Source organism: Loktanella gaetbuli (assembly GCF_020531945.1).
GTDB classification, from domain to species: domain Bacteria; phylum Pseudomonadota; class Alphaproteobacteria; order Rhodobacterales; family Rhodobacteraceae; genus Loktanella; species Loktanella gaetbuli.
In genome coordinates this window covers 170,566-226,213 of record NZ_JAJATZ010000001.1, presented here as the reverse complement: position 1 = coordinate 226,213, position 55,648 = coordinate 170,566, and the positions used below count along the sequence as shown (strand labels likewise).

Below are 55,648 nucleotides of genomic sequence, written 5' to 3'. Positions count from 1 at the left end.
CCCGCCACATAGGCCGCATCGGATATCGTGATCCCTTCGGCCTCCAGTGCCGCCATGGCCGCCAGCGACGTCGCCATCAGCGCGGGTTGGGCATTGCGGGTCAATTGCAGCGTGTCGGCGTCACCGTCCCAGATCAGCGCAGACAGCTTTTCGCCCAGGGCGTCGTCCACGGTATCGAAAACGGCCTGTGCCGCCGGATAGGCCTCCGCCAGCGCCTTGCCCATCCCTATGGTCTGGGCCCCTTGGCCGGGAAAAACGAATGCGCGCATGAGGTCTCCTGTCATTTGTCAATTGACGGCTTGGATAGCCAAAGCCCCCAAGTCGCACAATGCCTCTGCGTCAATGCAAATTGTGACCTTGCTTTAGAATAGTCTATATCTGCTGCAAATTGAAAGGATTTGCGCCCATGTCCGACACCCCGACAACCTACGGCACGGTGACCAAGACGTTCCACTGGCTGACGGCCATACTCATCCTCGCTCTGCTGATCCTCGGGACGCTGGCCAATGACTGGGCGGCGGATACCGATTCCGCACTCGCGATCAAGACAACGCTCTTTTCGACCCACAAGACTTTGGGCGTGCTATTGTTTTTTGTTGCCCTGCTGCGCATCATCTGGGCAATCGGCCATCGCAAACCCGGCCCCCTGCACCCTGAACGCAAGACGGAAACGCTTCTGGCGGAAATTGTGCACTGGACGCTTTACGGCAGTCTGGTCCTCGTGCCGCTGACAGGCTGGATCGACCACGCCGCCTCGACCGGGTTCGCCCCGATCTGGTGGCCGTTCGGGCAGTCCCTGCCTTTCGTCCCCAAGAACCCCGAGGTCGCGCATTTGTTCGGCAGTGTGCACATCATCCTGACCAAAGTGCTGATTGGCGCGCTTGCCCTGCACGTCGCAGGCGCACTCAAGCATCATTTCATCGACAAGGACGCCACCCTGCGCCGCATGTGGTTCGGGAAATCGCAGATGCCGGATGTCGCCTATCACCGTACGCCGATTGCTGCTCCGGCGTTGGCCGCCACTGTACTGGCAATCGGTGCGGGCGTCGGCGCTGGCATGGCCGCAGGCACAACCGCGGCACCGACAACCGAAGCACTGGCCGAGGTCGCTTCGGACTGGACCGTTCAGGACGGTGCGCTTGGCATTACCGTAGTGCAGATGGGTGACGAGGTTACAGGCAGCTTTGCCGACTGGACGGCAGCGATCACCTTCGACCCCGATGCCACAGCGGATGCAGGCACGGTCGAGGTCACGGTCTCCATTGGGTCATTGACGCTTGGGTCGGTGACGGATCAGGCCATGGGGGCTGACTTTTTCAATCAGGCCAATTTCCCGACAGCCACCTTTGCAGCGCCCATCACGGTACAGGACGACGGCAGCTACGTCGCGGACGGAACACTCACGCTCAAGGGGGTCGAGGCACCGGTCACCCTGCCATTTTCGCTGACGCTTGAAGGCGACACGGCCACGGCATCCGGGCAAACCACGTTGAATCGCCAGACATTCAACATCGGCGAAAGCATGGAAGGTGAATCCAATCTGGCCTTTGACGTGATCGTCACGATGGACCTCACCGCGACACGTAACAACTGACGAAAACCGCGCACCGCGCGATAAAAACAGGGGCCCGCTGCAACATGCAGCGGGCCCTTTGCTTTGCATCGACCGCACAAGAAAGGGGCTGCGCCGGAATGCCCGGCGCAGCCCCTATGTTGTTAATCAGAAGGTCGCTTATTCAGCTGCTTCAGCTTCGATCGAGATCATCACCTGCACTTCGTCGCTGACAAAGGGTGCGAAAGCGCCGACTTCGAAATCGGACCGCAGCAGCGTTGTTGTCGCGTCAAAGCCCAGCCAGGGTTTTTCAGCCATCGGATGTTGACCGGCCTGGTTCAGGACCGTGTCCAGAACAACTTCCTTGGTGATGCCGTTCATGCTCAGATCACCGGTGATCAGTGCGGTGTTCTCACCGGTCACTTCGATCGCGGTCGAGGTGAATGTGACCATGTCGTCTTCGGCTGCGCCAAAGAAATCATCGGACATGAAGTGCTCGAAACGGGCTTCCCAGCCTGTCATCATGCTGCGCACCGGGAACGACACCGACACGCTGGATGCAGCAGGGTCTTCGGCGTCAAAGGAAATTTCGCCGTCAAAGCCAGAGAACAAGCCGTAGGTCGTCGAAAAGCCCAAGTGATCATAGTTGAACAGAACCTGGCTGTGGCTTGCATCCAGCGTGTAGGGCGCAGGTGCGGCCAGAACAGGCGTGGACAGCAGGGCGAGCGCGGTGGCTGTGCCGAAAATCGTTTTCATCGTGGTACTCCGTGTTGATGTGTCTGCACGGAGGTAAATGTGATCTGGCCTGATGAATGCAATTTCACATTTTCGAACAGTCCATGTTCACGGGTTCCTTTGCACCACGCCCAGCACCATGTCGCGACGCAGCCGCACAGACAATGGTTCCAGATCCTCTGGCTTGCCGCTGGCGACCACGATGCGACCAGGCCCATTGCGAAACCGCACGTACAGCCGCGATGTCTGGTCGTTCACAGCTTCGGCGTAGACGTTTGCGATACTGTCGAAACCATACCGCGCCTGGATTGTCAGCAATCCGGTGCGGTTCAGAACCACGCGCCGCAGTTCCGACCGATGCGTGTCGATCTCATAGCGCGACGACAGCCCGCGCGTCGCGTACCACATCAACAGCAATGAAAAGGCAAAACACCCGAAAATCAGCGGCGATCGGAATACAATATCCGACACAGGTGACAGCAACAGCAACGTCATCCCCGATGCCGCACACAATGCACCCGTCAACAAGACAAGAAACTGCACAAGCACCAATGCCAGACGCGGGCCACCCGCATGCGATATCGTGTAGCCCCAGAACGCCTCTTCCACGTCAAATCCGCTACTGCTCATGGCCATTAGCCCACCGGGCATCCATCCGCGGATACGCACCACATCCCTACGGTCGGTTGCAAGATCGCTCATCTGTACTCCTTGGGGTGGTTTCGGCTTTTCTTTTCGTCGTGCAACCGGACTTTGGCAAAACCGTGGCCATTGATAGTTGATTCATGGACTCTGCGCGACCCGGCCGCTGTGTGCACGCAGGCTTGCGCCCTGCCCGTCCCCGTGTATAAGCGCCGAACTTCCGCGCGACTTTTGACCTGCGCAGCCTCTCGTGACCGGGACGCGGAAGTGGAACCACCCGGTCTTTGAAGTGCGCCGAACATGTAAGGAATACCATGCCGCTGTATGAGCATGTGATGATTGCGCGTCAGGACTTGTCCAACACGCAAGCCGAAGCCCTGATCGAACACTTCGGGACAGTCCTGTCCGACAACGAAGGCAAGCTGGTCGACTCCGAATACTGGGGCGTCAAGACCATGGCCTACAAGATCAACAAGAACCGCAAGGGCCACTACGCCTATCTGCGCACCGACGCCCCCGCGGCTGCCGTGCAAGAGATGGAACGCCTGATGCGCCTGCACGAAGACGTCATGCGCGTTCTGACGATCAAGGTCGACGCACACGAGGACGGCCCGTCGGTCCAAATGCAGAAACGTGACGAACGCGACAGCCGTCGCGAGCGCCGCTAACTTCACAAAAGGATTGTAAGACATGGCTACCAAACCGTTTTTCCGTCGTCGCAAGTCCGATCCGTTTGAGGGCGAAAACGCTCCGGCGATCGACTACAAAGACACCCGCACCCTGCAGCGCTACATCTCCGAGCGCGGCAAGATCGTGCCTGCCCGCATCACCGCCGTCGGCGCCAAGAACCAGCGCAAGCTCGCCCAGGCGATCAAGCGTGCACGGTTCCTCGCCCTTCTGCCCTACGCAGTGAAGTAAGGACCCGCATCATGGACATCATTCTTCTCGAACGCGTCGCAAAGCTGGGCAACATGGGCGAAGTCGTCTCTGTCAAGGAAGGCTATGCGCGCAACTACCTGCTGCCGCAGAAAAAGGCGCTGCGTGTCAACGCTGCAAACCTCGCTCGCTTTGAGGCCGAAAAGGCCGCACTCGAGGCACGCAACGCTGAAACACGCGCTGCCGCACAGGCCGAGGCAGACAAGATCGACGGCAAGCAGTTCGTCGTGATTCGGTCCGCGTCCGACGCGGGCTCGCTCTATGGCTCCGTCACACCCCGTGACGTGGCTGATGCCGCTGCCGCCGACGGTTACAAGGTCGACCGCAATCAGGTCGTGCTGCAAGGTCCGATCAAGGATCTGGGTCTGCACGATGTGACGCTAAACCTGCACCCCGAGGTCGAGGCAACGATCACCCTGAACGTCGCACGTTCCGCCGAAGAAGCAGAGCTTCAGGCCGCTGGCAAATCCATTCAGGAACTGGCCGCCGAAGAAGAAGCAGCAGCTGAATTCGAAATCCAGGAATTGTTCGACGATCTCGGCTCTGCCGCATCCGAAGACGATGGCGACGACGCGCCCCGCGCATCCGACAACGCCTGATACAGACAAACGGTCGCCTGCCCTTTTCGGGTTGGCGGCCATCGCTACAGTCAGGGCCGGATCAGCAATGATCCGGCCCTGATTGTTTTGCGGCCCTCATCGCAGCAATGTCAGAAATTCCATGCGTACCCTGCAACTGCGGTTGTCCTGGGTGCCGACCCAGACCTTGAGCGCGCCTGTGCCTGGGTTGGACAGCATCATCGGCGGCATGAACCCGTTCAGTCCCGGTCCGCGATAATACCACGACCCATCGGCCGTATGGACCAGCATATCGCGCGCGCATCCGGTATCCGCGCTCATTTGCAATGCCAGCCCCATCATTCCGACCAAATTCAACTCGAACGTCGGCGCATCGGTGAAATGGGACTCACTGCCACGCGCGACGCTAGCCTGGGGGCATTCCCCCAACGGACGCATTCCGCCCGCCGTCAAGCGAACGGACTTCCCGCGGCGCAGGCTCACGCCGCTCTCGGTCAGCTGCGTGAATGACGCTATGTCCGGATTGGGGCACGCCTGCGCTGTCAGCGGTAAACCGCTGAACATCAGACCACTCAGGATCAACGCAAATTTCAATGTTTTCCGCACGGGGTAAACTCGTCCCAACTGGTAGCACGCAAGCGTGCTGCCTATATCGATAATGTGGGGCTTTCAGCCGTTTAGACAAGGCCACAACGAAAAATGGCGCCCCATGGGGCGCCATTTCGGACAACGTTGATCCTCTGGATCAGTCTTCGGATTCCATCGCCTCGACAGCTTTCTGCAGGTCGTCCTTGCTGACTTCCTTCTCGGTCACATCTGCTTTTTCAAGGATGTGATCGACGACCTTGTCCTCGAACAACGGCGCTTGCAGCTGCTGGCGGAACTGTGCGTTCTGCTGCACGAACTCAAAGAATTGACGCTCTTGTCCCGGGTACTGACGCGCCTGGTTCATGATGGCCTGCGTCATCTCCTGGTCCGTCACCTTGATCTCTGCCTTCTGGCCGATATCGGCCAGCAACAGGCCCAGCTTCACCCGACGCTTGGCCAGGGTGATGTGCTCTTCGGTCGGGTTGATCTCGGGGTGGTCATGGCCCTGGACGTCGGGGTTTTCCTCATGCCACAGCTGGTGCGCGATCTGACCGGCTTCGGCATCGACCAGGCTGGGGGGCAGTTCGAAATCGACTGCCGTGTCCAGCTCGTCCAGCAGCTTGCGCTTGGCGACCGCGCGGGACGCGCCCTGATATTCGGCTTCCAGACGATCACGGATTTGACCCTTCAGGGCCTCCAGATCCTCGGCACCGAATTTCTTGGCCAGTTCGTCGTTCATTTCCGGCGTGACGGGCTCGCGGACCTCTTTGACGGTCACATCAAACACGGCTTCCTTGCCGGCCAGATGCTCTGCCTGATAATCCTCGGGGAAATTGACCGTCACGGCCTTTTCCTCACCGGCCTTGGTCTTCAACAGCTGCTCCTCGAAACCGGGGATAAAGGAGTTGGACCCCAGCACCAGCGGGTAATCTTCGGCCGATCCGCCGTCAAATGCCTCACCGTCGATCTTGCCGACGAAATCGATCACGACCTGATAGCCATCCTTGGACAGACCGTTCTTTTTCTCGAACGTCTGGGCCTGCGGGCTCTCTGCCAGGTTGGTCAGTGCTTCTTCGACAGCAGAATCATCTGCCTTCACGACCATCTTTTCCAGCTTGATCGCAGAGAAATCGGTGTCCGGCACGTCGGGGAGCGCCTCGTAGGACACTTCGACAACGACATCGTCGCCCTCTTTCCAGTCCGCGTTGGACATCTTCATTTCGGGCTGAGCAGCCGGACGATCACCGGTGCTGTCAAGATGGTCGCGCAGGGCACCGTCGATGCTGTCCTGCATGGCTTCGCCCATCAGGCGCGGACCGAACTGCTTGCGCAACAGGGCCATCGGCACCTTACCCTTGCGAAAGCCCTTCATTTCCACGCCTGGGCGCGCTTCTTCCAGCTTCTCGACAACTTTTGCATCCAGTTCTGCCGCTGTGACAGTGATGGTATAGCCGCGCTTGAGGCCGTCGTTCAGGGTCTCGTTGACCTGCATGAAATGTCCTTCTTTCATTCGAATATGGTGCGGGTGAAGGGACTTGAACCCCCACGCCTTGCGGCGCCAGAACCTAAATCTGGTGCGTCTACCAATTCCGCCACACCCGCATTGTTACGGGGGCACGTTTCCGCGCCCCCGGTGTTTGGCGGCTGTCTAACAAAGGTCACAGGGGGATGCGAGAATAAAAAGCATCCCAGAAAAAGCATGACTGTGCCAGAATCTTGCCTTAGTTGTGGAAGAACTATTGAGGCAGACACAAGCTAGAGCGGGAAAAACGCCATGCAGACCAAGACGATCGAACGCAGCGTTGCTGCGCCCAAGAAAGCTAAACTCAACGCAGGCGTATGCGCCGGTACAACCATCATGACGATGGAAGGCGAAATGCCCGTCGAACACCTCGAAGCGGGCATGCGCATCATCACCCGCGACAGTGGCATGGCGATCCTACGTAAAATCGACGTAGCAACCCAGAAAATCGCACCGATCCGTATCAAGGCCGGTTCGCTCGGGCACACACGCCCTGACCGCGACATCATGGTTACGCCCAACACGATCCTGCACATTCGCGATTGGCGTGCCGAAGCACTGTTCGGAACCCAGACCGCCAATATCGAGGCCGCCCGTCTGGTCGACGGCGAATACCTCGCCCCCCAGGCGGCACAACAAATGACAACCTACACGCTTACCTTTGATCGCCAGCATATCCTTTATGCCGACGGCATCGAAATGGCATCTGCCGCCGTCTGACGGCGCGACACGGCCAGTTGGCCGCATATGACTATAAAAACAGCACGCGCAGTGCTTTCGGGACGTGTCTCTGCCGATCTTGCGATCGTCTTGGCCCGAAAGCATTGCGCGTTTTTGCGTTTTTTACCCAAAATTCCCCGGAAAACCGCCGGTCGCCCGGCGTTCGGATCTCGAACTTGGCCGCAATTCTCATTTCGCACTCTTTTTGACCAGATAGCCTAAATTTTGCACCGATGCGTATTTTTCAGTCTGATCCCATGCCCTGCGATGCCGGGATGAATTGTAGGTCTGTCACGAAAATGTTCTCACCTCGGAGGTAAGCCATACGGGGGAGTCTGCGTGAAGAAAATCGAAGCCATCATCAAGCCGTTCAAGCTGGATGAAGTAAAAGAAGCGCTGCAAGAAGTCGGCATTCAGGGCTTGTCCGTTGTCGAAGTCAAAGGTTTCGGCCGTCAGAAAGGTCATACCGAATTGTACCGCGGCGCCGAATACGTCGTCGACTTCCTGCCCAAGGTAAAACTCGAGGTCGTCCTTGCCGACGATCAGGTCGATGCGGCAATCGCCGCGATCGTCGAGGCCGCCAAGACCGACAAGATTGGCGACGGAAAGATTTTCGTCAGCACGGTCGAACAAGCCATCCGCATCCGAACCGGCGAATCCGGCGACGACGCGCTGTAAAATACAAGACACGAACCGAAAGGACAGCTCATGAGCACCAAAGACTTTCTGAAAATGATGAAGGACGAGGAGGCCGACTACGTCGACATCCGCTTCACTGACCCCAAGGGCAAATTGCAGCACGTCACGATCGTGTCTGATCTGGTTGACGAAGACTTCCTCGAAGAAGGCTTCATGTTCGATGGTTCATCCATCGCAGGCTGGAAATCGATCGATCAGTCCGACATGAAACTGATGCCCGACACGGCAACAGCCTATGTCGACCCCTTCTATGCTGAAAAAACCATCTGTCTGCATTGCTCCATCGTCGAGCCGGACACGATGGAACCCTATGACCGCGACCCGCGCGGCACCGCCCAAAAGGCAGAGGCCTACCTGAAGTCATCCGGCATCGGTGACACCTTTTATTGCGGCCCCGAGGCTGAATTCTTCGTCTTTGACGACGTGCGCTACTCGGTCTCGATGAACAAGGTGTCTTTCCAGGTCGACGCAATCGACGGCGCATGGAACACCGATACCGAATACGAGATGGGCAACACCGGCCACCGTCCCGGCATCAAGGGCGGCTACTTCCCGGTGAACCCGATCGATGACGCGCAGGACATGCGTGGCGAAATGCTGACCACGATGAAGCGCATGGGCATGAAGGTCGACAAGCACCATCACGAAGTGGCCAGCTGCCAGCACGAGCTGGGTCTGATCTTCGGCACACTGACACATCAGGCCGACGAACTCCAGAAATACAAGTACGTCATCCACAACGTGGCCCAGGCCTACGGCAAATCGGCAACCTTCATGCCCAAGCCGATCGCAGGCGACAACGGCACAGGCATGCACGTGAACATGTCGATCTGGAAAGACGGCAAGCCCCTGTTCGCCGGCGACAAATACGCCGATCTGAGCCAGGAAGCGCTGTATTTCATTGGCGGCATCCTCAAGCACGCCAAAGCGCTGAACGCGATCACGAACCCGTCCACCAACAGCTACAAGCGTCTGATCCCCGGCTTCGAGGCTCCGGTTCTGCGCGCGTATTCCGCCCGTAACCGTTCGGGTTGTGTCCGTATCCCGTGGTCCGAATCGCCCAAAGCCAAGCGCGTCGAGGCACGTTTCCCCGATCCCGCCGCGAACCCCTACCTGTGCTTTGCGGCCCTGCTGATGGCCGGTCTTGACGGCATCAAGAACAAGATCGACCCCGGCCCCTCCTCGGACAAGGATCTCTACGACCTGCCGCCCGAAGAACTGGCCGCAATCCCGACGGTCTGCGGCTCGCTGCGCGAAGCCCTGGAATCGCTCGAGGCCGATCACGACTTCCTGCTGCAAGGCGACGTGTTCACCAAATCCCAGCTCGAAGGCTACATGGCCCTCAAGTGGGAAGAGGTCTACCAGGTCGAGCACACGCCGCACCCGGTCGAATACAAGCTGTACTACAGCTGCTAAATCACAAAAGGGCGCCCCACGGGGCGCCCTTTTCACATCAATAATCCATTCCCCAGATCATCCGGCCTAAACGACAGCTGATTTCAGACGAGAGTGCTCTGAACGGGTGCCTCCCCCCGCGCATCATCTTGCCCGAAATACTCCCGCCGGAGGCTCCCGCATGCACAACACGCGCGCCACTCGAACATCTGTGACTCTCAGTCCAGCTTCTGGAACCGGCGGGCCTGCGTCTGTGTCCAGAACACGTCGATGACATAGCCATCTTCAGTCTGCCTTTCGCCCGTCACCACGCCCTGATCGAACAACCACGCCCGCGCTTTACCGGCCCCGAACCCCAGAACCAGTTGATCTGCTGTTCGCGGGTCCTTGAGCACCTCGCTGATCGCATCCAGCAAAGGGTCCAGCCCTTCGCCGGTGATCGCGGAAATGGCAAAGATGTCTTCTGTTCTTGCCGCCTGCGTGACGATTCCATCGTGATCATCGCTGGGCAGCCGGTCGATCTTGTTCCAGACCTCCAGCAACGGGGCGTCATCGGCCACCCCCAAGGACGTGAGGATCGCCATCACATCCTTCGACTGCTCTTCGGTCTGCGGATGGCTGATGTCACGCACATGCACGATCAGATCCGCATCCAGCACTTCTTCCAGTGTTGCACGGAAGGCAGCCACCAGCTCAGTGGGCAAGTCGGAAATGAAACCGACCGTATCCGACATGATGATCTTGTCGCCCTCGGGCAGCTCGATCTGGCGCATGGTGGGGTCCAGCGTCGCGAACAGCATGTCCTTGGCGAATACATCCGCACCTGTCAGCCGGTTGAACAGCGTCGATTTTCCCGCGTTGGTATAGCCGACCAGCGCCACGATCGGATACGGGACCTTGGCCCGTGCCGCGCGGTGCAGCGTCCGGGTCTTGACGACCTTTTCCAGCTGCCGCTTCAGCGCCTGCAACTGCATGTCGATGGCACGGCGGTCGGCCTCGATCTGGGTTTCACCGGGACCGCCGACGAAACCAAGCCCGCCGCGCTGCCGTTCCAGGTGGGTCCAGGCCCGCACCAGACGGGTGCGCTGATACGACAATGCCGCCATTTCGACCTGCAACACACCCTCCGCGGTGCGCGCCCGATCCGAGAAGATTTCAAGAATCAAGCCTGTCCGGTCCAGCAGTTTGACGTCCCAGGCCTTTTCCAGGTTGCGCTGCTGCACCGGCGTGACGTGGCCGTCGATCAAGACAAGCTCGACCTCTTCGGCTTTCATCCGGTCTTTCAACTCGGCGATCTTGCCCTTGCCGAACAGAGTCCCCGGCAGCAATTTTGGCAAACGCACCACTTCTGCGCCGACGACCTGCAAATCAGGCAGGGCGGCGGCCAACGACACGGCCTCTTCCAGCGCGGGGTCAGCCGCGCGGCGGGTACGGTCGGTTTTCAGATCCGGGTGCAGAACGTAGGCCCGTGTGATGGGCCGGTCATGTTCAAGCAATTATTCTTCGCCCTCGTACAGGCTAATGGGTTGGGCTGGCATGATCGTCGAGATCGCCGATTTATATACCAGCTGGCTCTGGCCGTCGCGACGCAGCAGGACGCAGAAACTGTCGAACCACGTGATGACGCCCTGAAGCTTGACGCCGTTCACCAAAAAGATCGTCACAGGAACCTTGACCTTGCGCACGTGGTTCAGGAAGGTATCCTGCAGGTTGGCCTTGTCAGACGCCATATCGGGTCTCCAATTATTCTTGCGGGCCGCGGACCGACCGTAAACATCAGTTAGAAAGTATGGACACAGTCTTTCGGATGATCCAGCCCTAAAATCAACCCGCTAACGCCGCCAGATTTCAGGATTGAACAGCGCGATCAGGGCAAGTGTCTCCAGCCGCCCCAACACCATGGCCGCCCCAAGCACAGCCTTGGCCGCGTCCGGCAGACCCGCATAACTGATCGGCGACTCCGCCCCCACCACGGCCAGCGGCCCGGTTGTCGACAACGCAGCCACCGTCAGAACCATGGTCGTCTCGAACTGCACCCCTGTCAGGGCCAGAAGCAACATCACCGCCGCGATCGACAGGGCGAACAACATAAAGAATACCCATGAAATATAGGCCCCCTGACGTCGGATCGTGCGGGCCTCGCGTCCGCCGCCACCAACAGATGACGGATGCAGCAGACGTTCGACCTCGCGTTCGGAATGACGGAACAACGCATAGACGCGCAGCAGTTTCACGCCGCCCGCCGTAGTCGCAGCACCGCCACCGATCAGGGCTATCCCCACCAGAAACAGGCCGGGGGTTTCCAGACCGGACCACTCGGCCGCGCCGTCCCAAAACCGTGATTCGAACCCTGTGGTCGTCAGGAATGATGTGACGGTAAAAATACTGCCCCAGAGTGACGAAAACAGCGCGGGCAGCGTCGAAGTCGTCCCCTCCTCTATGCTGCCCAGCCAATGACGCAGGAAAAGCATCGCCGTGACGCCCGAGACCAGAATCAGTGCCATACGCACCTCAGGGTCACGGGCCAGCCGCGCATCACTGTCCCCGAACATGCCCCGCGAAAACGTCAGGCGCGAAATGGCAAAGGCAAAGAAACAGAAAATCAGAAGTTCGCCCCAGAACCCCGACACAGCGTAATAGACCCCCCCAATAGGCGAAATCCCGGAAGTCGAAAGCACCGACATCGCATGGCACAGCGCGATATAGGGCACTTCACCCAGCAGCACCAAACCGATCCACAACACAAAGGTCAGCCCGACATAGATAGGGGCAAGCGTGGCCGTATGCCGGGCCAACCGGTCCTGTAGTCGCGCGACCTCGCCGATCTGACTATAGCGGCCCGCCGTGAACTGCGCCGATCCGCCAGCGGTCCGCACCTCGAACCCGCCCAGATTCATGGGTGCGAAAATGGCGACAGCCACGATCCATGTCAGCATTCCGCCCAGCCAGCCGACAGTCGCGCGCCACAGATGCAACGATGGCGGCAGACGTCCCGCGTTTTCGTATAGCGTTGCACCCGTCGTCGTGAACGATGACACCATCTCGAACCAAGCGTCGCTGAACCGGATGTTTTCACCCGCCTCGTAGAACGGGACGGCAAACATGATCGGCAACAACCCAAAGGCCAGCACCAGCGTCATCAACTGGCTGAGGGCGGCATTGCGCGGCACCCGCCCGGATGTCGCAAGCCCCGCCAGCAACGTCAGCGTCAACCCCAGCAGCGCAGCATAAAAAAACGTCTGCATCACGCGGGTCGCACCCAATGCCGTGGCATGGATTGCCGGCACCAGCATGGCAGCCGACCCGATCCCCATCAGCAGCACAAAAAATGGCAGGGACCGAATAATTGCCATCAGAAAAAGTCGATCGACACCTGCAACAGGCGCTCGACCTCTGGCACGTCGTTCGCCATTGCAAAGATCGCAACCAGATCACCGTCATCGATCCGTGTATCGGCGACCGGTTTGATCATCTTGCCATTCTTGGAAATACCGCTGACCACGGCACCCTCTGGGAACTGGATGTCGCGGATTTTTTGACCTGCCATGGGCGATGTGGACAACACCTGCGCCTCGATCAATTCAGCCTCGGCATCGCCGATCGAATAGACCCCCCGCACCCGTCCGTGGCGCACGTGTCGCAGGATCGACGACACGGTTGTCGACCGCGGGTTGATCCAGGCATCCACGTCCAATGGCCCCATCAGGGGCACCAGCGTCGGATCGTTGACCAGACAGATCGACATCTTGCAGCCCATCTCCTTGGACCGGACCGATGCCAGCAGGTTCACCTTGTCATCGTCTGTCACGGCCAGAACCGCATCCGCTGTCGCGATCCCCGCCTCGTCGAGGAGTGCGGCATCCAGACCGTCGCCATGCAGCACGATGGTGCGATCCAGCGCATCCGCCGCGGCCTCTGCCGCCTCGCGCGTCCGTTCGATCATGCGCACCCGCAAACGTTCGGTCTTGGCCTCCAGCGCGCGTGCGACGGCCAGACCGACATTGCCACCACCGATGATGACGATGCGTTGCTGTCGGGTCTGATGTTTGCCGAAAATCTCCAGCGTCCGGTTCACGTCATCCGTATGCGTAAAGATATAGGCGTCATCGCCGGCAAACAGCTGATCCTTGGCCGAGGGCACGAACATCACGCCATCGCGCCTTACACCCACCACAATCGCCCGCAATGTCGAAAACAGATCCGTCAACTGGCGCAGCGGCGTATTTACCACCGGGCAATCGGCCTCGATCGAAATGCCCATCAGGGTGCCCTGATCATTCAGGAATTGTTCGGTGTCGAATGACGCAGGCGAGGCCAACCGTTGCAGCGCCGCCGCTGCGACTTCTTTTTCAGGGCTGATGACCACGTCGATCGGCAGATGATCGCGTCGGTACAGGTCGGAATAGATCGCATCCAGATAGCTTTGCGACCGCAGACGCGCGATCTTGCGGCGGATCGAGAACACGGAATGCGCCACCTGACAGGTGACCATGTTCACCTCGTCGGAATGGGTTGCGGCGATGATCATGTCAGCGTCACGCGCCCCTGCCCGTTCCAGGATGTCGGGATAGCTGGCAAAGCCGCTGATGCCCTGCACATCCAGGCTGTCCGTCGCGCGACGCACCAGTTCGGGATTGTTGTCCACAACCGTCACGTCGTTCTGTTCGCCCGCCAGATGCCGGGCGATTTGCCAGCCGACCTGACCAGCCCCGCAGATGATGACCTTCATCGATGTTCTCCTGCCGACCTACGCTCCAGTGACATGGCCGGTGCCGCGCGTCAATTCACGCGCCTTCTTCGACGTAGGCCACGCGTGCGCCCGCCTTGTTTGCCGTCGCGACACCCAGCGACTTGAGCTTGCGATGCAATGCGCTGCGTTCCATCCCGACAAAGCTGGCGGTGCGGCTGATATTGCCACCGAAACGGTTGATCTGGGTCAGCAGATACTCGCGTTCGAACAGCTCGCGCGCCTCGCGCAGCGGCAATGTCGCAAGCCCGCCCGACAGCACGATCCGTCCCTCGGTTGCGGGCGCTTCATCAGAGTTGGGCAACTCTTTGGCACCGATGGGATGGTTGCCCTCGCCCAGAATCAGCACGCGTTCCACGACGTTTTTCAACTGACGGACGTTGCCCGGCCACAGCATCGTCTGCAACAGCGCGCGCGCATCCTCGGCCAGCTCGCGCAGCGGCAGACCCTGCGCCTTGTTCAGTTGTGCAATGAAATATTCGGCCAGCGTGGGGATGTCCTCGCGGCGTTCTTCCAGGCTGGGCACATCAATCGGCACCACGTTCAGGCGGTGAAACAATTCCTGACGGAACAGTCCCTGTTCGATCAGTTTCGGCAAATCGCGGTTCGTGGACGAGATGAAACGCAGATCGACCTGCACTTTTTCGGTCCCCCCGACACGCTGGAATGATTGATCGACCAGAACCCGCAGCATCTTGGCCTGTGTGCCCATCGGCATCTCGGCCACTTCATCCAGATAGATGATCCCGCCGTTGGCCTGTTCCAGCAGACCCTTTTCAACGCCCTTGCCGGCACTTTCACGGCCAAACAAGGCCTCTTCCATGTGGTCGGGTTCGACACTGGCGGAATTGATCGTGACAAATGGTGCGCCCGCCCGGTTGGAATTGGCATGGATATAGCGCGCGGCGATTTCCTTGCCTGCACCGGCAGGGCCGGTCAGCATCACACGGCCGTTGGATTTGGTCACCTTGTCCAGCTGCGCCTTCATGGCGCGGAACGCCGCACTGTCACCCAGCATGTCGGCCGGCGCGCTCTCACCGCGTTTGAGTTCGACATTCTCGCGCCGCAGACGACTGGTTTCCATCGCGCGCCGGATCACGACCATCAGCTGATCGATGTTGAACGGTTTTTCGATGAAATCGTAGGCCCCCTGCTTGATGGCCGCGACCGCGATCTCGATGTTGCCATGCCCGGAAATGATGACGATCGGCACCTCTGGATAGTCACGTTTGACGGTTTTCAGAATATCGATCCCGTCCATGTTGGAATCCTTGAGCCAGATATCCAAAATCATCAGCGCCGGCGTTTCCTTGGCGATCTCGGCCATGCATTGATCGGAATTTGCAGCCAACCGCGTGGTGAAACCCTCATCCTCGAGGATATCGCCGATCAGTTCCCGGATGTCGCGTTCGTCGTCGGTGATCAGAATGTCGCCCATAGTCAAAACCTCATGCTGGAATTTTGTTGGCCGCAACCCCGACAGGGGCCAACGGCAGTTCAATCACGGCACAGGCCCCCGCGTGGGTGTCCATGCCGAAAGGTTCGGCATCCACAAGTTGCAGCGTGCCGCCGTGTTCTTCGATGATCTTGCGCACGATGGGCAGGCCCAGGCCCGTCCCGTTGTCGCGCGTCGTCACATAGGGTTCGAACAGCCGGGCGCGGTCCTGCGGCAGACCGATCCCGTTGTCGGAAATCGTGATCCGCACGCCGTGATCCCCCACCACCATCGCAACCCGGATAAGTGGATTGGCAACCGGCTCACCCTGCTGTTCCGCGCGGGATTCGATCGCCTCGCCTGCGTTCTTGATCAGATTGGTCAGGGCCTGCCCGATCATCGTCTGGTCGATATCTGTCAGAACCGGCTGCGCTGGCGTATCGGCAGTGATCCTGACATCCGGCTGACCTGCTTCTTGCAGCGTTACCACATCGCGCAACAGTGCCGACAGGTCCGAAACGGCCAGCTCGGGTTCCGGCATCCGCGCGAATTTCGAAAATTCATCGACGATACGACGCAGATCATTGGTCTGCCTCACGATCACATCGGTCATCTGGTTCAATTTGTCGGTGTCTGTGACCTCTGCCCCGAACTTGCGTTTGATGCGCTCGGCCGACAGCTGGATCGGCGTCAGCGGGTTCTTGATCTCGTGGGCGATGCGGCGGGCGACATCACCCCAGGCGGCCATGCGCTGTGCGCTGACCAGGTCGGTCACATCGTCGAATGCGACCACATAGCCGTCCAGTGTCCCGTCATTGCCTGCACGCGGTGCCATACGGACCAGCAGGCTTTCCTGTTTGCCACTGCGTACGAGGTTGACCTGTTCCTGCACGAATGGCCGGCCATCAGCGCGCAGCTTTTCGAACAATGTCCCGAATTCGGGCACAGCCACCGACAGCGCGGTCGTGGTCTGGCCACGCCCGACGTTCAACAACCGCACTGCAGAGGGGTTCACGAAACTGATCCGACCATCTGCGTCCAGCCCGACCACGCCGGATGTGACCGATGACAGCACGGAATCGAACAGGCGGTTGCTGCCAACCAGATCGTCGCGCTGCGTTTTCAGCTGACTGGTCATCTGGTTGAAATAATGCCCCAACTGGCTGATTTCGTCGTCGCCTTCGTCCTCGATCACGCGGACGTCCAGATCACCGGCACCGACCCGCTGCGAGGCCGTCACGAGCCGCCCGACCGGTCGCGACAGCCGTTCCGCGAACCACAGTCCCAGCCAGGTCGCGGCGAGGATCAGGATCACCGCAAATCCCAGATACAATCCACCGAACTGGAACAGCAACGCACCCCGGTCGCGTTCCAACTGTTCATACAAGGCGACCGTCGCCTCGGTCTCGTCCAGCAGGGCCAGGATTTCCCCATCGACCGGGCGGGTCACCAGCAGGAAACGATCCGGAAAGGTGTCGACCGCCAAAAGTGCGCGAAATTCATTGTTTGCCGCATCTTCGATCACGACGGCACCGCTGTTGCGGGCCCTGTCGAAATCGGCGGGATCGGGCCGTTCGTAGTTGAAATCATACGACCCGCCGCCACGCGTCATGATATCCCCGGCCCCGTTGAGGAAAAAAACCTCGGACAATCCACGGTCGATCTGCGGCTGCACGACCGCAATGGCCTGCCGCACGTCACCGTCGTTCATAAAGAAATTGGCCTGCCGCTCGGTATTGAGGTATGCCGCAAGCGCGTTTCCGTCGCGCAGCACCTCTGATCGTTCTTCCTCTTCGTAGGCCTGCGCGGTCGACAGCGATGTGCCCAGAACGTTCTGCACCCGCTCTGAAAACCACCCCTCGAACCCCAGATTGATGGACAGCACCGCAAAGACAGCGACCAACACCGTCGGGATCAATGCGAGGGCCACGAAAACGCCCGTCAGACGCAAGTGCAGACGCGATCCTGCCGACTGGTTGCGGCGCGCCACGATCAGATAGAACACCCGGCTCAGCACGAGCCCTGCAACGATTATGATGTAGACAAGGTCGGCCAGCAGCACCAGACGCAGGATCGGCGACGCAGACCCGGCATCCAACGGACTGCGCAGGATCAGAAACGTCACGACAGCCAGCACCGGGCCCAGAACAACCAACCCGAGGGTCGTGAAATTCTGGACGGCACGCCGCCGTCGCCAGCGCTTGATACGCTGGTAATTCAAGCTCAACCGGGACCGCTGCACGCGAATTGCCCTGTCCATTGCGACGGGAGTGACCCCGCCAATACCGCCGTTTTATGTGGTCCTTGCCGTCGGATGTTCCGCCGGGGCCACGCTTATGTTGCGGTTTTACATCAATTTGCGGCGGCGTGTCACCTGAATATCGAGGTCCGTGATCTTCTTTCTGAGTGTATTGCGGTTGATGCCCAGCAAATCAGCACATTTCGCCTGATTTCCGGCGGTCGCGTCGAGGGCGATTTCGATCAACGGGGCCTCGACCTCGCGCAGAATGCGGTTGTACAGTCCCGGCGGTGGCAGCATGCCGCCGTGCAGGTCGAAATAGCGTTTCAGGTGGCGTGCCACAGCACTCGACAATTTATCCGTATCGCCACCGCGCAGCGGCTCCATTGCAGGCTGGTTGCCCAGAACCGCCTCAACTTCGGTCTTGCTGATTTCCTCGCCGGCTGCCGTAAACACCAGACGCCGCACCGTATTTTCCAGTTGGCGCACATTGCCGGGCCAACTGTAGGTGCGCACCAGTGCCGTGGCCGCATCAGAAATGCGCCGCAACGGCCCGCCATCACGTTCCGCCTTGGCCAGAAAATGCTCTGCCAGCAGCGGGATGTCATCGACCCGTTCCCGCAATGACGGCACGGCAATCGTCACCCCGGACAGGCGGTAGAACAGATCGTCGCGGAACGCGCCTGCCTCGATCTTGCTGCCCAGATCGGTTTGCGATGTCGCCATGATCCGCGGTGCGCTGTCGCCCAATTGATCCAGCATCCGCACGATCCGTCCCTGGGCCTGCGCATCCATATCTCCGATTTCATCGAACAGGATGGATCCGCCCCGCGCACGCGACAGCACCGATTGCGGCCCGTCCGCTCCGTCCAGATCGGCCCCGCCGACCGTAATGAATGGCAGCGACCTGCGATCCGAAAAATCATGGATCGCGCGTGCAATCAGCGATTTTCCCGTGCCACTTTCGCCCGTAATCAGGACCGGCATGGATGTATTCATGACCCGCGCGACCAGTTTGTACAGCGCCTGCATCGCGGGGGTCCGACCCACCAGCGGCAAATCCGAATGCTCACCCGCCGTTTCGCGCCGAACCGGGTGCGACGTGCGTTTGACCTCTAGCGCGCGGGCTGCGCGTTTCATCAGGTCGGGCAGATCGAACGGTTTCGGCAGATAGTCGTAGGCGTCAGCCTCTGCCGCCTGGATTGCAGTCATGATGGTGTTCTGTGCCGAAATCACGATGACGGGCAGACCGGGTCGCAATTCCGCGATCTTGGGCAATTGATCCAGCCCGTTCCCGTCGGGCATGACCACGTCCGAAATCACCAGATCACCCTTGCCCTCTTCGACCCAGCGCATCAGCGTCACCAGCGACGATGTCGCGTGCACCTTGCAGCCCGCGCGGGTCAACGCTTGGGTCAGGACCGTGCGGATCGTGCGGTCATCATCCGCAACCAGAATCGTGCCATCCATCAATCGTCTCCGTCGTCTGTGTCTGCGCGCGGCAGTGAAATCCGAAATACCGTTCGGCCCGGGGCGCTATCGACTGTGATCCAGCCACCGCCGTCCTGTATGAGTTTGCTGACCAGTGCGAGCCCCAGACCGGTGCCGTTTTCACGCCCCGAAACAAAGGGTTCGAACACGTTGCTGGCGATATCGGGCGGCAGGCCCGGTCCGTCGTCAATCACCTCGATCTGCAACGGTAGCCGCGCGTGCGACCCATCGGCCTGCAACACCCGCAGGCTGGCATCGTAGAATGTCCGCAGCGTGATCTTGCCGCCCGGACCACCCGCCTCTGCGGCGTTCTTGATCAGGTTCTGGAAAATCTGCTGCAACTGATCCGCATCCGCCAGCGCCCGCGGCAAGGACGGGTCATAATCCGTCACGAACATCATATGCGCGCCAAAGCCGACCGAGGCGGACTGACGCGCCCGATCCAGCGTATCGTGGATGTTGATGGACTTGCGGCTGGGCTGGCGCAGGTTGCCGAACTGTTCGACCTGTTCCAGCAGTTTCACGATGCGGCGCGATTCCGCGACGATCAGGTCCGTCAGCTCCTGGTCCTCTGGCGACAGGCCCATCGACAGCAATTGTGCGGCACCCGTGATCCCCGCCAGCGGGTTCTTGATTTCATGCGCCAGCATTTCGGCCATGCCGATGGCCGATCGTGCCGCCTTGCCGGTCACCGTGTTCTGCACGAGGCGCGACACGATCTGCTGTGGGCTGATGATCATGATCATCACGCCGTCACGGTTTTGCAGCGGCGAAAACTGCAGATTGCAATGCTGCGGCGCGCTCATGCCCGAGCCGACGAAAACATCATTGATGAACAAGGATGTCTGCTGTTCCCGCGCCCGTTCAAACGGACCATCCAAGGGTGAATCGATCAGGACCTTTTCCCAGACGACCTGATTTTTCAGCGCCTTTTCCGACAGGTTCAGAAAACTTTCTGCTGCAGGATTGGATTCCAGAATGCGGTCATTGGCATCCAGCAATAACGCAGGCGTCGGCAGCGACACCCACAGGGCGATATCCTCGATCATGCGGCCACCGGTGCGGTCTGGGACATCGCATCCGGGATCAGCGACAAAACGCTCTGCGGCGATGACGCCGTCAGCACAGCGTGCCGCAATCCCGGCAAGGTGCCCGCTGTATCCATGTACCAACCAAGATGTTTGCGCGCGACACGCAGGCCCAAGCTCATGCCATAAAACCTCAGCATCGCCTCGTAATGATTTGATACCATTTCAATAAATTCATTTTCACCGGGTGCCTTTGGCACCGGTGCACCGGACATGCGCGCTGCAATCTGGGCCAGCACCCAGGGCCGGCCCTGCGCCCCGCGTCCGATCATCACACCGTCCGCGCCAGACTGGTCCAGTGCCTGCACAGCCGTGGCATGATCCACGATGTCGCCATTGGCGATCACCGGGATATCAACGGCCTCGCGCACCGCACGGATCGCAGCCCAATCGGCATGCCCCTTGTAGAACTGGCAGCGGGTCCGACCGTGGATCGTGACAAGCTGAATGCCTGCATTCTGCGCACGCAGCGCCACCTCAGCCGCGTTCAGGCTGCCGTCATCCCAGCCCAGCCGCGTCTTGAGCGTCACAGGCACATCCACCGCCGCGACCACCGCCTCGATCAGGCGCAAGGCGTGATCGGGTTCACGCAACAGGGCCGACCCCGACATACCGCCCACGACCTTTTTCGCAGGACATCCCATGTTGATATCAATCAGCGCCGCCCCGTTTGCGGCAACCATGCGCGCGGCCTCAGCCATCCAATACGGATCGCGCCCCGCCAACTGCACGGCAGTCGCCCGCTGGTCAAATCCCAGTTCAGCACGGTCACGCACGCTTGCCTTGGCCTGCACCATCTCTTGCGATGCGACCATTTCCGACACGACCCAGGATGCGCCGAACCCCGCCACAACCTGACGAAACGGCAAATCCGTGATCCCCGCCAGCGGCGCAAGAGCCACCGCCGGGCAGTCGGTCAAGGGTAGGTTTGCCGCAGCATTCATCGTTTGCCTAAAGCCTGTGCGTTACATCCGAACATGTGTCTACCTACGCGGCGCAGGCCCGGACGCCAAGGCCAGTGCACTATGTACACGCATACCGCCCATATTTTAGGCACACCTGCCGGCACTTGCGCGGACCCTGTCCGTTCAATAGTCACTTTGTAGACGCGCAAAGTGAGTATGACCGCCGATGCCAGGAACCGCCGCCATCATCGTTGCAGCCGGACGTGGACTTCGTGCGGGCGGCGGCGTGCCGAAACAATGGCGTGATCTGGCGGGGGTACCCGTGTTGGAACGGACCATCAACGCCTTTGCCGCACACCCGATGATCGACGAGGTCGTCGTCGTCCTGCACCCCGACGACATCAACCGTTGCGCGACACTGGGCGTGGTCTGCACGCCCGGCGGCGCCACGCGTCAGGCCTCTGTGCTGGCTGGGCTTCTCGCCACGCAGGCCGACCGCGTGCTGATCCACGATGCCGCACGCCCCTTGGTGCGGGCCTCTCTGATCGACCGGGTCTGCACGGCGCTGGACAGCCATGTCGGAGCCGCCCCCGCGATAGCCGTCACCGACGCGCTTTGGCGTGGTGACGCAATGGTGACAGGATTGCAGGACCGCACGGGTCTGTATCGTGCACAGACGCCGCAGGGGTTTGACCGGGCGGCAATTCTTGCCGCACATCGGGCGGCCCTCTCTGATGCCGCCGATGATGTGGCTGTGGCACTTGCCGCCGGGCTGGACGTCGCCATCGTCGCGGGCGATGAAGACAATATCAAGATAACGCATGCGGACGACTTTGCCCGCGCCGCACAACTGATGGAGAGGCGCATGGATGTCAGACTGGGCAACGGGTATGACGTGCACCGGTTCGGACCGGGTGACCACGTCATGCTGTGCGGTGTGAAACTGCCCTTTGACCGCGGGTTGCAGGGGCATTCCGATGCCGACGTGGGCATGCACGCGGTCACGGATGCGATCTATGGCGCATTGGGACAAGGCGACATCGGCGTGCATTTCCCCCCGACCGATCCACAATGGAAAGGTGCCGAAAGCCACATTTTCCTGCGGCACGCGGCACAGATGGCCCGCGACATGGGATTTGCCATTTCAAACGTCGACTGCACGCTGGTGTGCGAATACCCCAAGGTCGGGCCACATCAGGCCGCAATGCGCGCCGCCATGGCCGAGATTTTGGGCATCGCCCCCGACCGGGTCAGCGTCAAGGCGACGACATCGGAACGGTTGGGTTTCACCGGCCGGGGCGAAGGTATCGCAGCCCTTGCCACTGCCGCACTGATGTCCGCATGACCCGCCTGATCGCTACATTCTTCTACGTGGGTTATCTGCGTCCCGCCCCCGGAACCTGGGGATCGCTGGCAGCACTGCCGACGGGCCTCGCCTTGATGATCCTCGGCGGCCCCTGGTTGCTGGTTGCGGGCACCGCTGCAATCTTTGGCGCGGGATGGTGGGCAACCGGCCGGATGATCGCAGGTCAGGCGAACCATGACCCGTCCGAGATCGTCGCGGACGAGGTTGCGGGCCAATGGATCGCGCTCTGGCCTCTGGCCTTTGGTGCCGCCAACGCAGGCGCGGCCTATACCGCGCTCTGGCCCGGCTGGTTGGCGGCTTTCCTGCTGTTTCGCCTCTTCGACATCACAAAATGGGGCCCTGTCGGTTGGGCCGACAGACGCGGTGACGCGCTGGGGGTGATGCTGGATGATGTGATCGCCGGCCTGTTCGCAGCCCTGGGCGTCGTCATCCTTGCAGGGCTGTTCCACGCTGTGCTGATGACATGAACAACGCAGCACACCTCATTGATCTTGCAAGGGAACGGGGCATCATGATCGCCCTGGCCGAGAGCTGCACCGGCGGATTGATATCTGCCGCCTTGACCGCAGTGCCCGGCAGCTCTGCCGTCTTTGACCGTGGCTTTGTCACCTATACCAATGCGGCCAAACAGGCGATGCTGGACGTCCGTTCCGAGACGCTGAATGCGCATGGTGCGGTGTCGGAACAGGTCGCCCGCGAAATGGCCAGCGGCGCACTGGCGCGGTCACAGGCCGCAATCGCGCTGTCGGTCACCGGGATTGCAGGCCCCGGCGGATCTGACCACAAGCCCGAGGGACGCGTGTGTTTCGGCGTCGCCACACAGGCAGGCACGTTCAGCGAAACACGCGAATTCGGGGCCATCGGGCGCGATGCGGTCCGCGCGGCCACCGTCACACACGGGTTGAGCCTGCTGTCAGAGGCAATGATTCACTTTTCGCCACTTTCTTAGGCGTTCCGCCGAAAAAGCGCGCCAAATAAGCGCAGTTCGATAAACGCCCATTTGTTTTGCGGCCCTCGTAGCAGTTGCCACTTTCTTTACCGACACGAATCCGGCCTCTGGGCCGAAATTTTCGTGAGGAGAAAACAGATGAACGGAGCGGATACCGCTTGGATCATGGTGGCAACGGCGCTTGTGCTGTTCATGACACTACCCGGACTGGCCTTGTTTTACGGGGGCCTCGTGCGGGCCCGCAACGTGCTCAGCGTCTTTATGCACTGCTACGCAATTGCCTGTTTGATGAGCATTCTGTGGTTTGCCTTTGGCTATTCCATCGCGTTCGGGGGCGGCACGACCGGCTATTGGGGCGGTCTGGACAAGCTGTTCCTCGCGGGCATCGACGCGGACAGCCTGGCGGGCAACCTGCCTGAAATCCTGTTCTTTGCGTTTCAGATGACCTTTGCGATCATCACCCCTGCCCTGATCGTCGGTGCCTATGTCGAACGGATCGGGTTTGGATTCGTGCTGCTGTTTTCCGGTCTGTGGATGCTGCTGTGCTATGCGCCTGTCGTGCATTGGGTCTGGGGCGGCGGGATACTGGCCGACGGCGGAATCTTTGGCGACACCGGGGTGCGCGATTTTGCGGGCGGCATCGTCGTCCATGAAACCGCAGGTCTGGCAGCGCTTATCCTCGCTGTGATGCTGGGCGCGCGCAAGGATCGCAGCAAGCCGCCGCACAATCCCGGTCTGGTGATGATCGGTGCGGCGATGCTGTGGGTCGGCTGGTTCGGATTTAACGGTGGCAGCCAGTTGGCCGCCGACGGCGGTGCGGCCATGGCGATCACCGTCACGCATCTGTCTGCCGCTGCCGCATCGCTGACCTGGGCCCTGTGGGAACGAATCAAATTCGGTCGTGCCTCGCTGGTGGGCCTCGTGACCGGCACCATCGCCGGTCTGGCCAGCATCACACCCGCGTCAGGTTTTGTCGGCCCGGTCGAGGCGCTGATCATCGGAGCGATCGCGGGCGTCCTGTGCCAAGAGGCCGTCGCCCTGATCCGCACCAAACTGTCGATTGACGACACATTGGACGTCTTCGCCGTCCACGGCGTCGGTGGCATCTTTGGCACCATCATGATCGCGGTCTTTGGTGCAGGTACTTGGGCGGCACAGCTGGGATCACTGGCCATCGTCGGTGTCTGGACTACCGTCGTGACCGTGGCGCTGATCTACATCTGCCGCGCCGTGACACAGTTCCGCGTGTCCGAGGAAACCGAAATCACCGGACTGGACCTGACCACCCACGGTGAACGCGCCTACGATTTGAATACCTGAACGCAAAACGGGGGCCGCAGGGCGCCCGTTTCACATCCGAAATCGCGTCATGCGGTGCCGTACAGTGCCGCCGCGCGCCGTTCGAACGCCTTGACGATGGTCTGCATCGCCTGATTGAAAAACATACCCGCCGCCCCCTGAAGCAGGCGATTCTTGAATTCAAAATCGACGTGGAAATGCACCTTGCAGCCCTCTGGTGCATCCGAAAATTCCCAACGCGAATTCAGATGCTTGAACGGGCCGTCAATATATTGCGTGTCGATCGCCTTTTGCGCGGGCCACAGTGTGACGCGGCTGCCAAAGGTTTCGCGGAACACTTTGAAACTGACCACCAGATCCGCCAATATTTCGACCCGGTCATCGAACGTGGTGCGGTCGCGCAGACGCGCCGCCGCTGTCCAAGGCAGGAATTTCGGGTAGCTTTCGACATCGGCGACAAGATCGAACATCTGCTGCGGTGTATAGGGCAGAACCCGTGTCTCGTCGTGAACTGGCATTGGTGACTTTCGGTTGTGTGACTATGCCACTGAATGTCGTATGTAGGCCCCTGAAATCAACCCCGGTGCGACAGGTGACCCCATGAGCCAACCCTATGTCATTGACCAGATGATCAGCGCAAAAGCGATTGCCGCGCGAATCGAGGCGCTGGCCGATGAAATCCAGACCACGTTCGCAGGCACGGACAAACTGCTGGTCGTGGGCCTGCTGCGTGGATCATTCGTATTCATCGCCGATCTGGTGCGCGAACTGGATCTGCCGGTCGAGGTCGATTTTATCGAGGCCAGCAGCTATGGCGACGGCATGGAAAGCAGCAGAGAGGTGCGAATCCTCAAGGATCTGCGTGGCACCGTCGAAGGTCGCGATGTGCTGATCGTCGAGGATATCGTCGACACGGGCCATACCCTTGCCCGGGTGACGGATTTCGTCATGGCACGGAATCCGGCCCGTCTGAAAACGATTGCATTGCTGGACAAACCCGCCCGCCGCGAGGTCGATTTCAAGGCCGACATGATCGGGTTTGAAATCCCGGACGCCTTTGTCGTGGGCTACGGCATCGACTACGCACAGCGTAATCGCAACCTGCCCTATATCGGCTGCGTGCGGTTCACATCATGAACCCGCGCTGGCTGCTGAACGCCAGTCGATGGGCCCGCAATCCGCCATCGGCCAAACGGGTCTGGCTGGGCCTGACGGTGATTGCGATCTGTCTTGCGCTGGCGGGTGTCGAGCACCTGTTCGGCCTGTCGATGGACGCGGACCCAGCAGGTCCGCGCCCCATCACGCAGCCCTAGCCCAGTTTGGCCAGCCGTGCCGCCTGAAGCCGGGCGAAATCATCGCCCGCGTGATAGCTTGATCGCGTCAGCGGAGAGGCCGAAACCATCAGGAAACCCTTGCCGAACGCGGCCTTCTCGTAGGCTGCAAACTCCTCGGGGGTGACGAACCGATCAACGCGGTGGTGCTTGGGCGTCGGTTGCAGATACTGACCGATCGTCAGAAAATCGATGTCAGCGGCGCGCATGTCCTCCATCACCTGAATGACAGCCTGACGGTCCTCGCCCAACCCGACCATGATGCCGGATTTGGTGAACATGGTGGGGTCCAGCTCCTTGACCCGCTGCAACAGGCGCAGGCTGTGGAAATACCGCGCACCGGGCCGCACCTCGGGATATAGTCCCGGCACGGTTTCAAGGTTGTGGTTGAACACGTCCGGCTTCGCCGCAACCACGACCTCCAGTGCCTCTGGTGCGCAGCGAATGAAATCGGGGGTCAGGATTTCGATTGTCGTGCCCGGGGCCTGACGGCGCACGGCACGGATGGTCTGCGCGAAATGCTCTGCCCCGCCGTCCGCGACGTCGTCACGGTCAACCGATGTGATCACGACGTGTTTCAGACCCAGTTTCTTGACCGCATCCGCCACGCGGCCCGGCTCGAACACATCCAGCGCCTCGGGCGGTTTGCCTGTCGCGATATTGCAGAACGTGCAGGCGCGGGTGCAGACCTCGCCCATGATCATCATGGTGGCGTGACCCTGGCTCCAGCATTCGCCGACATTGGGGCAACCCGCTTCTTCGCAGACCGTCGTCAGCTTGTGCGTGCGCATGATGTCGCGCGTGGTCTTGTACCCCTCGGACGTCGGTGCCTTGACCCTGATCCAGTCCGGTTTCTTGGGCTGGACGTTGTCGGGTCGCTTGGCCTTTTCTGGATGCCGCTGAGCCGGAATTTTCAGGTCGCGCATGATGACCGCCTTGGTTCGCCTTTGGTTCCCTTGCACTTAGGCGCTTGCGCAGCAAAAGTCCATGAACCCGCCGCGCAGTCCCGCCATGCAAATCGGCGCTTAGCCTATCATGGGTGACTGTTTGCCGTTCGCACTGTCATAGTGACGCAGCAGACGTTGCAAGGCGATGCGCAGAACGATCTTGCCCGAACGCGAGGACCAGCCCATGGCGCGTTCGGTCACTTCCAGGCCTTCCAACAGGCAGCAACAACGCAGGACGGCATCCTGCAATCCCGGCCCCAGGTCGTCCAACGCATCCGTCAATCGTTTGCGCGCGGCCAATGCACCACGCGACAATGACCTGCGCGGTTCAGGCGACAGCGCCGCGCGCCAATCCTCGGTCACGTCCGGGCCTGCGTCAGCGACGACGAAATCCTCTCGCAGACGCTCACCTGCCTGCACCAGTTCACGCGACAGGAACGGTTTGCCCGCCTTGTCGCGCCGGCGCGACAGCCCCATCAGGGGCGTTTCGGTCGCGATGAACCGTGACGCGGCCTGCCGACCGTTCGGGGCAATCCAGTCCGCATGCCCTGCCGCCGCATCCGCAAATCCCTGCGCCCTGTTTTCGTCACGTGCCGTCAATCGGCGCAATTCCGCCCGGCCCGTCGATGTCACGAAATAACGCGCAATCCGTGCGCCCGGATCGGCGCAGGAAATCCAGTTCTGCAACGCAAAGGCCTGCGCCAATTCAGCCTCGACCACAGCCGTCCGCAGCGTCTCACCCTCTGCGTCCTCTCTGACGATCACCGCGCTGTCCATGTCACGGGCGACAGCCATGACCGCACCGGGTTCGCACAGACGTCGCAGGATATGGCCCGCCTCACGTTCCATCCGCGCCTTGCTCAGGGTGCGCGACGGCATCGCCGCAACCGGAGACATTGGCGTGATTGGCGATGCCTTTTGTTCGAGATGCGCATCCGTTTCGGACAGCGCCCGCAAAGCCGCGTCAACCAGCGGATCGTCACGACGCGCCTCGCAATTGCGCACCTGCCGCAGGATCGTTGACGGATGAACCGCCCGCTTGCGCGCGAGTGCGCGAATGGACCGTCCCTTGGTCGTATGGGCGATATAATCCTGGACTGGCGACGGCACCCAGTCCGCATCGTTTGCATTTTGTGTTGAATTCATCGTTGCGTCCCCTTCCCGGCTACGCAGGTTTGACCAAGGCCAACCTGTCTATTTCGAACAACCTATGAGTGTCTAATTAACTAGACGTTAATATTAACACACTCGTAACTTTCTGCTCTGAAAGGATTTATTTTCACCTGATGGATCGCACGATGAAATCGATTGCGGCGCAACACCGCCTGAGATTGTGAAAAACTGACATCCGTTGCGATACGAAAATGCAAAGGATGACACGATGCTCGATCTTCATACACAGATACGCAGGCTCAATCGGCCACAGCTCCTTGTGCGCGCGGCACGCTTTGCGCTGACCGACTATCAACGGGGGCGCGATCTGTCGCGATTGCTGGACGGGCGGGTTCCGGCGACCCCCGGCCCGACACTGATGATCCTGATGGAACGAGAGACCGAAATGGAGGCTGCCCGCCGCGCGCAATCCTATGATTACCGGATTGGCGATCACATCACCGCGTTATGTGCCATCATGTCAGAGGCGCGCGACCTTGCAGCGACGCGCCCCTGCCCGGTGCCACCCCCTACATAAAGCTATCGGGCATCGACGCCTTCTTGTCGGCGACGTAGGCACGCAGCCGTGCCTCGATCTCGGGATCGAGGGGCGGCTGCCGGTATGTGTCCAGCAGACGTTTCACCCGCGCGCTGGCCAGGGCCTGCGTATCGCGCGCGCCCTCCTCATCCCATGTCTCGAATGGCTTGTAGTCCAGCAGCTCTGACCGCCAGAACGCGGATTTGAAATTCTGCTGCGTATGCGCGCAGCCCAGAAAATGGCCACCCGGTCCGACCTCGGCGATGGCATCCATAGCCTGCCCGTTTTCGGACATGTCCACGCCCTTGGCGAAATGGTGCAATGCCCCCAACTGGTCGGCATCCATCACGAATTTCTCGAAGCTGGCGACCAGACCGCCTTCCAGCCAACCACAGGCATGCAGCATGAAATTCACACCCGACAGCAGGCCCATGTTCAGACTGTTTGCCGTTTCATAGGCAGCCTGTGCATCGGGCAGTTTTGACCCGCAGAACGACCCGGCCGACCGGTATGGCAGGTTCATTCGCCGTGCGAGCTGCCCCACACCATAGGTGATATGGCTGGCCTCTGGCGTGCCAAAGGTTGGCGCGCCAGAGTTCATGTCGATCGAGGTCACAAAGGCCCCCATCACCACCGGCGATCCCGGCCGCACGAGCTGGGAATAGGCAATGCCGGCCAGCGCCTCTGCCAGCACCTGCGTCAGCGTTCCCGCCACCGACGTCGGTGCCATCGCGCCACCCACGATGAACGGACTGATGATGCTGGCCTGATTGTTGGCGGCAAAAACCTCCAGTGCACCCATCATCACCGAATCGAATGTCAGCGGACTGTTGATATTGATCAGTGACGTCATCACCGTGTTGTTCTGCACAAATTCCGCGCCGAACAGGATGTTGCACATGTCGATCGAATCCTGCGCGCGGCTGGGTTCTGTCACGGACCCCATGAACGGCTTGTCCGACAGAATCATATGCGCCAGCAGCATGTCCAGATGCCGCTTGTTCACCGGAATGTCGGTGGGTTCGCAGACCGTTCCGCCGGAATGGTGCAACCATTTCGACATATAGCCCAGTTTTACGAATTTCTCGAAATCATCCAGCGTCGCATACCGGCGGCCGCCCTCTGCATCGCGCACAAATGGCGGACCATAGACCGGGGCCAGCACCAGATTCTTGCCGCCGACCACGACTGACCGTTCGGGGTTACGGGCATGCTGGATGTATTCCGACGGGGCCGTGCTGCACAGCTTGCGTGCCAGACCGCGTGGAATCCGCACGCGTTCACCCTCGATCTGCGCACCCGCAGCGCGCCAACGATCCAGCGCCGCCGGGTTATCGACGAAATTCACGCCGATCTCTTCCAGAACCGTTTCGGCGTTGCGCTCGATGACCTGCAACGCCTCTTCGGTCAGAACCTCGTAGTTGGGAATGTTGCGTTCGATATACTTTGCGGTTTCGACGCTGACGGCGGTGCGTTCCGCGCGCCGGGCGGCCCCACCGCCACCACGGGCCCTGCGGCTGGGGGAAATTGTTTCTGTCATGTCGGGCCTCTTTAAGCTTGCGTTGCCCCTTCATACGCCCGTGAATCATGTCAGGCGGGGTGACAAACGCCATGCCGCGCACGAAAGCGACATTGCAGCGCCGCCTGTGACAGCATAATCAGGCCACATGGATATGATTGAACATGAACGCCTGTTGATCGTCGACTTTGGCAGCCAGGTCACCCAGCTGATCGCCCGCCGGCTGCGCGAGTTGAACGTCTACTGCGAAATTCACCCCTACCAGAACGTCACGGACGCTTTTCTGGCGGATTTTGCCCCCCGCGCCGTGATTTTTTCCGGCGGACCGGACAGCGTGACCCGGCCGGGATCACCCCGACCGCCCAAGTCGATCTACGACCTGGGCGTGCCAATTCTGGGCATCTGCTATGGCCAGCAGGTCATGATGCAGGATCTGGGCGGCCATGTTGAAGGTGGCAAGATTTCGGGCGGTGGCGGCACCGCCGAATTCGGCCGCGCATTCGTGACACCCACGGGTCGGCTGGACCTGCTGGACGGCTGGTTCACCAATGACCGCGAACAGGTCTGGATGAGCCATGGCGACCACGTGGCCAAGATCGCACCGGGGTTCGAGGTCTATGGCACCTCCCCCAATGCACCATTCGCCATCACCGCCGATGCCGCACGCCATTTCTATGCCGTGCAATTCCACCCAGAGGTGCACCACACCCCCAACGGCGCAAAGCTGTATGAAAACTTTGTGCGGCTGGCCGGGTTCAGCGGCGACTGGACGATGGAAGCCTACCGCGAACAGGCCATTGCCGCGATCCGCGAACAGGTGGGCGACAAACAGGTCATCTGTGCGCTGTCCGGCGGCGTCGACAGCTCTGTCACCGCTATTCTGATTCACGAGGCGATCGGCGATCAACTGACCTGTGTCTTTGTTGACCACGGTCTGTTGCGGCAGGGCGAGGCCGAACAGGTCGTCACGATGTTCCGTGACAATTACAACCTCAACCTGATCCATGCCGACGAATCAGAACTGTTTCTGGGCAAACTCGACGGCGTCAGCGACCCCGAGACCAAGCGCAAGATCATCGGCGGGTTGTTCATCGACGTGTTTCAGAAGTACGCCGACGGCATTCAGGGTGCCGAATTCCTTGCCCAAGGCACGCTGTATCCCGACGTGATCGAATCGGTCAGCTTTTCCGGTGGGCCGTCCGTCACGATCAAGAGCCACCACAACGTCGGTGGCCTCCCTGAAAAGATGGGTCTGAAACTGGTCGAACCCCTGCGAGAGCTGTTCAAGGACGAGGTCCGCGCCCTGGGCGTCGAACTGGGTCTGCCGCCGTCGTTCATCGGGCGTCACCCGTTCCCCGGCCCGGGCCTTGCGATTCGCTGCCCCGGTGAGATCACCCGCGAAAAGCTGGAGATCCTGCGCAAGGCCGACGCGGTCTATATCGACCAGATTCGCAAGCATGGCCTGTATGACGAAATCTGGCAGGCCTTTGTCGCGATCCTGCCCGTGCGCACCGTCGGCGTGATGGGCGACGGACGCACCTATGATTTTGCCTGCGCCCTGCGCGCGGTGACATCGGTCGATGGCATGACCGCGGATTACTACCCGTTCACCCACGATTTTCTGGGCGAAACCGCAACGCGCATCATCAACGAGGTGCCGGGCATCAACCGCGTCACCTATGACATCACCAGCAAACCTCCGGGCACGATCGAGTGGGAATGATCTACCTGACGGGGGCAATGACCTGCCCGCCTGACCGCCTTGATGCGGTCCGGGCAGCCTTGCCCGCGCATATCGCGCTGACCCGTCAGGAAAATGGCTGCATCACATTCGATGTGGCCGAAACCACGCCGGGCGTTTTCATGGTGTCTGAAACCTTTGCAGACGAGGCCGCATTCGACGCCCATCAATTACGCGCTGGCGCGAGCACATGGGCAAAGATCACAGCCGGGCTGCCACGCAACTACACGGTGACCAAGGGATGAACCCGACCCTGCGCGCTGGTTTGTGGATGATCGGTGCCATCGGGTCCTTTACATCCATGGCCGTTGCAGGGCGCCAGATCAGCTTTGCCCTCGATACCTTTGAAATCATGCTGTTTCGCAGCCTGCTGGGTATCATTATCGTGGTTACGGTTGCAGGTTTCGCAGGCACATTGAACCAGATCGACACCCGCGATCTGCGCCTGCACGGGATGCGCAACCTTGCGCATTTCACCGGCCAGAACCTGTGGTTCTTTGCCGTCGCCAGCATCCCTCTGGCACAGGTCTTTGCACTGGAATTCACGACGCCGATCTGGGTGCTGCTGTTATCACCTCTCTTGCTGGGGGAACGCATCACCCAGGCGGGCGTCATCGCGGCCATCATGGGGTTCGTCGGCATTCTGATCGTCACCCGTCCGGGCACGATCCCCCTGACACCCGGTCTGGCAGCCGCCGCGGCCTGTGCGATATTTTTTGCCCTGACCGCGATCTTTACCCGGCGGCTGACCCAGCGGCACAGTATCACCTGCATCCTGTTCTACCTGACCGTCATGCAGGCCGTCTTTGGCATCGTCTGCGCCGGTTGGGACATGGACATCGCCATGCCAAATGCCGCGACCCTGCCATGGCTGGTCGTGATCGGGTGCGCGGGCCTGCTTGCGCATTTTTGCCTGACGAACGCATTGTCGCTGGCGACCGCGACGATCGTCATGCCGATGGATTTCGCCCGATTGCCGACCATCGCGATCATCGGTGCGCTGATCTATTCGGAACCGCTTGACCCGTGGTTGTTCCTGGGGGCTGCGTTCATCATCGCGGGCAATTACATCAATCTGCGCCGCAAGGCGGCCGCATAAACCGTCCCCCGCGTCAATCAAGTCACATGGAAAAATGCGACACTTGTTTAACGTAAGGTCAAACATTGACCGAATCGTAAACGCTTCTCAGACATGAATGAATGCAACCAATTTCATGGATGGGATGGAGACATGAAACTTTCACTATCGACGGCCGCAGCACTGATGCTGACGACCGCCGCATCTGCCGGTGGTATCGACCGTACGCTCAACAATTACGCAGTCCTGTTCGAAGACGGAAACTACGTTGAATTGGGCTTTGCGACCGTGCGCCCAGACGTATCTGGCGACTACCCGACAACCGCCCCGATCTTTGAAGGCGGACCCCGCGTTTTCAACGGTGGCAGCACCGGTGGCATGGCCGAGGACTATTCCACTGCATCATTGTCGCTGAAATATGCGCTGAACGAAAAACTGGACCTGGGCCTGTTCCTAAACCAGCCCTTTGGTGCCAACGCATTCTACCCCGACGGTGATTACACCGGTCTGGCCGCAGAATGGGATTCGTCGCAAATCGCACTGGTGCTGAAATATCAGGCAACGCCGAACATCAGCGTCTACGGTGGTCTGCGCAGCATCGAGAGTCAGGCGAACATCGTGATCCCCAACAAGCTGGTCGCGCTGAACACGGTCGTGCCCCAGTCCGCAGCGCAGGCCGCCGCGGCACAGGCACAAGGTGCAGCAGCACTAGCACAGGGCGGTCAGGCGCAGGCGCTGGGTGCAGAGGCGCAGGCGCTGGGCGCATTGGCACAGCAGCAAGCGGCACAAGCTGCCGCGGCCGCGGCCGCACAAGACTTCGCAACAGCTCAGACTCTTGGCGCAAGCGCAGCAGCAAACGGCGCGCAGGCGGTCGCACTTCGCGATCAGGCCATCGCACTGGGTGCCGATGCGCAGGCACAGGGTGCAGCAGCGCAAGCGCTGGGTGATCAGGCCCTCGCAGGCTTTGCTGCCGGCTTTGGCGGTGATCCCATCGATGGTCCGTATTCCTACACGGCCACCACCGAAAAAGACCGCGCAACCAGCTACCTTGTCGGTGTCGCATACGAGCGTCCCGAAATCGCGCTGCGCGTCGCACTGACCTATGAGGCCGGCTATACGCATTCGTTTGTGACCACCGAAAACGTTGATGCACTGCCCGCAGCTCAGCTGACCAGCATCACGGAAATCGAGATGCCTGACGTCTTCACCCTCGACTTCCAGTCCGGCGTCGCAGCGGACACGCTGGTCTTCGGCTCAATCCGCCACGCCAAGTGGTCTGACTGGGAAGTGCGGCCCGCAGGCTATCAGGCGATCACCGGCGACCGCGTGACGGGTATCGACGACGACGTGACAACCTACCGTCTGGGTGTGGGCCGCCGGATCAACGACCAGTTCTCGGCCTTTGCCCGCGTCACCTATGAAAAAGGCAACGACGACGTGCTGTCGCGCCTTGCGCCCACGGACGGTTCAACCGCGTTCGGCATCGGTGGCACCTACACCAATGACGCTTTCAAGATCACGGGCGGCATCGAATATGTGACCTTTGGTGACGGCCTCGACAACGCGGACGAAACGCTGGCCACCAACTTCAGCGATAACAAGGCCATCGCTGTCGGTCTGTCGGTCGGCTATCGTTTCTGATCGCACAAACATCTGAATAACAAATGGCCCCGCCTGTCCAAGGCGGGGCCATTTTCATTTGCAGGGGCTGTCTGGATCAGGCGTTCTCAGCGACGGCGATCAGCGCACGCGCGGCCCGCAGGCCAGGTGCCTCACCACCGCGCCCAAGCCGGTCCATCGTGAGGTCCATCGCGACCTGCTGCGCACCCGGCGCGGCCAGCGTGTCGCGCAGGCCGGCACTGATCTTGTCCGCCGTGCAATCCGCAGCAATGTATTCTGGCACTGCACGCGTGTCGGACACGAGGTTGACCAATGTGACCGTGTCGATCCGCACCATGCGCTGCATGATGACCCGCGACAGCCACGCCATGTCATAGGCAATCACCATCGGCGTTCCGGCAGCCGCAAGTTCCAGCGAAACCGTGCCGGATGCCGCTAAGGCCACGTCAGCCGCACGAAACGCCGCACGTTTCACCGCACCGTCAGGATCATCCGCAGGATCAATCAAAACCGGCGTCACAGGCCAATGCGCGGTCAGATCCCGCACCAATCCGACAACCGATGCCGCACAGGGAATGACCACCGACAGATCGGGATGACTGTCACGCAATTGTCCCAGTGCGGCACCGAAACGGGCGGTCAGGCGCGTCACCTCACCCTTGCGCGATCCGGGCAACGCCAGCACCAGTGGCCCGCCACCACTGCGATGTTGCGCTCGGAACGCCTCGGCCTCGGCCTGGCTGGCCTGCGGCTGTGCGACGACCGGGTGACCGACGAAATCACACCCCATGCCTGCTGCGGTCATGTAAGGTGGCTCGAACGGCAAGAGTGCCAGCACATGGTCGATATGACGCGCCATGCGATCTGCCCGCTTTGGTCGCCAGGCCCAGACCGACGGGGCCACGTAATGCACTGTCGTGATGTCGCTGCGTGCCTTGACCAGCTTGGCCACGCGCAAACAAAAATCGGGGCTGTCGATCGTCAGCAGCACATCAGGTCGCGTGTCCAGAACCGCCTGCGCGCATTCGGCAATCCGCCGTTTGAGCGCGCGATATTTCGGCAGCACCTCGGCCAGGCCCATGACACTCAGCTCGTCCATCGGGAACAGGCTGACCAGCCCCTGTGCCTGCATCAACGGCCCACCCACACCGTCAAAGCTGACGTCAGGCCGCAGTTGCCGCAACCCGGTCATGACGGCCCCACCCAGCGCGTCGCCAGACGGCTCTCCTGCGATCACGAAAACCCTCATCGCGTCACCTCGCGCACCCAGAGAAATTTCTGCGTGGCATCAAGCGTGGCGATGACCGCGTCGCGGTCCAATACCATCACCCCACCGGCCTCGATCACGATACCGTCGAGACCTGCAGCGATCACGCCCCGCGCCGTGCCCGGCCCAATGACAGGCAGATCAGCACGCCGATCCTGATCGGGCTTTGGCCCCTTGAACAGAATGCCGCCCCTGCCCGGATTGCGTCCGATCAAGGCGTCCGTGCCGCGGCGGTCCTCTTCGTCCACGATCCTGCCATCGCGCACAATGCAGGCTTGCCCGCTGTCGCGCCGTCCCATGTCGTGAAGACAACGATCACCCACCAGCGCATCGGACCGATGGGGCGGCCCGGGTTGTGTCACCGTCAAAACGCCAGCCGCAGGCAGCAGCCCTGGCACGATGTCATGGGCTGCTACCACCCGCAGACCATGATTTTCGAGAACAGCGATGAATGTCCGCAATGCGCCATCGTCACCTTTGGACAACGCACGCAGCATCACGGGCAGCAACCGCACCGTCGGCCAATCGAAATGCCGCCACGCGATACCGGGACGCTGGATGCCGCCAGCCATACAGACTTGGGTCACCCCACGCGCCCGCAGATCCCGCAAAAATCCCCCAAGCCGTTCCAGCCTGAACCACAGATCGACCGGCACATGCGGTTCTGCCTCCTCAAGGGCGCAGACCAGAGGTCGCGCAGGCAGCCTATCCAACAGCGCCACCGGCAGGTCACCGGCACCCGCGATCAGCGCCAGCGTCATTTCGGGATCAGAAAACTGCGATCCGTCTCACCCAGCACGAAATCGACCAGCTGTTTCACATAGGCGCTATCGGTATCCTGCAAGGCCTCGACCCGCGCATGGAATGTGCCTTCACCGGACTTCAGACTTTCGAACGCCTTGCGCAGCGCAGAGATATCGTCGCGCGGCACGCCGCGCCGGCGTAGCCCGACCAGATTCAACCCTTCCAACCCGGCACGTTCGCCCATGACCAGACCGTGCGGCAGCACGTCGTTTGTTACCATCGACAGCGCACCGATGATCGCGCCCTGCCCGATCCGGACGAACTGGTGAATCCCCGACAGCCCACCGATGATCACATCGTCCTCGATGATGCAGTGCCCGGCGATGGCAACCGAATTGACGACCACGATCCGGTCGCCCAGTTGCGCATCGTGGGCCACGTGACAGCCAGCCATCAGCAGGCAGTCGTCGCCGATCCGTGTGACACCGCCACCACCGGCCGTGCCAGTGTTGATCGTCACACTTTCGCGGATGCGATTGCGCTTGCCGATCCGCAGTTGTGTTTCCTCGCCCGCAAATTTCAGGTCCTGCGGAATTTCTCCGATCACTGAAAACGAAAACACGGTGCAATCGTCACCGATATGGGTGTCACCATCCACGACCACGTGGCTCTTGAGCCAGACACCGTCACCAAGGACAACCTTGGGCCCAACCATGCAGAATGGCCCGATGGTGCAATTCGCACCGATCACCGCATGATCGGACACCACCGCAGTCGGATGAATGTCAGCACTCACCCCTTGAGGTCCAGCATGGCCGAGAATTCGCATTCTGCCGCCAGCTCACCGTCGACTTCGGCACGTCCGTGGAATTTCCAGACCTTGCCGCCCGGCTTGCCGCGCGTCGTCGTCACATGCATCAGCATCCGGTCGCCCGGAATGACCTTGCGGCGGAACTTGGCCTTATCGATCGACATGAAATAGATCAGCAGGTCGCCGTTCACCAAACCCATCGACGCGCCCACCATCACACCGGCCGTCTGCGCCATCGCTTCGATGATGGTCACACCGGGCATGATCGGCGCACCGGGGAAATGCCCCTGAAAATGAGGCTCGTTCATGGTGACATTCTTGATGCCGGTCGCGGTCTGTGTGCCGTCGATATCGATCACGCGGTCAACCAGCAAAAAAGGATACCGATGCGGCAGGATCGCATGAATCAGATGAATGTCAGCGACGGTGATCGGGGTCTGTTGGGTATCGGACATCTGGGCTCCTGCGTGTCTGGGCGGCTTAGGCCACAAGACTGACTAACAACTGGCCTCTTGATCGACAAGTCACTCAGGGGTCCAGCGGTGCCGCCGGTGATGTATCAAGGAGCGTGTCATCGGGGGCTTGTGGCTCGGTTCCGCCGATCAACGGCTGGTCGGCATCGGGCGCCTGCCCTGATTGCAGCATCACCGCGTCGATCCGGCTGACAGCTTCGTCCGTGATATCTGACGCCGCCAGTGCCAGGAAAACGGAACGTCGATCCAGAATGACCGATGCGCCACGTTCCAGCATAAGTTGCCCGACCACATCCCGCACCGAGACAAAGAATTCATCGCGCGCGGCGGACCGCGCGCGTTGCAGCTCGACCTCCTTGGCGTCACGCGCGCGCCGGATGGCCTGCACCTTGGTATCGAATGCATCTGCCTCGGCGCGGAATGCCTCGGCGGTCATGGTCGGTCTGCGCAGGGTCAGTGACCGTTCTTCTTCGGTCAGGGCCGCCACGATGCGATCGTTTTCGGCCTTTAATGCCTCGGCGTCCGCGTCCAGTGCGGCGCGGATCTGCTGGGCGTATTCGCTGTCGATATACAACCGGTCGTAGTCGACGATCAGGATCGGCAACGCCTGCGGATCCTGCTGTGCGGCGGCCGGGCCAGCCCACGCCGCAACTGCGACGCACATGGCCAGAACCGCCGCCCGCATCAGAATGCGGTCGAAATCGTCAGGTCAAACGAACGGGTTTCGTCGAATTCCTCGGCCTTGAGCGCATCGGTAAAGTTGAACCGCAGCGGCCCCAGGGGAGTCGTCCAGAAAATCGCGAAACCGATGGTCGAACGCCCAGTAAAGTCATTGTAGATGGTCGTCGCATTCGGCTGGCGACCGATATCCCAGACTGAACCATAATCGACGAAAACACCGCCTGTGATGCCGTATTCCTCGGGCAGACCCAGCGGGAATTCCGCCTCGAGCCGCGCCACGGCAAAGCTGGTGCCACCCAGCGCGTCGTTCACGTCATTGGCCGGATCCAGATCGCGCGGTCCCACACCGTTGGCATCAAACCCGCGCAGGGTGTTGCCGTTCAGGAAATAACGGTCCGTCACACGGCTGAACCCGTCCTGATACGACAGATGCCCACCCTCAATCGTGGCCCGCAGCGTGACATCCTCGTTCAGCACCTTGGTTTCGGCGGCAGCCAGCGCAGATGTCTTGATGAACTGCGTGTCACCAAATCCGAATTCCTGACCGAACCGGAATACGAAACCTGTGGTCGGGTCCAGCCCGGTGCGTCGGTTGTCAAAGCTGTAGGCGTAACCCAGAGATTGCGTCGTCACGCCGTCCAATGCGGCCTCTTCCTGAATGATCGAACTGATGCCGGTGGCATCTTCCAGACCGCTCAGATCGTCATAGCTGAGTGCGACAAAAGTCGTCAGACGCCCGTTTTCGCTGACAGGGAACGTCAGGTTCGGACTAAGTCGGAAATTTTCGGTGTCATAATCGGCATTCTGATTATCGGTGACCCGGTAGGACAAATCGATGCCCGCACGCAGATCACGACCCAGGAAATTCGGTTCCGAGAAATTGAAATCGAACACACGGTTGGAACTGGCAGTGGACACCTGCACGCCGACGGCCTGTCCGCGGCCAAGGAAATTTGCCTCGCGGAAACTTGCCACCAGTCCCACGCCCACATCGCTGTTGTAGTTGGCACCGAATGACAGCGAGCCTGTGGGCTGCTCTTCGACGTTCACATCCACGACGACCTGATCCGGGCTGGACCCCTCGCGCGCGTCAACCTCGGCATTCGCGAAAAATCCAAGGGCGCGGATACGTTCGGCGGCCTGGCGGATTTCGCGCGGGTTGAACGGGTCACCCTCGACGACGCGGAACTGGTTGCGCACAACCCGGTCCAGCGTGGTGGAATTGCCTTCGATGTCGATGCGTTCGACAAAAATGCGCGGACCGCGCACCAGCTCGAAATTCACGTCCAGCGACAGGTCGCGGTCGTTGCGCGTGATCCGCGGCTCCACGGCCACGAACGTCAGACCCTGCTGGATTGCAAGCCGTTCAAGACGCGCGATATCGCGGTCAACCTGACCGGGCGAATAGGTCCGCCCGCTGCGCGTGCTGAGTGCAGCCTGAAATGTCGCGACATCGACCTCTGGCAGGGCAGAACTCGCGGACACATTGCCGAACGTGAACTGCTGTCCTTCCTGAATGTTGTAGGTGATCAGATAGGCGTCGCGTTCGCGTGTCAGCGCAACATCGACGTTTTGCAGCGTGAAATCGGCGTAACCACGCGACTGGTAGAAATCGGTCAGCACCTGACGATCAAACGCGATCCGATCCTCGGAGAAGGTATCGCGGCTGATGATCGCACGCAAAAGACCGGCTTCCTTGGTTTCCAGCACGCCGCGCAGGCGCCGGTCGGAAAAGCTGCGGTTGCCTACAAAGGTAATCCGTTCGACCTCGGTGACGCCTGTTTCGCTGACCTCGAAGACCACGTTAACGCGGTTTTCGGACAGACGAATGATGCGGGGTGTCACGCTTGCATTGATGCGACCGTTACGCGCGTAGATCGACGTGATCGTCGCAACATCGCGTTCAACCGTTTCAGGCGAATAGATACGGCGCGGCTGGCTTTCCAGCAGCGGCAGAAACTCGCCATCGGCCAGACGCCGGTTTCCGTCGATTGCAACCTGACTGACTGTCGGGAATTCCACCACGTCGATGATCAGCGTATTGCCCTGCGCCCGCACCTCGACGTTGTCGAACAGGCCGGATGCACGGATATTCTGGCCTGCATCGTTCAGGGTAGCCGCATCGACCGTTTCGCCGCGCGAAATGCCACCAAAGGTCAGGATGGTGCTGTCGGCAACGCGCTGGTTACCGTTGATGACAACGTTATTAAACGTAAAACTCTGTGCAAATGCCGGTGCAGCTGGCAGAACCGCGACCGCAAAAACCAGCGTCGCAGTGCGACACATTCCCATCAGTCCGGACGCACGAACGCCCCCCGTTGTCAAAGTCATGTCAGCGCCTGCTTTTGTCATCCCCAGTTGTAAACGGATTAGCCATTCCCAAGCAGGATGTCAAAAGCAAGACGCGCCCGCAAAGCTGCGAGCGCGTCAATATTCGGTAGGTTCGGGCGCTGTTGCTACAACAACGCGACGTAGCCGCCCAAATACAGGGCAAGCATCAGGATTGCGGTCATGATCGCGCGGTCCCAGTTCAGGGACACGATGGTGCTGACACTCCGATAACCTTGTTTTATCGTCTGCATCTCTCGGCTCCTTTCACATGTTGTGTGAGGAATACCGCGCAAATGTGTCGAAACTATGCAGCAAGTCTGGCCGATCAGGGGCAGAACCAGATGTCGTTGAGAATTGCAAAGATCATGAACGTCAGGATCAGCGCCAGCCCCGCCGCCATCAGCACACGCAGTGCTGCATCCGTCGGCTTGCGGCGGAAAACCGCCTCATAGGCATGGAACACCAGATGTCCGCCGTCCAGGATCGGGATCGGAAACAGGTTTAGCAGGCCGACAGCCGCCGACAGCGATGCGATGAACAGGATGAAATTTCCTGCACCCTGGCTGGCCATCGTGCTGCTGGTTTCCGCGATTCCGACGGGTCCCGAGATGTTGCAGGTCGAAATTGCGCCGGTCACCACATGCCACAACCCCGACAGCGACACCGTCAGCGTGCGCCACAACTGCTGGACACCGATCCAGAGCGCCTCGAACGGGCCAACCCGGTCTGTGGCGGCGCTAAAGAACAGATCGCCGTTCACACCGATCAACCAGCGCGTCTCGAACCCGCCTTCGGGCAATGGCAGATCGACGCGCCGGGGTGCAAGTTCCACGTCAATCATGTCACCGCGACGCCAGACCGCGAGTGATAGTGCGTCGCCGTCACCGGCCGTCACGATATCAACCAGTTCGCGAAATGCGATGATCGGCTGCCCGTTCACCGAGGTGATGACATCACCAATCCGCAGGCCCGCATCATCAGCCGCAGACCGCGGCGTCACCCCCGATGCGCGTGGCGGCACCGGATAGGGACCGGATACGACCATTTCAGCGCCGTCGCGGACCACCGTGTAGTCAACGCTGGCGGCAACAGGGATGGAATCGAACTGCACACCCTCTTCGTTCAGATCCAGACCATCAACCGCGACCAACGCATCACCCGGTTGGATTTCGGTTGCGAACTGCGGCGGCAGGTCGAACACCCGCTTGACCGTGGTCGGATCGGACGGTGTCCCAACCCACATCAGGTAACCCGCAAAGATCAGGATGGTCAGCGCAAAGTTGAACAAGGGCCCCGCAGCAACGGTCGCGGCCCGGGCCCACAGCGGCGCACCCAGCATCGTGTGGCGCGCATCCCGACCGGGCACCTCCTTGCCATCGCTGCCAACGGATGCAGCGTTCGCATCGCCCAGAAACTTGACATAGCCGCCCAGCGGCAGGGCCGCGATCTGCCAGACCGTGCCGCGCTTGTCCGTCCGTGACATCAGCACCGGCCCGAATCCGACTGAAAACACTTCGGCATGGATACCGGACCAGCGCCCGACGATATAATGGCCGTATTCGTGGATCGTCACGATGATCGACAGCGATACGACAAACGCCAAAAGCGTAAACAATCCACCACCCAGTGAAGGCAGAAGCGTTGTCATATCCATGATGTCATCCCAGTTTTGCCAATGCCGCGTCGGCGCAGATACGCGACAGGCGATCCGTTTCCATAACCTCTTCTAACGAAATCGGGGCGTTTTGCAGACCCGATTGCGCTGACATTTTGGCGAGCGTTTCCGCCACTACCGCAGGCATGTCCATGAAACCCACACGCCCTGCGATGAATGCATCAAGCGCCCGCTCCTTGGCCGCGTTGAAAACCGCACCCATCTTGCCGCCTGCGGCCATCACCTCTCTGGCCATGCGCAGCGCGGGCCAACGCACCTCGTCAGCGGCACGGAACGTCAGTGCGCCGATGGCCGCCAGATCCAGCCGCGCGACCGGCAGGTGGCTTCGGTCCGGCCAGTTGAGCGCATAGCCGATCGCGTGGCGCATATCAGGCGGGCCGACATGGGCCATCAGCGCACCATCGTTGAAGCCGACCAGGGCATGGACCAGCGATTCAGGGTGGACGATTGCTTCGATCTTGTCCGACGAGATGCCAAAATACTCTTTTGTTTCAATCAGCTCCAGCGCTTTGTTGAACATGGACGCGCTATCGATTGTGATGCGCTGCCCCATGTCCCAGTTCGGATGAGCAGAGGCCTGCGCCACGGTCGCGGACTTGAGCTGTTCCAGCGGCCAATCACGGAATGCGCCGCCGGACGCAGTGATGATGACCCGTTCGACAGCGTCCATCGGTTCACCGACAAGCGCCTGAAAAACGGCGGAATGTTCACTGTCGACAGGCAGGATGCGCGCACCGTACCGCGCAGCCGTCGCCATCAAGAGTGGCCCGGCAGTAACCAGCGATTCCTTGTTCGCCAGGGCCAGCGTGCTGCCCTGTTCCAAGGCGGCCATACCCGGCGGCAGGCCAGCCGCACCAACAATCGCGGACATGATCCAGTCGGCAGGCCTGCGGGCGGCATCGGCGATGGCTTGCGCACCGCAAGCAACCTCGATCCCGGTGCCAGACAGCAGATCCTGTAGTTCGCCATAGCAGTCAGCACTGTCCACAACCGCAATTTCAGCACGCAAGGCGAGTGCATCGGCAGCCAGCTGTTTGGCATTGCAGCCGCCTGTCAGGGCGACGACATCGAAATCATCGGGACGTCGCTTGATCAGATCAATGGTGCTTTGTCCGATCGACCCCGTGGCACCTAGTATGGTGATGCGCCTCAAAAGTTCACGCCCGGCACGTTGAATGCGCTGGCGATCAGCAGCATGAACAGCGATGCCCCCAGCAGCGCATCGAACCGGTCGAACAAACCGCCATGACCCGGGATCAGTGTGGAACTGTCCTTGACCCGCATCCGGCGTTTGAACGCGCTTTCCATGATGTCGCCCAACTGGCTGGCGAAACTCAGAACCACGCTCAGCGCCACGATGATGAAACCTGCATTTGTCAGCATCGCAAAAACAACCCCGACAACGCCTGCCGCAGCCCAGCCGCCCGCGGTCCCGGACCATGTCTTTTTGGGGCTGACCTTGGGCCAGAATTTCGGACCACCCACGACCCGGCCTACCAGATAGCCGAACACGTCAGTGGCCACGACAACGCTGATCAGCCACAGAATCCACGTGAAACCATAGTCCGCGCGGAATGTGAGCAGCCCCCAGCCGGCCACCTGCACGCCAAAGGCAAAACAAAAGAAATACAGCCGTTCGTGTTTGACCATATAGGCACCGACGATTGGCACCACCAGAAACAGCAGCAATATAAATGCGCTTTCGTGGGTCAACATGCCCGACAGCACCGATGCAGTCAGCGCCGCAAGGATCATGCCGGGTGTCGGCAGATCGGGCGCGATCATCATCCAGATTTCCCAGATCATCACGGCAACAGCGAAAATCACCAAAATCTGAAACCAGACGCCGCCCAAAACGACGGCCACGGCACCAACCGCGACCATTGCCGCGCTCGACGCCATGCGGACAGTCAGATCATCCCATTTTCCGGGGTCGGTTTGCGGTTCAGATCCAGCCATCTTATGCTGGAACAGCCCCAAATCGGCGTTCGCGCTGACCATATCCGGCCAATACCCGAGAGAAAACGTCCTTGGTGAAATCAGGCCAGAGCGTGTCGATGAATTCGTATTCCGCATAGGCAGACTGCCACAGCAGGAAATTGCTGATCCGTGCTTCGCCACTGGTCCGGATGACCAGATCCGGGTCCGGCAGGAAACGCGTATCCAGGAACCGGGACAGCGTTTCCGCATCCACGTCCTTGTGGCTCAACCGGCCCTGTTCGATCTCGACGGCCAGACGCTGTGCGGCGCGGGTCACCTCGTCACGACCGCCATAATTCAGGGCAATCGTCAAATGCACCTTGTCGTTGTGAGCCGTCAGCAGTTCAAGGTTGTCCATCAGGCTGACAAGCTTGTCGTCTAGCTTGATCCGGTCACCGATGAACCGCACCCGCACACCTTCGGACAAAAGCGCCATCGCCTCGCGTTGGATGTAACGGCGGAACAATGCCATCAGGCCCGCAACCTCGGTCTGGGTCCGTTTCCAGTTTTCGGTCGAAAAGGCAAAGATCGTCAGATACTTGACACCCTCATCGGGACAGGCCCGCACGATTTCGCGGACGCGCCGCGCACCGGCATGGTGGCCGAACAGCCGGGGCCTGCCCCGCTGCTGCGCCCAGCGCCCGTTTCCGTCCATGATGACCGCGACGTGGTGCGGTCCCTGTGGTGTCTGCTCGTCCTGGGGCATGGTGGCCCTTCCTGATTTAAACATGGCGGATAATCTTCCGCCCGGTCACTACGCCCGCGTTGATGCGGTCGCAAACAGCGCTGGCCCAGGTGTCGGCGGATCAACGCCAAACCCGGACAAATGGCGTCAAACCTGCATGATCTCGGCTTGCTTGGTTTCCAGCGTTTCATCCACCAGCTTGATATGGCTGTCGGTCAGTTCCTGAACGGCGGCCTCCCAGAATTTCTGGTCGTCGTCAGACATGCCGTCCTTGGCCTTCTTGATCTGGTCCATGCCGTCGCGCCTCAGGTTGCGGATGCTGACACGCGCGCTCTCGGCGTAGGAACCGGCCACCTTGGTCAACTCGCGGCGACGTTCCTCGTTCAATTCGGGGATCGGCAGCATGATGATCGTGCCGTTCAACTGCGGGTTGATGCCCAGCCCGCTTTCGCGGATCGCTTTTTCAACCTTGTTGACCAGACCCTTGTCCCAGACGTTGATCGTGACCATCCGCGGTTCGGGCACGTTCACGGTGCCGACTTGGTTGATCGGCGTCGGGCTGCCATAGGCATCGACCATGATGGGTTCCAGCATCGAACCGGACGCACGCCCCGTCCGCAGGGACGCAAGTTCTACCCGCAGGTTCGCAATCGCGCCGTCCATACGGCGGCCCAGGTCGTCGGTATCAAGTTCGAAATCGTCTGCCATGTCTTGTCGCTCTCTTATCGGAGTATCATCCGGTTTTGCCTGCACTTACGTCAATTCGTGCTGCGTGTATAGATCACCGTTCGGATCGCCTGTGACCCGTTCGGATCGTTTTGCCTGTCAGTCGTGCACGATGGTATAGGTTCCGTCGCCTGCAAGGATGCCCTTGAACCCGCCGGGTTCGTCCAGCGAAAACACGATGATGGGCAGGTGGTTGTCGCGGGCCAGCGCGATCGCACTCGCGTCCATCACACCCAGATGCTGGGCCAGCACCTCGTCATAGGACACCCTGTCATAGCGTTTGGCATCGGCGTGTTTGGCGGGATCCTTGTCATAGACGCCGTCCACCTTGGTCCCCTTGAAGATGGCCTCGCAGGCCATCTCGTTGGCGCGCAGCGTGGCGGCCGTGTCGGTGGTGAAATACGGGTTTCCGGTGCCGGCGGCAAAGATGCAGACGCGCTTTTTCTCCAGATGGCGGACGGCACGGCGACGGATATAGGGTTCGGCCACCTCGTTCATAGTGATTGCGCTGATCACGCGGGTATGGATGCCCAGCTCTTCCAGCGCGGATTGCATCGCCAGCGCATTCATCACCGTGGCCAGCATCCCCATGTAATCGGCCGTGGTGCGTTCCATCCCCTGCGCACTGCCCTGCAACCCGCGAAAGATGTTGCCGCCACCGATCACCATACAGATCTCGACCCCCATCTGGTGCACGGTCTGGACCTCTTTCGCGATCCGCTGGACGGTCGGCGGATGCAGGCCGAATGCCGTATCGCCCATCAGGGCCTCGCCGGAAATCTTGAGCATCACGCGGCTGTAGGTCGTCGCTTTGTCCGGCATTTGGGGCATCCTGTTGGTCGGGGTTTCACTGTCCCGCAAATTGTCGCAAAAAGACCCAAGGTTCAATTGCAGAAAGGCCCGCCGTGGCACCGATCACGATCCGCAGCGGCAGGCCGGTCCTGATTGCAGGCCCCACGGCATCCGGCAAATCGGCGCTGGCCTTGCACATCGCGCACACACAAGGTGGCGTCATCGTCAATGCCGATGCCATGCAGGTCTTTGACGGCTGGCGCATCGTCACCGCCCGCCCGGACGACGCCGATCTCGCGCAGGCAGATCACGCGCTATACGGACACGTTGCATATGATGCGCCCTATTCTGTCGGTCACTGGCTGCGCGATGTGGCACCTTTGCTGTCAGGACCGCGCCCCATCATCGTCGGTGGGACCGGCCTGTATCTGACCGCCCTGACCGAAGGGCTGGCCGACATCCCCCCCACGCCGGATGATGTGCGCGCGGATGCGGACAGCCGTCCACTGGCGGGGCTGCTGGCAGACCTTGATGCCGCCACGCGCGCGCGGATCGATACGGCCAACCGTGCCCGCGTGCAGCGCGCGTGGGAGGTGCAGAAATCCACTGGGCGCAGCCTGATCGACTGGCAGGACGCGACTCCACCGCCGCTTTTGCCGCGTGCGGATGCAACAGCCATCGTGGTGGACGCGCCAAAGGACTGGCTGTCACCTCGGATCGAGCGCCGATTTGATGCGATGCTGGATGCCGGCGCGCTGGACGAGGCACGGGCCATGGCCCCGACGTGGGACCCACGGCATCCTTCGTCCAAGGCCATCGGCGCACCAGAGCTGATTGCCCATGTCACAGGTCAAATGTCACTGCCCGACGCCCGTGTGTCGGCCATCGTCGCATCGCGCCAATATGCCAAGCGGCAACGGACGTGGTTTCGCAAACGGATGCGCGACTGGCAGGTTGTCCACACTGTATCCACAGATCCATCCACAGCTTTACGATTTGTTTCCGATTAATTCTGTTGTTTTTGAACAAATGGGCAGGCACTTTTGTCCAAATCGAACACTGGACCTGCCCATGTCGCATATTGCCAGCCTGATCCCCTCCCAACCGCCTGACAGCGCGCTTGCGCTGCAACCCATCGGCGGCGCGACACAGGCGAACCGATGGCGCACCGAGGCCATGCGCAGCCATGCCACGCCGCGCCTGCTGTTCATTGCGCGCGGTCAGGGTCGCATCATTATCCAGGGCCTGACCCACGGGTACTTCGCCAACAACCTCATCTATATCCCGGCACGGACCATGTACGGTTTCGAGGCCGGACCAACCGTTTTCGGCCATCTGTTGACCCTGCCGCGGGCCATGGCATCCGAATGGCCGTCCGAGGCCGTGCACCTGCGCCTGCGGGACGTCATGGCCCAAAAGGAATTCCTGACCCTCTTTGACGGGCTTGAACGGGAACTTTCGTCAGACAGGCAGCATGCACGGCGCGCGGCACATTACCAGACCGGGCTATTGGCCGTGTTCTTTGCGCGGCAGATCGACAATCAGCGCAATACCGGTCCTGACGTGGATCGGCGCAACTCCAGTGCTGCGCGACTGGTTGCGGCCTACACGGACCTGATCGAACGTCATTTCCCCACGGACAAAGGTATTGCGGACTATGCGGCCACACTGGGTGTCACCGCCACGCATCTGACCCGTTGCTGCCGTCAGACCAGCGGTCAATCCGCCCTGACGCTGCTGTCGGATCGCAGGCACTATGAGGCATGTCGCATGCTGCGCGAAACCCGCGCCCCCATCGCCGATGTCGCCCAAGTCGCAGGCTATGGCTCTGCGGCCTATTTCAGCCGCGTGTTTCAGGCGCGTGCTGGCCAGACCCCCAGTGCATTTCGCAAATCCGTCCCGGAACAGCGTCGCGCGGGAAAACATTAAGTTTCGGGCTGCGCAGGCGTCGATCGGATTCCTGCCTGCACAATGACAGCCGCGTTGCGCCGTCGCATGCCTTGGGGCATAGCGAATAAGGCACAACAGCCGCAGCAAGGATTGGATCGGAGACCATGATCGACCCGACATCGCAGCCCGTCCATCCTGCCGCACTGATGTATGCCAAAGAGGTGCGGTCCGGGCAGCTGGATCGACGCGAATTCCTGACCCGGAGCACGGCACTGGGATTGACCGGCACGGCCGCCTACGGCCTGCTGGGTCTGCCCGCACCCGCGGCAGCACAGGCACAGGTGCGGCCGGGCGGCACCTTGCGTATCCAGATGGGTGTCCGCGCCCCCCGTGATCCGCGGACCTTTGACTGGACCGAACTCGCTTATTTCACCTCTGGCTGGCTGGAATACCTGGTTGAATACAACAATGACGGGACCTTTGGCCCGATGTTGCTGGACGGCTGGACCGTGAACGCTGAAGGGACACAGTACAGGCTGAATGTGAGACCGGGCGTGACCTGGAACGATGGCACAGCCTTTACCGCGTCGGATGTCGCGCGGAACATCACAGGATGGTGCGATACCTCGGTCGCGGGCAACTCTATGGCCGCCCGCTTTGGCGTGTTGATCGACGATGCGACCGGTCAGATCAGACCGGATGCGATTGAAATTGTCGACGACCTGACCGTCGCACTGCATCTGCCGTCACCCGATATCTCGCTTGTTGCCAACATGTCCGATTATCCGGCGGCCATCACGCCTGCCGGATTTTCGCCCGACACGATGCTGGAAAATCCTGTTGGCACCGGACCGTATCTTCCGACCTTCTTAGAGGTGGGCACGCGCGCCGATCTGGTGCGCAACCGCGATCACGTCTGGTGGGGCGAGGCCGCTGGCAAGGGTGCCACGCTGGACCAGATTTCATTCATCGACTGCGGCACTGATCCGGCCGCCTGGGTGGCCGCCGCCGTCGCAGACGAGGTCGACATGCTGTTCGAGACCGTCGGCGATTTCGTCGAGGTCATGGACGCGCTGGGCTGGCAAAGATCACAGGTCGCGTCAGGGGCAACCATCTGCATCCGCACCAACGCGCAGGCCGAGGTTGATGGCGTGACACCCTACGCCGATGTCCGGGTCAGGCGGGCGATTGCGATGGCCGTGGACCCCGCCGTCTGTCTGGAACTGGGTTATGCCGACAGGGGCATTGCCGCGCGCAACATGCATGTCGGCCCCATGCATCCCGAATGGGCCGACATTCCCGCCCTGCCCCATGACCCCGCTGCCGCCTTTGACTTGCTGACCGAGGCCGGAATGGCCGATTTCGAAATGGAAATCACCTCGATTGATGACGACTGGCGCAGGAACACCGCCGACGCCGTGGCCGCACAACTGCGAGACGCGGGTTTCAGGGTCAACCGCCGGATCGTCCCCGGATCGACCTATTGGGCGAATTGGAACAGCTATCCGTTCAGCGCGACGAACTGGAATCACCGGCCTCTGGGCATTCAGACACTCGCCCTCGCCTATCGGACCGGTGCCGCATGGAACGAAAGCGGCTATGCCAATCCCGCCTTTGATGCCGCGCTGACCGAGGCAGGCGCCATCGCCGACGCGGACGCCCGCCGTGCTGTCATGGCGCGGCTGCAGACGATGATGCGGGATGATGCGGTGACGCTGCAACCCTACTGGCGCATGCTCTATCGACACGCAAAGCCCGATGTCACCGGCGCAGACATGCATATCGCGTACCTGCCCCAGCTCTACAAACTGGGTCGCAGCATCTGAACCGAATTTTCGCGAAAATTCAGGGGCCGCCCGATTTTTCGCAAAAAATCGGCGCATCGGATCAGATCTGTGCGATGTGACCCTGCGCCGGACGAGCGGCCGCGGCGATATCATCGGACATCTGGCGCAACCGATCGATGTCCGCGCCGATCAGCATCGCATCTGCCGCATGCGCGAGGGCGCGTTGCGATTGCATCACCGCGGCCGGCCCGAAAACGGGCGGCTGCAGCCGGGTCAGCGCAAGCAGTGATCGCTGGACCGCGATCTGCACTTCCATCAGTGCGGCACCGTCCCGTGCAATGGCCTGAAAGGCGTCCACCAGCGCATCCTCGGCGCGCAATCCCCGCACGAAAAGATGCGAAAGCGTCACTTCGGGATCGGCCGGTGTGTCCCATTGCGACAGGACGCGCGTCATGCGGCGGATCACGTCTATTCCTGTGCCCGGATCGTTCACCGCAGGCGACAGCGCGCGGCTTGCAATTTCGGACATCACGATCAGGCCAAAACGTGGATCCTGATCGAAACTGCGGTCCGCGCTGATTTCGAAGCACGACAGTGCGTCTTGCAGCAGGCTATCATAGTCAGGACCGACCGGACCGCCCGCGACATGGGCCAGCGGCGTGCCGCGTGTCACGAAACCGCCGGGCAGCACCTCAAGGTAGATCGAGGCGTTGTGGGTCTCGGCCAGCTTGTTCAAACGGGTCAGACCAATGAAACTGACATGTCCGATATCCGTCGCCCGTATCGGCACGGCATCGGTCGGCACGGTGGCAATGAACGGGCGCCCGCCCAGGAACGGGGCCGCGAGCCGTGCCGCCATCGCATCAGTGGCCGCGCGTTCGACCCGTGCCAGCGTATCGCCAAGCCGTCCGAAATCCGTCAGATGCCCGATCCATCGGACCAGATTGATGATGATCAGTGACAACACCAGCAGTGTCGCCCCGAACAGGATCACGCGACCGCCCTCGCCATAGAGGCCGATCTGCAAACTGATGATCCCCACCAGGCTAAAGATGAATGCGCCGATGAAGCTGGCCAGAACCTGTTGCGCCGTCTGGTCGGTCTTCAGAAGCAGGAAGGCGCGCGGCGTGGCCGTGCTGGACGCCGTGTTAAAGGCCGACAGCATGATCGACAGTGAAAAGGTCGTCACGGCCAGCATCGACGACGCCATGATGTTCAGGATCGCATCGATCGATTCCGCGCCGATCTGAAACGCAAGCGACGACGGGATCACGTCCGCCAGCATAGACCCTATCGCGGCCGCGATCACGCCCAGCAGGCCGTAGGCGCCGATCGGCACCCAGATCCGCTCGAACAGCCGCTTTAACCGGAATTTCAATGACGACATGCAGCACCCCTTTCATGCACGTGGCGACGACAGGGGCAAATCCGCGTCAACTCCCCCAGATGCGCGCCACGTAATTCTGTGTCTCGCGGTAGGGTGGGATGCCACGGAATTTTGCAACGGCGCCGGGACCAGCGTTATACGCCGCCAGCGCGTGTGGCCAGTTCCCAAACGTGACATATTGCTGTTTGAGGTATCGTGCGCCGCCATCCAGGTTTTCGGCTGGATCACGCGGATCAACCCGCAACATCCGCGCGGTATCCGGCATCAATTGCGCAAGACCAATGGCACCCTTGTGCGAAATCGCACCTGCATTCCAGTTCGATTCCTGCTGAACCAGCCGCGCAAAGAGATCCTCGGGGATGCCGTGGCGCCGCGCGGCAGCACGCGCAAGCGCGAGATAAGGTCCCGCATAACGCCCCGCGTACTGCGGTGTTGGCGGAGCCAGGCTTGGCACTTCTACACGCGGCGGCTGCAAACGGATCGAGTTATTGTATTGCTGCGAGGCCCGATTATCGAGCACTGACAACTGGTTCTGAAACAATTGCATCCGGTTCGATGTCGAAACGCTTTGCGCGGATGCAACGGTTGCCGCCACAGCCAAACCGACTGAAATCGCAAGACTGGCTCTGATCATGGACGCCCCCGGGATACGCGTGAGTACTCAGTCTATCCGATTCGACGCGCCTGACCACCCCAATGGTCTTCAGGCCCTGTTAACCTTGGGCCGCAAATCTGTCACAACGGCACGAACATCAGAATCGCAGGGGGACTTCATGGCGGGTTCAGTGAACAAGGTCATCATCATCGGCAACCTGGGGCGCGACCCAGAGGTGCGCACGTTTCAGAACGGTGGCAAGGTCTGCAACCTGCGGATCGCCACTTCTGAAACCTGGAAGGACCGCAATTCGGGCGAACGCAAGGAACGCACCGAATGGCACAGCGTCGCGATTTTCAGCGAACCCCTGGCCAAGGTGGCAGAACAATATCTGCGCAAGGGATCCAAGGTCTATATCGAAGGCCAGCTGGAAACCCGCAAATGGCAGGACCAGTCCGGTCAGGACCGCTACAGCACCGAAGTCGTGTTGCGCCCCTACAATTCGACGCTGACCATGCTTGACGGTCGTGGCGACAACGCCGGTGGCGGCGGTGCCTACGGCGGTGATTCCGGTGGCGGCTATGGCGGCGACAGCGGCGGCGGCTACGGTGGCGACAGCGGGGGCGGTTATGGCGGCGGCAGCTCTGGTGGTGGCTACGGTGGTGGCGGCAATGGCGGCGGCGGCGGCGGCGGTGGCCGCGACATGGACGACGAAATCCCGTTCTGATCCAACAGACGCCGCCCCACGGGGCGGCGTTTTGCGTTCCGCCCTAGAACGAGTCCGCCAGGACCGACAGGACCGCATCGCGTGGCACATCGGACGTGACGAACGCCTTGCCGATGCCGCGTGCCAGCACAAACCGCAGCACACCGGCCTGAACCTTTTTATCCTGTCCCATGAGGGCAAGCAGGGCCTCGGGGTCGGGCAGATCGCCGGGAATGTCGCGGATGTCCTTTTTCATGCCAAGTGCGGCCAGATGCGCGCGGACGCGGCTGGGGTCCTCTTGTGGGCACAGACCCAGCCTTTGCGACAGTTCGAACGCCAGCGCACAGCCGATCGCCACGCCCTCGCCATGCAGCAGGCGGTCGGAATAGCCCGTCGCAGCCTCGAGCGCGTGACAGAACGTATGACCCAGATTCAACAGTGCACGGTCACCCTGTTCGGTTTCGTCGCGCAAGACGATGTCGGCCTTCATCTGCACCGACCGCGTCACGGCGCGCACCCGCGCATCCACATCACCTGCGGCCATTGCAGCGGCGTTCGTCTCGAGCCAGTCAAAGAATGCGGCATCACCCAGCAGGCCGTATTTCACAACCTCACCGTAACCCGCCAGAAAATCCCGGGCGGGCAGCGTGGCCAGCAGATCCGTATCGGCCAACACGAGGCTGGGTTGATGAAACGCGCCGACCAGGTTCTTGCCCTGCGGTGCGTTGATCCCGGTCTTGCCCCCGACAGAGCTGTCGACCTGCGCCAACAGGCTGGTGGGCACCTGCACGAAACGGACACCGCGCCGCAGGATCGCGGCGGCGAACCCGCCCAGATCCCCGATCACGCCACCGCCAAGCGCCACGATCACATCGCCCCGTTCGACCTTTTGATCCAGCAGCCACTCGACACTGCGCGACAGCTGCGCCCAGCATTTGGTAGCCTCGCCCGGCGGCAGGGCCAAGGCCTCTGACGTCAGACCGGCGTCAGTCAGCGCCGCCTGCAAATTGTTCAAATGCAGCCCGGCCACGGTTTCATCGGTCAGAATGGCGACATGGCGACGCCCACCCAGTGCTGCAATGCGCGCACCGGCACCGGACATCAGGCCCGGACCGATCACCACGTCGTAGGCACGCCCCGGCAGATCAACAGCGACGGTTTCGGTCATCGGTGAACCTCCAGTATGTCGGGACGTGTCGCCAGCAAGTCGATCACCGCGCTTGTGGTGTCCTCGATTGTCGACCGTGGCTGCACGTCCAGTGTCAATTCCGCCTGCGCATAGACCGGACTGCGGTTGGCAAAGAGCTGCGCAAGCGTGCCATAAGGATCGGCAGTCCGCAGCAGCGGTCGCGTATCCTTGTTTCTGACCCTGTCCCACAGCACGCTCAACGGTGCATTCAGCCAGACCGCAATGCCGTGCTCGTGGATCACGTCACGGTTCCGTTCTGCCAGATAGGCCCCGCCCCCGGTGGACAGGATCGCGGGACGGTCGGTCATCAACCGCGCGATGACCTCTGATTCGCGGCGGCGGAAAAACGTCTCGCCGTCGCGTTCAAAGATTTCGGCGATCGTGGCAGCGGCGGCCGTTTCGATCTCGGCATCGCTATCGGTGAACGGCACCCCAAGTCGTGCCGCCAGTGCGCGGCCAATCGCGGTCTTGCCCGACCCCATCATGCCCACCATCACCACGGTGCGATGCAGGGTCAGGGATCCAGAGCCGGTGGTGCGTGTCTCGGACCCCACTGGTCACCCATTTGCCTATCGCGGCAGGCTATCTACCGCCAGTTTCAGATTTCCTGCCTTGAATGGCGTGATCTTGCCGAAAAGGCCATATATAAACATCTCAAATCCGTGGCGACCAATCGTCCGGCGACAAATCGGCAGGGGCCCAGACAGATGTGGCGATTGATGAAATTCTTGTTTTTCCTGATCCTGGTCGCAGGCCTTGCGTTGATCGCATACGCCTATGCGGGACCGCTGCTGTTTCCCGACGATTTTGCAGCACCCAGCACGCAGATCACGCAACCTGTCACGCTGGAAACCGATTGAACAGGCATGCAGCGATAGCGGCGGTCGTGCTGATGCCCGCAACAGGCCTGTCGCAGACAGCGAATGAACCCCTGTCCGCGATTGACTGGCTGTCGCAATCCGTGGCCATCACGGCCCCTGCCCCGTTGCCGCCAGTACCACGCGATGAACCATCGGTGGCCAGCAGCATCGATGTCCCTCAGGTCACAGTCACCCCCCTCGGGGCCTCGGGTTTCGGTGCTGTGGGCGTCCTCGCCCCGCGCATCAGCGGCCTGCCC

59 protein-coding genes and 1 tRNA gene (2 of these 60 running past the window's edge) are annotated in these 55,648 nt (G+C 60.8%); 24 read left to right on the top strand and 36 right to left on the bottom strand.

Annotation, left to right across the window (positions count from 1 at the left end):
* Positions 1-269, bottom strand: partial view of an ACP S-malonyltransferase gene (gene fabD, locus LGQ03_RS01105; protein ID WP_226746909.1) — the 5' end (the start) only. Its footprint begins 670 nt before the window's first position; 269 of the gene's 939 nt are visible here — the first part of the coding sequence; it begins with the start codon at positions 267-269; the stop codon falls past the left edge of the window.
* Between the two features lie 137 nt (positions 270-406).
* On the opposite strand from fabD, the gene LGQ03_RS01100 reads away from it, so the two are divergent.
* Positions 407-1,594 carry a cytochrome b/b6 domain-containing protein gene (locus LGQ03_RS01100; protein ID WP_226746908.1) on the top strand — a complete coding sequence of 396 codons (1,188 nt, stop codon included), beginning with the start codon at positions 407-409 and terminating at the stop codon, positions 1,592-1,594.
* Positions 1,595-1,732: 138 nt separating this feature from the next.
* Here LGQ03_RS01100 and LGQ03_RS01095 read toward each other — a convergent pair whose 3' ends face one another.
* Together LGQ03_RS01095 and LGQ03_RS01090 are read right to left on the bottom strand one after the other, a co-directional pair.
* Positions 1,733-2,308, bottom strand: coding sequence for a YceI family protein (locus LGQ03_RS01095; RefSeq protein WP_090159294.1), 576 nt, complete (start codon positions 2,306-2,308; stop codon positions 1,733-1,735).
* An 87-nt stretch (positions 2,309-2,395) separates the two neighbouring features.
* Positions 2,396-2,989, bottom strand: coding sequence for a hypothetical protein (locus tag LGQ03_RS01090; protein ID WP_226746907.1), 594 nt, complete (start codon positions 2,987-2,989; stop codon positions 2,396-2,398).
* A gap of 254 nt (positions 2,990-3,243) precedes the next feature.
* On the opposite strand from LGQ03_RS01090, the gene rpsF reads away from it, so the two are divergent.
* From rpsF to rplI, 3 genes are read left to right on the top strand one after another with little or no spacing between them, the layout of a single operon-like run.
* Positions 3,244-3,597: a 30S ribosomal protein S6 gene (gene rpsF / locus LGQ03_RS01085; RefSeq protein ID WP_056031601.1), complete on the top strand. Its 354-nt coding sequence runs from the start codon at positions 3,244-3,246 to the stop codon at positions 3,595-3,597.
* Positions 3,598-3,619: 22 nt separating this feature from the next.
* Positions 3,620-3,847, top strand: coding sequence for a 30S ribosomal protein S18 (gene rpsR / locus LGQ03_RS01080; RefSeq protein ID WP_056031599.1), 228 nt, complete (start codon positions 3,620-3,622; stop codon positions 3,845-3,847).
* A gap of 11 nt (positions 3,848-3,858) precedes the next feature.
* Positions 3,859-4,464 (top strand): 50S ribosomal protein L9, encoded by a 606-nt coding sequence (gene rplI / locus LGQ03_RS01075; protein WP_226746906.1) that lies wholly within the window; start codon positions 3,859-3,861, stop codon positions 4,462-4,464.
* A 96-nt stretch (positions 4,465-4,560) separates the two neighbouring features.
* On the opposite strand, the gene LGQ03_RS01070 is transcribed toward rplI, so the two are convergent.
* From LGQ03_RS01070 to LGQ03_RS01060, 3 genes are all read right to left on the bottom strand, one after another.
* Positions 4,561-4,764 carry a hypothetical protein gene (locus LGQ03_RS01070; RefSeq protein WP_226746905.1) on the bottom strand — a complete coding sequence of 68 codons (204 nt, stop codon included), beginning with the start codon at positions 4,762-4,764 and terminating at the stop codon, positions 4,561-4,563.
* Positions 4,765-5,188: 424 nt separating this feature from the next.
* On the bottom strand, positions 5,189-6,523 hold the full coding sequence (tig, locus tag LGQ03_RS01065; protein ID WP_090159290.1) for a trigger factor: 1,335 nt from the start codon (positions 6,521-6,523) through the stop codon (positions 5,189-5,191).
* Positions 6,524-6,548: 25 nt separating this feature from the next.
* Positions 6,549-6,633: transfer RNA gene (locus tag LGQ03_RS01060), tRNA-Leu, on the bottom strand.
* 172 nt (positions 6,634-6,805) lie between these two features.
* On the opposite strand from LGQ03_RS01060, the gene LGQ03_RS01055 reads away from it, so the two are divergent.
* From LGQ03_RS01055 to glnA, 3 genes are all read left to right on the top strand, one after another.
* The gene (locus LGQ03_RS01055; RefSeq protein ID WP_226746904.1) at positions 6,806-7,273 is read left to right on the top strand and encodes a Hint domain-containing protein; all 468 of its coding nucleotides are present in this window, start codon (positions 6,806-6,808) and stop codon (positions 7,271-7,273) included.
* Between the two features lie 339 nt (positions 7,274-7,612).
* The gene (locus LGQ03_RS01050) at positions 7,613-7,951 is read left to right on the top strand and encodes a P-II family nitrogen regulator (protein ID WP_056031582.1); all 339 of its coding nucleotides are present in this window, start codon (positions 7,613-7,615) and stop codon (positions 7,949-7,951) included.
* Between the two features lie 30 nt (positions 7,952-7,981).
* The gene (glnA, locus tag LGQ03_RS01045; protein ID WP_090159288.1) at positions 7,982-9,388 is read left to right on the top strand and encodes a type I glutamate--ammonia ligase; all 1,407 of its coding nucleotides are present in this window, start codon (positions 7,982-7,984) and stop codon (positions 9,386-9,388) included.
* 197 nt (positions 9,389-9,585) lie between these two features.
* Here the strand turns inward: glnA and hflX are convergent, their stop codons facing one another.
* The 9 genes from hflX to dusB all read right to left on the bottom strand — a co-directional run bounded on the left by hflX (position 9,586) and on the right by dusB (position 21,311).
* Entirely contained in the window at positions 9,586-10,863 is a 1,278-nt protein-coding gene (gene hflX / locus LGQ03_RS01040) for a GTPase HflX (RefSeq protein ID WP_226746903.1), read from the bottom strand.
* Positions 10,864-11,097, bottom strand: a complete 234-nt coding sequence (gene hfq, locus LGQ03_RS01035) for an RNA chaperone Hfq (protein WP_226746902.1) — start codon at positions 11,095-11,097, stop codon at positions 10,864-10,866.
* 102 nt (positions 11,098-11,199) lie between these two features.
* Positions 11,200-12,720 carry a TrkH family potassium uptake protein gene (locus tag LGQ03_RS01030; RefSeq protein WP_226746901.1) on the bottom strand — a complete coding sequence of 507 codons (1,521 nt, stop codon included), beginning with the start codon at positions 12,718-12,720 and terminating at the stop codon, positions 11,200-11,202.
* The gene (gene trkA, locus LGQ03_RS01025) at positions 12,720-14,096 is read right to left on the bottom strand and encodes a Trk system potassium transporter TrkA (RefSeq protein ID WP_056031567.1); all 1,377 of its coding nucleotides are present in this window, start codon (positions 14,094-14,096) and stop codon (positions 12,720-12,722) included. The genes LGQ03_RS01030 and trkA overlap by 1 nt, the downstream gene beginning before the upstream one ends.
* 55 nt (positions 14,097-14,151) lie before the next feature.
* Complete coding sequence (gene ntrX / locus LGQ03_RS01020; protein WP_226746900.1) at positions 14,152-15,552, bottom strand: nitrogen assimilation response regulator NtrX; 1,401 nt, start codon at positions 15,550-15,552, stop codon at positions 14,152-14,154.
* A gap of 10 nt (positions 15,553-15,562) precedes the next feature.
* Entirely contained in the window at positions 15,563-17,809 is a 2,247-nt protein-coding gene (locus LGQ03_RS01015; protein WP_226746899.1) for a sensor histidine kinase NtrY-like, read from the bottom strand.
* A gap of 87 nt (positions 17,810-17,896) precedes the next feature.
* Entirely contained in the window at positions 17,897-19,258 is a 1,362-nt protein-coding gene (locus LGQ03_RS01010) for a response regulator (RefSeq protein ID WP_090159283.1), read from the bottom strand.
* Entirely contained in the window at positions 19,258-20,328 is a 1,071-nt protein-coding gene (locus tag LGQ03_RS01005; protein WP_056031552.1) for a two-component system sensor histidine kinase NtrB, read from the bottom strand. Before LGQ03_RS01005 ends, LGQ03_RS01010 begins: the two co-directional genes overlap by 1 nt.
* A complete protein-coding gene (gene dusB, locus LGQ03_RS01000; RefSeq protein ID WP_226746898.1) occupies positions 20,325-21,311 on the bottom strand; it encodes a tRNA dihydrouridine synthase DusB in 987 nt (328 codons plus the stop codon). The genes LGQ03_RS01005 and dusB overlap by 4 nt, the downstream gene beginning before the upstream one ends.
* 187 nt (positions 21,312-21,498) lie before the next feature.
* On the opposite strand from dusB, the gene LGQ03_RS00995 reads away from it, so the two are divergent.
* The 4 genes from LGQ03_RS00995 to LGQ03_RS00980 all read left to right on the top strand — a co-directional run bounded on the left by LGQ03_RS00995 (position 21,499) and on the right by LGQ03_RS00980 (position 24,907).
* Positions 21,499-22,617, top strand: coding sequence for a bifunctional 2-C-methyl-D-erythritol 4-phosphate cytidylyltransferase/2-C-methyl-D-erythritol 2,4-cyclodiphosphate synthase (locus tag LGQ03_RS00995; protein WP_226746897.1), 1,119 nt, complete (start codon positions 21,499-21,501; stop codon positions 22,615-22,617).
* Positions 22,614-23,105, top strand: coding sequence for a phosphatidylglycerophosphatase A family protein (locus LGQ03_RS00990; protein ID WP_226746896.1), 492 nt, complete (start codon positions 22,614-22,616; stop codon positions 23,103-23,105). Before LGQ03_RS00995 ends, LGQ03_RS00990 begins: the two co-directional genes overlap by 4 nt.
* The gene (locus LGQ03_RS00985) at positions 23,102-23,587 is read left to right on the top strand and encodes a CinA family protein (protein ID WP_226746895.1); all 486 of its coding nucleotides are present in this window, start codon (positions 23,102-23,104) and stop codon (positions 23,585-23,587) included. Before LGQ03_RS00990 ends, LGQ03_RS00985 begins: the two co-directional genes overlap by 4 nt.
* A 138-nt stretch (positions 23,588-23,725) precedes the next feature.
* A complete protein-coding gene (locus tag LGQ03_RS00980; protein WP_226746894.1) occupies positions 23,726-24,907 on the top strand; it encodes an ammonium transporter in 1,182 nt (393 codons plus the stop codon).
* A gap of 47 nt (positions 24,908-24,954) precedes the next feature.
* Here LGQ03_RS00980 and LGQ03_RS00975 read toward each other — a convergent pair whose 3' ends face one another.
* Positions 24,955-25,404: a type II toxin-antitoxin system RatA family toxin gene (locus LGQ03_RS00975; protein WP_056031531.1), complete on the bottom strand. Its 450-nt coding sequence runs from the start codon at positions 25,402-25,404 to the stop codon at positions 24,955-24,957.
* Between the two features lie 82 nt (positions 25,405-25,486).
* On the opposite strand from LGQ03_RS00975, the gene hpt reads away from it, so the two are divergent.
* A complete protein-coding gene (gene hpt / locus LGQ03_RS00970; RefSeq protein ID WP_056031527.1) occupies positions 25,487-26,023 on the top strand; it encodes a hypoxanthine phosphoribosyltransferase in 537 nt (178 codons plus the stop codon).
* Positions 26,020-26,199, top strand: a complete 180-nt coding sequence (locus LGQ03_RS00965) for a DUF3649 domain-containing protein (protein WP_226746893.1) — start codon at positions 26,020-26,022, stop codon at positions 26,197-26,199. The genes hpt and LGQ03_RS00965 overlap by 4 nt, the downstream gene beginning before the upstream one ends.
* On the opposite strand, the gene lipA is transcribed toward LGQ03_RS00965, so the two are convergent.
* Entirely contained in the window at positions 26,196-27,143 is a 948-nt protein-coding gene (gene lipA / locus LGQ03_RS00960) for a lipoyl synthase (protein ID WP_056031521.1), read from the bottom strand. The genes LGQ03_RS00965 and lipA overlap by 4 nt on opposite strands.
* 99 nt (positions 27,144-27,242) lie before the next feature.
* Positions 27,243-28,310 (bottom strand): DUF6456 domain-containing protein, encoded by a 1,068-nt coding sequence (locus LGQ03_RS00955; RefSeq protein ID WP_226746892.1) that lies wholly within the window; start codon positions 28,308-28,310, stop codon positions 27,243-27,245.
* Between the two features lie 235 nt (positions 28,311-28,545).
* On the opposite strand from LGQ03_RS00955, the gene LGQ03_RS00950 reads away from it, so the two are divergent.
* Entirely contained in the window at positions 28,546-28,854 is a 309-nt protein-coding gene (locus LGQ03_RS00950; protein ID WP_226746891.1) for a DUF6477 family protein, read from the top strand.
* On the opposite strand, the gene LGQ03_RS00945 is transcribed toward LGQ03_RS00950, so the two are convergent.
* Entirely contained in the window at positions 28,847-30,394 is a 1,548-nt protein-coding gene (locus LGQ03_RS00945) for a trimethylamine methyltransferase family protein (RefSeq protein WP_226746890.1), read from the bottom strand. The two genes, LGQ03_RS00950 and LGQ03_RS00945, sit on opposite strands and share 8 nt — an antisense overlap.
* Before the next feature lie 127 nt (positions 30,395-30,521).
* Here LGQ03_RS00945 and guaA point away from each other — a divergent pair, with 127 nt between their 5' ends.
* From guaA to LGQ03_RS00925, 4 genes are all read left to right on the top strand, one after another.
* Positions 30,522-32,096: a glutamine-hydrolyzing GMP synthase gene (gene guaA, locus LGQ03_RS00940; protein ID WP_226746889.1), complete on the top strand. Its 1,575-nt coding sequence runs from the start codon at positions 30,522-30,524 to the stop codon at positions 32,094-32,096.
* Positions 32,093-32,359, top strand: coding sequence for a putative quinol monooxygenase (locus LGQ03_RS00935; RefSeq protein ID WP_226746888.1), 267 nt, complete (start codon positions 32,093-32,095; stop codon positions 32,357-32,359). Before guaA ends, LGQ03_RS00935 begins: the two co-directional genes overlap by 4 nt.
* Positions 32,356-33,213 carry a DMT family transporter gene (locus LGQ03_RS00930; protein WP_226746887.1) on the top strand — a complete coding sequence of 286 codons (858 nt, stop codon included), beginning with the start codon at positions 32,356-32,358 and terminating at the stop codon, positions 33,211-33,213. Before LGQ03_RS00935 ends, LGQ03_RS00930 begins: the two co-directional genes overlap by 4 nt.
* Positions 33,214-33,345: 132 nt before the next feature.
* On the top strand, positions 33,346-34,833 hold the full coding sequence (locus tag LGQ03_RS00925) for a hypothetical protein (RefSeq protein WP_226746886.1): 1,488 nt from the start codon (positions 33,346-33,348) through the stop codon (positions 34,831-34,833).
* 76 nt (positions 34,834-34,909) lie between these two features.
* On the opposite strand, the gene lpxB is transcribed toward LGQ03_RS00925, so the two are convergent.
* The 13 genes from lpxB to pyrH all read right to left on the bottom strand — a co-directional run bounded on the left by lpxB (position 34,910) and on the right by pyrH (position 47,007).
* The gene (lpxB, locus tag LGQ03_RS00920; RefSeq protein WP_226746885.1) at positions 34,910-36,061 is read right to left on the bottom strand and encodes a lipid-A-disaccharide synthase; all 1,152 of its coding nucleotides are present in this window, start codon (positions 36,059-36,061) and stop codon (positions 34,910-34,912) included.
* Entirely contained in the window at positions 36,058-36,840 is a 783-nt protein-coding gene (locus LGQ03_RS00915) for an LpxI family protein (protein ID WP_226746884.1), read from the bottom strand. Before LGQ03_RS00915 ends, lpxB begins: the two co-directional genes overlap by 4 nt.
* Entirely contained in the window at positions 36,837-37,619 is a 783-nt protein-coding gene (lpxA, locus tag LGQ03_RS00910; RefSeq protein WP_226746883.1) for an acyl-ACP--UDP-N-acetylglucosamine O-acyltransferase, read from the bottom strand. The genes LGQ03_RS00915 and lpxA overlap by 4 nt, the downstream gene beginning before the upstream one ends.
* Positions 37,616-38,089 carry a 3-hydroxyacyl-ACP dehydratase FabZ gene (fabZ, locus tag LGQ03_RS00905; protein WP_226746882.1) on the bottom strand — a complete coding sequence of 158 codons (474 nt, stop codon included), beginning with the start codon at positions 38,087-38,089 and terminating at the stop codon, positions 37,616-37,618. The genes lpxA and fabZ overlap by 4 nt, the downstream gene beginning before the upstream one ends.
* Positions 38,090-38,162: 73 nt before the next feature.
* Positions 38,163-38,771 carry an OmpH family outer membrane protein gene (locus tag LGQ03_RS00900; RefSeq protein WP_226746881.1) on the bottom strand — a complete coding sequence of 203 codons (609 nt, stop codon included), beginning with the start codon at positions 38,769-38,771 and terminating at the stop codon, positions 38,163-38,165.
* A 20-nt stretch (positions 38,772-38,791) separates the two neighbouring features.
* Positions 38,792-41,119, bottom strand: a complete 2,328-nt coding sequence (bamA, locus tag LGQ03_RS00895; RefSeq protein ID WP_404807253.1) for an outer membrane protein assembly factor BamA — start codon at positions 41,117-41,119, stop codon at positions 38,792-38,794.
* Positions 41,120-41,244: 125 nt separating this feature from the next.
* Positions 41,245-41,370, bottom strand: coding sequence for a hypothetical protein (locus LGQ03_RS16615; RefSeq protein WP_256212435.1), 126 nt, complete (start codon positions 41,368-41,370; stop codon positions 41,245-41,247).
* Positions 41,371-41,444: 74 nt separating this feature from the next.
* The gene (gene rseP, locus LGQ03_RS00890; RefSeq protein ID WP_226746880.1) at positions 41,445-42,773 is read right to left on the bottom strand and encodes an RIP metalloprotease RseP; all 1,329 of its coding nucleotides are present in this window, start codon (positions 42,771-42,773) and stop codon (positions 41,445-41,447) included.
* A 4-nt stretch (positions 42,774-42,777) separates the two neighbouring features.
* Positions 42,778-43,947 (bottom strand): 1-deoxy-D-xylulose-5-phosphate reductoisomerase, encoded by a 1,170-nt coding sequence (gene dxr, locus LGQ03_RS00885; protein ID WP_226746879.1) that lies wholly within the window; start codon positions 43,945-43,947, stop codon positions 42,778-42,780.
* The gene (locus LGQ03_RS00880; protein WP_226746878.1) at positions 43,944-44,753 is read right to left on the bottom strand and encodes a phosphatidate cytidylyltransferase; all 810 of its coding nucleotides are present in this window, start codon (positions 44,751-44,753) and stop codon (positions 43,944-43,946) included. Before LGQ03_RS00880 ends, dxr begins: the two co-directional genes overlap by 4 nt.
* Position 44,754: 1 nt before the next feature.
* A complete protein-coding gene (uppS, locus tag LGQ03_RS00875) occupies positions 44,755-45,480 on the bottom strand; it encodes a polyprenyl diphosphate synthase (RefSeq protein ID WP_090159261.1) in 726 nt (241 codons plus the stop codon).
* A 126-nt stretch (positions 45,481-45,606) separates the two neighbouring features.
* Positions 45,607-46,167, bottom strand: coding sequence for a ribosome recycling factor (gene frr / locus LGQ03_RS00870; protein WP_090159260.1), 561 nt, complete (start codon positions 46,165-46,167; stop codon positions 45,607-45,609).
* A gap of 117 nt (positions 46,168-46,284) precedes the next feature.
* Positions 46,285-47,007 carry a UMP kinase gene (gene pyrH, locus LGQ03_RS00865; protein WP_056032126.1) on the bottom strand — a complete coding sequence of 241 codons (723 nt, stop codon included), beginning with the start codon at positions 47,005-47,007 and terminating at the stop codon, positions 46,285-46,287.
* A gap of 83 nt (positions 47,008-47,090) precedes the next feature.
* Between pyrH and miaA the strand changes: the two genes are divergently transcribed.
* From miaA to LGQ03_RS00850, 3 genes are all read left to right on the top strand, one after another.
* Positions 47,091-47,987: a tRNA (adenosine(37)-N6)-dimethylallyltransferase MiaA gene (miaA, locus tag LGQ03_RS00860; RefSeq protein WP_226746877.1), complete on the top strand. Its 897-nt coding sequence runs from the start codon at positions 47,091-47,093 to the stop codon at positions 47,985-47,987.
* 61 nt (positions 47,988-48,048) lie between these two features.
* Positions 48,049-48,906: a helix-turn-helix transcriptional regulator gene (locus LGQ03_RS00855; protein ID WP_090159258.1), complete on the top strand. Its 858-nt coding sequence runs from the start codon at positions 48,049-48,051 to the stop codon at positions 48,904-48,906.
* A gap of 125 nt (positions 48,907-49,031) precedes the next feature.
* Entirely contained in the window at positions 49,032-50,693 is a 1,662-nt protein-coding gene (locus LGQ03_RS00850) for an ABC transporter substrate-binding protein (protein ID WP_226746876.1), read from the top strand.
* A 61-nt stretch (positions 50,694-50,754) separates the two neighbouring features.
* On the opposite strand, the gene LGQ03_RS00845 is transcribed toward LGQ03_RS00850, so the two are convergent.
* Positions 50,755-52,041: a DUF2254 domain-containing protein gene (locus tag LGQ03_RS00845; protein WP_226746875.1), complete on the bottom strand. Its 1,287-nt coding sequence runs from the start codon at positions 52,039-52,041 to the stop codon at positions 50,755-50,757.
* Between the two features lie 46 nt (positions 52,042-52,087).
* Complete coding sequence (locus LGQ03_RS00840) at positions 52,088-52,675, bottom strand: lytic transglycosylase domain-containing protein (RefSeq protein ID WP_226746874.1); 588 nt, start codon at positions 52,673-52,675, stop codon at positions 52,088-52,090.
* 139 nt (positions 52,676-52,814) lie between these two features.
* Here LGQ03_RS00840 and ssb point away from each other — a divergent pair, with 139 nt between their 5' ends.
* On the top strand, positions 52,815-53,363 hold the full coding sequence (gene ssb / locus LGQ03_RS00835; RefSeq protein WP_226746873.1) for a single-stranded DNA-binding protein: 549 nt from the start codon (positions 52,815-52,817) through the stop codon (positions 53,361-53,363).
* Positions 53,364-53,406: 43 nt separating this feature from the next.
* On the opposite strand, the gene aroB is transcribed toward ssb, so the two are convergent.
* Both aroB and LGQ03_RS00825 read right to left on the bottom strand, forming a co-directional pair.
* Positions 53,407-54,510, bottom strand: a complete 1,104-nt coding sequence (gene aroB, locus LGQ03_RS00830; protein ID WP_226746872.1) for a 3-dehydroquinate synthase — start codon at positions 54,508-54,510, stop codon at positions 53,407-53,409.
* On the bottom strand, positions 54,507-55,085 hold the full coding sequence (locus LGQ03_RS00825) for a shikimate kinase (protein ID WP_226746871.1): 579 nt from the start codon (positions 55,083-55,085) through the stop codon (positions 54,507-54,509). Before LGQ03_RS00825 ends, aroB begins: the two co-directional genes overlap by 4 nt.
* A gap of 165 nt (positions 55,086-55,250) precedes the next feature.
* On the opposite strand from LGQ03_RS00825, the gene LGQ03_RS00820 reads away from it, so the two are divergent.
* On the top strand, positions 55,251-55,391 hold the full coding sequence (locus LGQ03_RS00820) for a hypothetical protein (RefSeq protein WP_172794847.1): 141 nt from the start codon (positions 55,251-55,253) through the stop codon (positions 55,389-55,391).
* Positions 55,388-55,648, top strand: the 5' portion of a protein-coding gene (locus tag LGQ03_RS00815) for a hypothetical protein (protein ID WP_226746870.1). Its footprint extends 1,251 nt past the window's final position; the window shows 261 of its 1,512 coding nt (coding positions 1-261); its start codon is at positions 55,388-55,390; its stop codon lies off the right edge, out of view. The genes LGQ03_RS00820 and LGQ03_RS00815 overlap by 4 nt, the downstream gene beginning before the upstream one ends.

Excerpts from the sequence above, each read along its gene's own strand:
- LGQ03_RS01100 (WP_226746908.1), top strand. The coding sequence starts at position 407 with ATGTCCGACACCCCGACAACCTACGGCACGGTGACCAAGACGTTCCAC.
- LGQ03_RS01095 (WP_090159294.1), bottom strand. The coding sequence starts at position 2,308 with ATGAAAACGATTTTCGGCACAGCCACCGCGCTCGCCCTGCTGTCCACG.
- LGQ03_RS01090 (WP_226746907.1), bottom strand. The coding sequence starts at position 2,989 with ATGAGCGATCTTGCAACCGACCGTAGGGATGTGGTGCGTATCCGCGGA.
- rpsF (WP_056031601.1), top strand. The coding sequence starts at position 3,244 with ATGCCGCTGTATGAGCATGTGATGATTGCGCGTCAGGACTTGTCCAAC.
- rpsR (WP_056031599.1), top strand. The coding sequence starts at position 3,620 with ATGGCTACCAAACCGTTTTTCCGTCGTCGCAAGTCCGATCCGTTTGAG.
- rplI (WP_226746906.1), top strand. The coding sequence starts at position 3,859 with ATGGACATCATTCTTCTCGAACGCGTCGCAAAGCTGGGCAACATGGGC.
- LGQ03_RS01070 (WP_226746905.1), bottom strand. The coding sequence starts at position 4,764 with ATGAGCGCGGATACCGGATGCGCGCGCGATATGCTGGTCCATACGGCC.
- tig (WP_090159290.1), bottom strand. The coding sequence starts at position 6,523 with ATGCAGGTCAACGAGACCCTGAACGACGGCCTCAAGCGCGGCTATACC.
- LGQ03_RS01055 (WP_226746904.1), top strand. The coding sequence starts at position 6,806 with ATGCAGACCAAGACGATCGAACGCAGCGTTGCTGCGCCCAAGAAAGCT.
- glnA (WP_090159288.1), top strand. The coding sequence starts at position 7,982 with ATGAGCACCAAAGACTTTCTGAAAATGATGAAGGACGAGGAGGCCGAC.
- hfq (WP_226746902.1), bottom strand. The coding sequence starts at position 11,097 with ATGGCGTCTGACAAGGCCAACCTGCAGGATACCTTCCTGAACCACGTG.
- LGQ03_RS01030 (WP_226746901.1), bottom strand. The coding sequence starts at position 12,720 with ATGGCAATTATTCGGTCCCTGCCATTTTTTGTGCTGCTGATGGGGATC.
- trkA (WP_056031567.1), bottom strand. The coding sequence starts at position 14,096 with ATGAAGGTCATCATCTGCGGGGCTGGTCAGGTCGGCTGGCAAATCGCC.
- ntrX (WP_226746900.1), bottom strand. The coding sequence starts at position 15,552 with ATGGGCGACATTCTGATCACCGACGACGAACGCGACATCCGGGAACTG.
- LGQ03_RS01015 (WP_226746899.1), bottom strand. The coding sequence starts at position 17,809 with ATGGACAGGGCAATTCGCGTGCAGCGGTCCCGGTTGAGCTTGAATTAC.
- LGQ03_RS01010 (WP_090159283.1), bottom strand. The coding sequence starts at position 19,258 with ATGGATGGCACGATTCTGGTTGCGGATGATGACCGCACGATCCGCACG.
- LGQ03_RS01005 (WP_056031552.1), bottom strand. The coding sequence starts at position 20,328 with ATGATCGAGGATATCGCCCTGTGGGTGTCGCTGCCGACGCCTGCGTTA.
- dusB (WP_226746898.1), bottom strand. The coding sequence starts at position 21,311 with ATGAATGCTGCGGCAAACCTACCCTTGACCGACTGCCCGGCGGTGGCT.
- LGQ03_RS00995 (WP_226746897.1), top strand. The coding sequence starts at position 21,499 with ATGCCAGGAACCGCCGCCATCATCGTTGCAGCCGGACGTGGACTTCGT.
- LGQ03_RS00990 (WP_226746896.1), top strand. The coding sequence starts at position 22,614 with ATGACCCGCCTGATCGCTACATTCTTCTACGTGGGTTATCTGCGTCCC.
- LGQ03_RS00985 (WP_226746895.1), top strand. The coding sequence starts at position 23,102 with ATGAACAACGCAGCACACCTCATTGATCTTGCAAGGGAACGGGGCATC.
- LGQ03_RS00980 (WP_226746894.1), top strand. The coding sequence starts at position 23,726 with ATGAACGGAGCGGATACCGCTTGGATCATGGTGGCAACGGCGCTTGTG.
- LGQ03_RS00975 (WP_056031531.1), bottom strand. The coding sequence starts at position 25,404 with ATGCCAGTTCACGACGAGACACGGGTTCTGCCCTATACACCGCAGCAG.
- hpt (WP_056031527.1), top strand. The coding sequence starts at position 25,487 with ATGAGCCAACCCTATGTCATTGACCAGATGATCAGCGCAAAAGCGATT.
- LGQ03_RS00965 (WP_226746893.1), top strand. The coding sequence starts at position 26,020 with ATGAACCCGCGCTGGCTGCTGAACGCCAGTCGATGGGCCCGCAATCCG.
- lipA (WP_056031521.1), bottom strand. The coding sequence starts at position 27,143 with ATGCGCGACCTGAAAATTCCGGCTCAGCGGCATCCAGAAAAGGCCAAG.
- LGQ03_RS00955 (WP_226746892.1), bottom strand. The coding sequence starts at position 28,310 with ATGAATTCAACACAAAATGCAAACGATGCGGACTGGGTGCCGTCGCCA.
- LGQ03_RS00950 (WP_226746891.1), top strand. The coding sequence starts at position 28,546 with ATGCTCGATCTTCATACACAGATACGCAGGCTCAATCGGCCACAGCTC.
- LGQ03_RS00945 (WP_226746890.1), bottom strand. The coding sequence starts at position 30,394 with ATGACAGAAACAATTTCCCCCAGCCGCAGGGCCCGTGGTGGCGGTGGG.
- guaA (WP_226746889.1), top strand. The coding sequence starts at position 30,522 with ATGGATATGATTGAACATGAACGCCTGTTGATCGTCGACTTTGGCAGC.
- LGQ03_RS00935 (WP_226746888.1), top strand. The coding sequence starts at position 32,093 with ATGATCTACCTGACGGGGGCAATGACCTGCCCGCCTGACCGCCTTGAT.
- LGQ03_RS00930 (WP_226746887.1), top strand. The coding sequence starts at position 32,356 with ATGAACCCGACCCTGCGCGCTGGTTTGTGGATGATCGGTGCCATCGGG.
- LGQ03_RS00925 (WP_226746886.1), top strand. The coding sequence starts at position 33,346 with ATGAAACTTTCACTATCGACGGCCGCAGCACTGATGCTGACGACCGCC.
- lpxB (WP_226746885.1), bottom strand. The coding sequence starts at position 36,061 with ATGAGGGTTTTCGTGATCGCAGGAGAGCCGTCTGGCGACGCGCTGGGT.
- LGQ03_RS00915 (WP_226746884.1), bottom strand. The coding sequence starts at position 36,840 with ATGACGCTGGCGCTGATCGCGGGTGCCGGTGACCTGCCGGTGGCGCTG.
- fabZ (WP_226746882.1), bottom strand. The coding sequence starts at position 38,089 with ATGTCCGATACCCAACAGACCCCGATCACCGTCGCTGACATTCATCTG.
- LGQ03_RS00900 (WP_226746881.1), bottom strand. The coding sequence starts at position 38,771 with ATGTGCGTCGCAGTTGCGGCGTGGGCTGGCCCGGCCGCCGCACAGCAG.
- bamA (WP_404807253.1), bottom strand. The coding sequence starts at position 41,119 with ATGACTTTGACAACGGGGGGCGTTCGTGCGTCCGGACTGATGGGAATG.
- LGQ03_RS16615 (WP_256212435.1), bottom strand. The coding sequence starts at position 41,370 with ATGCAGACGATAAAACAAGGTTATCGGAGTGTCAGCACCATCGTGTCC.
- rseP (WP_226746880.1), bottom strand. The coding sequence starts at position 42,773 with ATGGATATGACAACGCTTCTGCCTTCACTGGGTGGTGGATTGTTTACG.
- LGQ03_RS00880 (WP_226746878.1), bottom strand. The coding sequence starts at position 44,753 with ATGGCTGGATCTGAACCGCAAACCGACCCCGGAAAATGGGATGATCTG.
- uppS (WP_090159261.1), bottom strand. The coding sequence starts at position 45,480 with ATGCCCCAGGACGAGCAGACACCACAGGGACCGCACCACGTCGCGGTC.
- frr (WP_090159260.1), bottom strand. The coding sequence starts at position 46,167 with ATGGCAGACGATTTCGAACTTGATACCGACGACCTGGGCCGCCGTATG.
- pyrH (WP_056032126.1), bottom strand. The coding sequence starts at position 47,007 with ATGCCGGACAAAGCGACGACCTACAGCCGCGTGATGCTCAAGATTTCC.
- LGQ03_RS00855 (WP_090159258.1), top strand. The coding sequence starts at position 48,049 with ATGTCGCATATTGCCAGCCTGATCCCCTCCCAACCGCCTGACAGCGCG.
- LGQ03_RS00850 (WP_226746876.1), top strand. The coding sequence starts at position 49,032 with ATGATCGACCCGACATCGCAGCCCGTCCATCCTGCCGCACTGATGTAT.
- LGQ03_RS00845 (WP_226746875.1), bottom strand. The coding sequence starts at position 52,041 with ATGTCGTCATTGAAATTCCGGTTAAAGCGGCTGTTCGAGCGGATCTGG.
- LGQ03_RS00840 (WP_226746874.1), bottom strand. The coding sequence starts at position 52,675 with ATGATCAGAGCCAGTCTTGCGATTTCAGTCGGTTTGGCTGTGGCGGCA.
- ssb (WP_226746873.1), top strand. The coding sequence starts at position 52,815 with ATGGCGGGTTCAGTGAACAAGGTCATCATCATCGGCAACCTGGGGCGC.
- aroB (WP_226746872.1), bottom strand. The coding sequence starts at position 54,510 with ATGACCGAAACCGTCGCTGTTGATCTGCCGGGGCGTGCCTACGACGTG.
- LGQ03_RS00820 (WP_172794847.1), top strand. The coding sequence starts at position 55,251 with ATGAAATTCTTGTTTTTCCTGATCCTGGTCGCAGGCCTTGCGTTGATC.